We start from the raw sequence: 55,600 nt of genomic DNA, 5'->3' as shown, positions 1-55,600 counted from the left end.
CTCGGCGGTGTGGGAGCGGGTGATGGTTCCCGCGTTCTCCGCCTTCGCCACCTGTGCCCAGGCGGTGCGCAGCAGGTCGTAGGGCTTGTCGGAGACGACGAACTTGGCGTAGCGGCCCTGCGGGATGATGGTGAGCACGTCGCCGGAGTCCAGCTCGTCCATCGCGCCGATCTCGTAGCCGAGTACGGCGACGGCATGGTCGTTCTGACCGATGTAGGCCGCCACCCGCGGCACGTTCTTCTCCCGCGCCAGATAGCGATCCCAGGTGAAGTTCACCAGGTCGAGGTCACGCGCGGTCACCTCCCGGCCGGCCAGCGGCACGGTCAGGCCCGCGACCATGCTCTGCGGCAATGTGACGATCTCGAAGTCCACTGTCTGTTCCTACCCGTTGCCCTGATCGTCTGCCACTGCCACGAAAACTTCCACCGTCCGTGCGTCCGGATAGTGTTCCCAGTCGCCGGTATAAGCGCGAATGAGCCGCCCCGCGGCCTCCGCGTCCCACACAGCTCGCCAGATGCTCACGATGGTGTCGCCGAGATTGTCTCCACTGGCGATGAACCGGGCGAAGCGCCCGGCGGGCACTCGGGCGAGCACGTCTCCGGGCTGCAGGTCGGCCAAGCTGTGACAGCGGTAGCCGACGATATGGGTCAGGTACGAATTGATCTCCGGCGCGTGGTCGACGTACGCCGTGGTCGGCGGTCCGGGCAGCTTGCGGGCCAGGTTGCGCTTCCACGCCTCTTCGACTTTCGCGCGGCGCGGCCCCTCGACCGCGAGCGCGGGGCTGCGAAGCACTGTTCCCGCCACCAGCGTCTCGGGTTGGTCAACGACATTGAAATCCACCGGCGTAGCCCCTATGTCTCGTCTGTCCTCAATTGGCGTCGGTCCCGGTGCCCTCCGTGGTGACGCAGGCTACCGCCTCCGGGCCCGTCGCTCGCGCCGCGCTGTCGTCGCTCGGGCGCATATCCTTCCGCATCGTTTTCGCGGTTCCGGCGTCGGCCCGTTCCGACGCACTCGCTGTTCGCTCTCACTCTGGCAAACGATGCTGCCATGTCATGCGTTCCGCCGGGCCACGGAAGGTCACAGCATCATCGCTATCCAGGAACCGGGATGCTCAGTCCCGGGAAAATCTCGACCTCGCTGGGCGGTTGCGGGCTGGGCGGGATGATGACGACGGGCTCGCGCTGCGATGACGGCTGCGGTGGGTTCAGGATGTCGTAGGGACCGCCGGAGGGCGGCTTGCTCGGATTCGGCCGGGCCGGGGCCTGCGCGCCCGGAGCCTGCGCACCAGGGAACTGTTCGATCGGAGCGCCGTCGAGTGCGTCGTCCATGACCTGTTTCCAGATGTCGGCGGGCAGGCCGGAGCCGTAGATGTCGGCTCCGCGTGCGGTGCGGATCGGTTGTGGCTGATCGGTTCCGACCCACACCGCCGTGGACAGCGACGGGGTGAAGCCGATCATCCACGCGTCTTTGTTCGACTCGCTCGCGCCGAACTGCGTGGTACCCGTCTTGGCGGCCGATGGACGGTTGTTCTTCAGCGCGTGCCCGTTGGAGTAGGCCGCGATCGGGAGCATCGCCTCGACGGTGTTCTCCGCGATCGTCTTGGAGATGCGCTGTTGACCCGCGGGCAGCTGGTCGCCGACCTTTTGCTCGCCGCGATCCAGCAGCACCCGCCCGTCACCGGTCACCACGCGCTGCACGAAGTACGGCCGGTGGTAGACGCCCGACGCGCCGATCGTCGCATACGCCGAGGCCATATCGATCGGCCGGACCGAATACTGCCCGAGGACGATTCCGTTCAGCGGTTTCCCGCCGTCCTCGGTAAGGGTCTTGCCCGCAACGCCGGGCAGCTCCTCCGGAATGCCCGCCGCGTGCGCCGCGTCCGCGATGGACTGAGGACCGTCGGACATCGTCATGGTCAGCCGGTAGAAGCTGGTGTTCAGCGAGCGTTTGAGCGCCTCGGCCATGGTGCACTTGCCGCACGATTCGCCGTCCACGTTGGTGATCCGGGTACCGCGGTCGGTCACGGGGGAGCTGTCCAGCACGCGGGAGAGCGGAATGCTCTGCTGTTGCGCGGCGATCGCCGCGAAGACCTTGAACGCCGAGCCGGTCTGCAACGGCGCCTGGGCGAAATCGAAGCCGATGCCGTCGTAGCCGCCGAAGTACGCGCGCACCGCGCCGGAACGCGGATCGATCGACACCACCGCGGCGCGCAGCTCCGGTGGCTGCGCACCGAGCCGGTCGCGCACCGCGCCCAGTACCGCGTGCTGCGCTCTGGCGTCGATGGTGGTGGTGATCTGCAGCGCGCCCTTGTTCAAGTCGCGCTCGCTGATGCCGGAGTCGCGCAGCTCGCGCACGACCTGGTTGCGGATCAGGCCCTCGGGGCCGCGAGCCACGTTCTCGTCCGGGATCTGGCTGAGCGGGATGATCGGCGGGAAGGTGGTCGCGTCCCGATCGCCCGGCGCGAGCGCGCCCATCTCGACCATTCCGTCGATCACGTACCGCCAGCGCGCCTTCAGGTCCGCGAGATGGGTTTCCGGGTCCAGGATCGAAGGCGTCCGGATCAGCGCCGCGAGCACCGCGCCCTCCGCCAGGGTCAGCTGATTCACTTGCTTGTCGAAGTAGACCTTGGCCGCCGCGCCGATGCCGTACGACCCCCGGCCGTAGTAGATGGTGTTGAGGTAGGCGGCGAGGATGTCGTCTTTGCTCCACTGCCGTGCCATCTTCGCCGCGATGATCAGCTCGCGCATCTTGCGGGTGACCGTGCGCTCGGAGCCGAGAAAGGCGTTCTTCACATACTGCTGGGTGATCGTGGAGCCGCCGCCCGCGTTGTCCTTGCCGAGCAGATTGTCTCGCGCGGCGCGCAGGAAGCCGGAAGTCGAATAACCGGGGTTGGTGTAGAAATTGCGGTCCTCCGCCGACAGCACCGCGTCGCGCACCGGCCGCGGCACATCGGACAACGGGACCGGCGTCCGATTCCCATCCGGCGGGACAATTTTCGCGAGCACGGTGCTGCCGTCGGCGGCGAAGACGGTCGCGATCTGATTCGTCTGCACCGCATTCGGATCCGGGATCTCGGCGCTCCAGTACGCCAGGACCGACAGCAGCGCGGGCACCACGCCGAAGATGATGAACAAGGCCAGCAGCAGGCGGCGGATGCGCTCGCCCCGGCTGCGCGGTGGACGATCCGGCTCCGTGGGGCGTGGCGCGGTCGGTCGCGATTTCCGGCGAGCCGCCGCGCGCTCGCGCCGCTCCCGCGCGTTCCGTTTCGCCGCATCCGGCCGCTGCGTCCAGCCCGCGATCGAGGCATACGGTGCGGTCGGAGGACCCCCTTTGGCGCCACGCCTGCGTTCACGCGGTTTGCGGAACGAGCTCACGATCATCTCCTCCCGGAGCGTCGGACGAACTCACCTGCACGAACGGACGGAAAAGAGCATCGAAAGGCCGAGTTTACCGCGTACGTTCACAACCGGGTTTCCACTTCTCGGGCCGTTGACACAGCGGTGCACGCAGACCATAAGCGTGCTGCGCGAAGCGGCGAACTATCTGTCCCTAGCGATCCCGCCAACGCCACCACACCAGCTCGACCACGGGTTTCGAGCGAAGCGAGACCGAGCATGCCGCGAACACGCCGCGACGAAGTCGCGGCCAGACGACTCAGCTCTTCACGCCGCCCGCGGTGAGGCCGGAGATGATCCGGCGCTGGAAGATCAGGACCATGACGACCAGCGGGATGGTGACGATCGTGCCTGCCGCCATGATCGCCGCGTACGGCTGCACCAGCGGGTTGTTGCCGGAGAAGCGAGCGATGGCGACGGTGACCGGCTCGGTCTTGTCGCTGGAAAGCAAACGGGCGAGCAGGTATTCGTTGACCGCCGCGATGAACGCGAGGATCGCGGTGGTGAATACGGCGGGAGCGGCCAGGGGCAGCATCACCAAACGGAAGGCCTGCAGTTTGGTGGCGCCGTCGATCCGCGCGGCTTCTTCGAGTTCCCATGGCAGTTCGGTGAAGAAGGACGCGAGGATGTAGACCGTCATCGGCAGTACGAACGAGATGTTCGGAATGATCATCGCCTGGTATTCGCCGATCCAGCCGAGGTTGGTGAAGAGCTGGAACAGCGGGGTCACCAGGACGACCACCGGGAACATCGAGGCGCTGAGAATCAGTCCGGACACCACGTACTTGCCGTGGAAGGTGAGCCGGGCCAGCGCGTACGCGGCCAGCACGCCGATCACCAGCGCGATCACCGTCGTGATGGAGCCGATGATGAGGCTGTTGACCAGAGCCTTGCCGAAGTCGTTGCCGCGGCTGGTGTCGAACGCGTTGCGGAAGTTCTCCAGCGTCACGTGGGTCGGCCACGGGGTGTTGTCGAAGGTGTAGTCGGGATCGCGGAACGCGGTGACCGCCATCCAGTAGAACGGCGCGAGCCCCCACACCAGCACGATCAGCGCGCCCAGGTACAGCCGTACCGAGCCGATGCGTTTGGTCCACGGCACCGGCGCCGCGGCGGATTCGCTCGTCACGGCCTGCTCCGCCGTCTGCACGGACATCAGTGCGCCTCCCGCTGTTCTTCCTGGGTACGAACCGCGTTGGCGCCCAGGATCTTCACCAGCACGAACGCCACGGCGAAGATCAAAAGGAAGGTGATCGTGGACAACGCGGCCGCGCTGTTGGGGCCTTGCCGGACCTGATCGACCACCAGGATCGACACCGTGCGGGTGGACGGATTGCCCAGCGTCATGATCGCGGGCAGGTCGTACATCCGCAGCGCGTCCATGGTCCGGAACAGCACCGCGACCAGCAGGGCCGGTTTCAGCAGCGGCAGCGTGATCTGGGTGAACCGCTGCCAGGCCGACGCGCCGTCGACGCGGGCCGCCTCGTACACGTCGGCCGGAATGACTTGCAGGCCTGCCAGCAACAGCAGCGCCATGAACGGCGTGGTCTTCCAGACGTCGGCCGCGATCACCGCGATCCGGGCCGGCCACGGGTCCGAAGTCCACAGGATGTGCGTGCCGAGCACGCGGTTCACGACGCCGTCGTACTGGAACATGAATTCCCACAACCGCGCGGTGACGGCGGTCGGGATGGCCCACGGGATCAGCACGGCCGCGCGCAGCAACGCCCGGCCGCGGAAGGTCTTGCCCATCACCATGGCCATGCCGAGGCCGAGCGTGGCCTCCAGCGCGACGGTGACGACCGTGAAGAACAGCGTGACCCCGATGGCCAGCCAGAATTGCGAGCCGAGATTGCCGGTCGGGCACGGCACCGTCTCGCCGGTCGCGATCTGGCACTGTTGCAGCAGCCAGTGCGTGTAGTTGGCGAACCCGGCGTTGCCGCCTTCGACGAACATGCCGGTCGCCGGGTCGAGCCCGGAGTCCTTCTGGAAGGACATCCACAGCGCCCGGAACACGGGATAACCGATGACGACCGCGAGCGCGATCAGGACGGGGGTGACGAACAGCCAGGCTTTCCCGGAGCGACGCAGCTCCGAGGCCAGTCCGGCAGCGAAGCCGCGCCTGGCCGGAACGAATTCGTCTTTCGGCACGCTAGTCGCCGTTCCCGAAGGATCCGACACCGTTTCTCTCCTGCGGGTTCGTCGGGTCCGTTGCGTTCAACCGCTCACGATCCAGCGGTCTCGATGCCCTTTTGCATACCGGTGATCGCGTCGTCGACGGACTTGGTTCCGTTCAACGCAGCATAGGCGTTGTCCTGGATGGCCTTGCTCACGGCGGGGTAGAACGGCGTCACCGGGCGCGGCACGGCGCTGGCGATGGAGTCCTTGAGCGCGGGCAGGTACGGCATCTTCGCGATCAGCGCCGGGTCGTCGTACATGGACGCGCGCACCGAGGGCAGCGCGCCGGCGGCGACGATGTGCTGCGCGTCCTCGCTGATCAGGAAGCGCAGGAAGTCCAGCGCGGTGGCCTTGTTCTTGGAGTACGCGCTGATCGCCGCGTTGTAGCCGCCGAGGGTGGAGGCGCCGACGCCGTTCTCCCCTGGCAGGGGGGCGACCGCGAACTTGTCCTTCACGGCGGAGGCCTCGCCGCCGACGTCACCGAAGGTGGACGGCCACGAGCGCAGGAACATCAGCTTGCCCGTCGCGAAGGCGTTGCTGGACTCGGGTTCCTTGAAGGTGATGGCCTCTTTGGGGATGTCGCCGTTGTTGTAGGCGTCGACCAGGACCTTCAGTCCGGCGCGGGACTGCGGGCTGTTCACCGTGGGGGTCTTGCCGTCGGCGCCGACGAAGCTGCCGCCGTAGGCGTTGATCACCTCGGCCGCATTCACGGTCAGACCCTCGTAGGGCGCGAACTGACCCGCATAGCAACCGATGTTCTGCTGGCGCGCGATCGGGCACTGGGCCAGCAGCTCGTTCCAGGTCTTTGGCGGGTTCGGCACCAAATCCTTGCGGTAGAACAGCAGGCCGCCGTTGGTGTTGCGCGGCGCGGCGTACAGCGTGTTGTTGTAGGTGGCGCTGGCGACCGGCGGGGACAGCAGCGCGCTGGTGTCGATGGCGAAGGAGTCCTTCAGCGGCTGGATCCAGCCCTTGGCGGCGAACTCGGCGGTCCACGGCACGTCCAAGGCGACCACGTCGTAGTTGGACTGCTTGGAACGCATGTGCTCGACCAGGTCGTCGTACTGCTGCGAGGCGTCGTTCGACTGCTCCTTGAACGTCACCTGCTCGTCCGGGTGCGCGGCGTTCCAGCGCTCGATCAGCTGCTTGACCGCGCCGGTCTCGGTGGTGTCCTTGCCCTCGACGTAGGTGATCGGGCCGCGACCGGTGAGATTCTGGCTGATCGGGCTCCCGCTGCTGTCGCTGGAGCAGGCGCTGGTGAACGTCGCGGTCAGCAGCCCGATCGACGCGAGGGCCACCGCGGCCCGCGGTACGAGCGACGAACGTAGGAACGTCACCTTCTTCACAGCCATCGCAAACACTCCAGGATCGTTCGTGAGCGGCAGCACACCCTGCCGGTGCACAAGGCAAGATACATGGTGCCGATCCGGCGTGCGGGACAGTGGCTGGAACTCGCCCACTAGGCTGGGGCGCGATGTCTTCGCCGAACGCGGTTCCCGATCGGATGCTCACGCGCATCGGTGGGCTGCTGCGCAAGGCGGAGTCCACGGACAACGAACACGAGGCCGAGGCGTTTCTCGCCGCCGCCCAGCGGCTGGCCACGAAGTCGTCGATCGACCTCGCCGTGGCGCGGGCGCACATCGCGGGACGCGAGCGCAGGCCCACACCGGTGCAGCGGATCATTCCGATCGGCGAGCCCGGTAAACGCGGATTGCGCACCTATGTCCAGCTGTTCGTCGCGATCGCGGCCGCGAACGACGTGCGCTGCGACGTCGCCCGGACTTCGACGCAGGTCTACGCCTACGGGTTCGACTCCGACATCGATACCTGTGAGGCGCTCTACGCCAGTCTGCTCGTGCAGATGGTGCGCGCGTCCGACCAGTACATCAAGTCCGGGGCCTACCGATCGGCCACCGTCGAGAAGATCGTGGTGGAGAAGCGGTGGGGTCGCCAGGTGCGGCGCCGGGTGCAGGCGCCGGTGGCGGGTGTGACGGCGCGGCTGAATTTCCAGATGGCGTTCGCCGCGCGGATCGGGCGGCGGCTGTCGGAGGTCAAGGCGGAGGTCGAAGCCGAAGTGTTGCCACACGACGCCGAGGTGTCCGGGACAGCGCTGGCATTGCGGAACAAGGAGATCGAGCTCACAGACTTCTACGCGAAGACGTCGGAGGCGCGCGGCACCTGGCGCGGGCCGCAGGAGTCGGCGGGGCATTCGGCGGCGGCGCGGGCGGCGGGGGACCGCGCGGGGCGGGCCGCACGGATCGGCAATTCGCCCGAACTGCCCGCCGCACGTAAGAAGTTGAACTCTTCCGAGGGCGGTTGACCGGCGTGGACGTCACGGGCCGAACCGGGCGAGCGGCTGCCGCGCTTCGGTCTGCGCAACTCGGCGACCGGCCGATGCCGCCCGTGGGATCGGCCGCGCGGCGATGACCGTCCGTGACAACCAGCGTGCCAAGGTCTACGACGCCGAGCAGTTGGTACGGGGAGTGTTCGATCGCGCGGACGAGCACGGTGTGCGCACCGTCGAACTCTATGGTTCGCAGCTCACGTTGCCGATCGAGCGCCGCTTCGCCTCGGTGGAATCCGTACAGAGTTATACGGACAAGGTGCTGGCGCTCAATTGGGTGCGGGCGCGCTGGGAGCGGGCCGCCGTGGCGGTGCGCGTCCGTTCTCGCGCCGGAACAACGGCCGCGCACTACGAGGCGGCCGGGAACGTTCTGGCGGTTCCGCTGCACACCGGCGGCACCGCGTGGGCGCTGCGGGAACTGGTGATCCTGCACGAACTGGCGCATCACCTGGAATCCGACCACGGGTCGGTGGCCGCGCACGGCCCGGAATTCTGCGACCGCTATGTGGAACTGGTCGACGGCGTCGTCGGCCCGGAAGCGGCATTGCTGCTGCGTACCACGATGCTCGGCTGCGGTGTGCGGATCGGGTGAGCCCGCCGCTCACCGTGCGAACAGCGAGTGAAGTGCCGTCGGCCGGGTGTCGTCGCGCCCTGCGTGCGGCGATGGTGTCCGCCGCGGTTCGCGATCGGATCCACGACGCTCATGGTGCCGGGTAGAAGTGCTGACAGGGGCAAACTCGGGGCTGCCCGAGTGCCGCGACAGCGGGTACGGATCACTGGGAACGGCGCTCACCCGCCTGCGGTCGTCAGGACATTGCGCATGGTGTGGGCAGACGGGTGCCCACTCGGTCGCGGAACGCAACGGTTCTCACGCTATTGCCCGGGCGAGACCAGGGCAGCGACCCGCGCGAATCGATCCTGCCACCACGCGGTGCGACCGGCATCCGGCTGCCGATGGCGTTCCAGCAGTTCCGGTTCCGGCTCGGGTGGGGTGCGCAGAACCGGGAGGTAGCCGTCGACCGCACGCAGGGATCCGCGCGTCACGTCCCCGGTGAGCAGGCTCAGCGTGCCCAGCCCGCAAGCGAAGTCGAGTTCGGGTAGCGCCCCGGCCAACGCCAGCTGGGCGGCGAGGCCGACGCTGGTCTCCAAGGCGGAGGAGACGACGCAGGGCAGCCCGGCCGCCTCGGCCACCTGCAGGGCGCGGCGGACTCCGCCGAGCGGCGTGCATTTGAGGACGGCGATGTCGGCGGCCCCGGCGACCGCGACCCGCATCGGGTCCTCGGCGCGGCGGATGGATTCGTCGGCGGCGATGCGCACGTCGACGCGGCGGCGCACCGCGGCGAGTTCCTCGATGGTCGGGCACGGCTGTTCGACGTACTCGAGTCCGCCGGCGGCCTTGTCGAGCTGCTGGATGTGGCGCACCGCCGTGTCGACATCCCATACCGCGTTGGCGTCGACCCGGATCGCACCATTCGGACCGAGCGCGTCGCGCACCGCCTCCACCCTGGCCAGATCCTCGGCGAGCGATTCCGGGTGGTCGGCGATCTTCACCTTGGCGGTGCGGCAGCCGGATCGGGCCACGATCGCGTGCGCCTGCCGCGGGTCGACGGCGGGCACGGTGCAATTGATCGGAATGCGATCCCGCACCGGTTCGGGCCAGCCGGTGGTCACCTGCTCCACGGCGGTGGTCAGCCAGGCGGCGGCCTCCCGGTCGTCGTATTCGGGAAACGGACAGAACTCGCCCCAGCCGAGCGGCCCGTGGATCAGCATGCCCTCGCGCACCGTGATGCCACGGAAGCGGGTGCGCATCGGAATGGCGTAGACGACGTTCTGCGCTGCGGAGTCGCTCATCGCCGACCAGCTTATGCGGCTGCGGCGGCCGATCGCGGGATTGCGCATGCGGACTCGAGTAGTTTCCCGGAGTCGGCCCGCCGCGCGAGACGGGATCGTTGATCAAGCGTCGGTACATGTGGTACTGGCCGGTGCTGGCGATGGCGCTCATCGTCCTGTCGTTCGCCGGTGGCGTCGCGCTGGCTTCCCAGGTCTACACAGGCGCTCGAGATGCTCTGCGCCCGTGAACCGGTCATGCTGAAGCAATGGCGTGGCACATCCGGCGGCGAACGGCCGATGCCTTGCGCGTGGCGCTGGGGTCGGTGATCGTCCTCGGATTCGGCTGGGTGATGGCCGCTTTCGTCCCGCTCTACGAGGTGCTCCTGCGCGACGGACACGAGGGCCGAGGCGTCGGGTACCTGCCGTGGGCGCAGGTCATCGCCTGGGCGGGCATCGTGGCGTCGGTGCTCGCGGCGGTCGTCTCGGCCCTGGAGAAGCTGCGCGACCGGAGGCCGATCGCCTGGACTCCGCTGATCGCGGTGCCACTGATCCTCGAATCCTGGCTGGTCGGCTTCCTGATCGCGGTCGTGCTGGTCTCCTATTGATCTGCCGCTGCTCCGAGTTCGAATCTGCCCAGGTGTGAGCAGTTTTCGAGCGGAGGGGTACCGGTTGATGCGCTACCCGCAGATCCGCCCGTGGACTCGGGTGGGACAGAAGCGAATCAGCCCAGCCGCTCCACGATGGTGGCGTTGGCCAGACCACCTGCCTCGCACATGGTTTGCAGGCCGTAGCGGGCACCGCGGTCCTGCATGGCGTGGACCAGCGTGGTCATCAGGCGTGCGCCGGACGCGCCGAGCGGGTGCCCGATCGCGATCGCGCCGCCGTTGACGTTGACCTTCGCCAGGTCCGCACCGGTGTCGTGCGCCCAGGCCAGGACCACCGGCGAGAACGCTTCGTTGATCTCGATCAGGTCGATGTCCGACAGCTGCAAACCGGCCCGCCGCAAGACTTTTCCGGTCGCCGGGATCACCGCGGTGAGCATCAGCAGCGGGTCGTCGCCGGCCACCGCGAAACTGTGCAGCCGAGCGAGCGGCTTCAGCCCGAGTTCCTTCGCGCGCTCGCTGGTCATGATGAGCACCGCCGCGCTGCCGTCGCTGACCTGGCTCGCGCTCGCGGCCGTGATCGTCCAGCCGATCTGCGGGAAGCGGGCGGCCATGGCCGGGTCGTAGTAGGCGGGACGGAGTGCGCCCAGCGTCTCCAGCGTGCTACCGACCCGGATGCCCTCATCGGTGGCCAGTCCGTTGATCGGCGCCAGTTCCCGCGCGAACAGGCCGTTCTTGGTGGCGAGCGCGGCCTTCTCGTGGCTGGCGAGCGCGAACTCGTCCAGCTGGGTGCGGGTGAGTCCCCATTTCGCCGCGATCAGCTCCGCGCTGATGCCCTGCGGCACCAGGCCTTCCGGGTAGCGCTCGGCGAAGCCGACGCCGGAGATGTCGTCCGAACCGACCAGATTGGCGCCCATGGGAATCCGGCCCATCGACTCCACGCCCGCGGCGACCACGATGTCGTAGGCGCCCGCGATCACGCCTTGCGCGGCGAAGTGGATCGCCTGCTGGCTGCTGCCGCACTGCCGGTCGACGGTGGTGGCCGGAACCGATTCGGGATATCCGGCGGCCAGCGCGGCCCGCCGTGTCATATTCGCCCCCTGCTCGCCGAACTGGGTGACGACGCCGCCGATGACGTCGTCGATGAGGGCGGGATCGATGCCGCTGCGGTCCACCACCTCGCGCAGGCTGTGGGCCAGCAGATCAACCGCATTGACGTCGTGCAGTGCTCCGTTCGGCTTCCCTTTGCCGATCGGCGTGCGTACCGCTTCGACGATCACCGCGTCTCTCATGGTGCTTCCTTCCGGACCGAGAGCCGGGCCGCCATGCCTGGCTCTATCAACACATAGTCAGATTACACCTGGCAATAGTTGACACAAGTCAGCATCGGTATGATGTTGGTCATGGCAGCAGTGATGGAAGGACCGTTGGCCGATCTCAGCGCGTGGAAGGCCGAGGAATGCTCGATCGCCAAGGCGATGGACATCGTCGGTACGCGCTCGGCGGTGCTGATCCTGCGCGAGGCGTACTACGGGACCCGGCGGTTCGACGGGTTCGCCAGCCGGGTCGGCATCACCGACGCGGCGGCCGCGGCCCAGTTGCGCAAGCTCACCGAGGCGGGCTTGCTGGCGAAACGGCCGTACCAAGAGGAAGGCAAGCGCACCAGGCACGAATACGTGCTCACCCGGATGGGACGAGATCTACTGCCCGCCGTGCTGGCGCTCATGCAGTGGGGCGACGCCTACTTGCAGCCGGGGCCTGCCCCACTGCTCTTGGTCGAGGAGTCGACCGGCGCCCCGGTGCGGGTGCAGGTGCGCAGCGAGTCCGGCCGCGAGATCGAACTCGAGGAACTGGGCGTACGGCTCAACGAGGAGTACGCCCAGCAGCGGCGCGAGCGCCGTCGGGTGGACGCGACAGACTGATGCCTGCTCGCGGCGCTGTGCCGAGCGGGCCGTCAACCGGCGATGCCGCGACCGCACCCGAGCCGCGAATGCCTGCCGAGCCGCCGCGCCTCGCGGTGGATCGAGCCGAGAGCCGAAGCCGTGCGGCCCACTCGGCGGCTTGTTCAGTTGAGCCTGCGTCCTTCGGTATCGAAGAAGTAGATGTGCTCCGGCGCGGTGGTCAGCCGCAGCCGGGCGCCCTTCGCAGGCGGATTGCGCCAATCCGCGCGCGAGACGATGGTTTCCCCGGCGCCGTCGGTCCCGCCTTCGGCGGCGGTGCGGCCGTAGATGTAGGCGTCGGAACCGAGTTCCTCCACCACGTCGACTTCCATCTCGATGCCGGAGCCATTACCCAGTTCGAAATGCTCCGGGCGGATGCCGACGGTCACGGTGTTCCCCGCCTCGTCCGCGACCGTGCGCGGCAGCGCGATAGCGTGCCCGCCCAGCTCCACCCGGCTATCGGTGACCGGAAGCGTGAACAGGTTCATGGCAGGCGAACCCATGAACCCCGCGACGAACACGTTGGCCGGATCGCGGTAGAGGTCGCGCGGAGTGGCGCACTGCTGCAACAGGCCGTCCTTCAGCACGGCGACCCGATCGCCCATGGTCATCGCCTCGACCTGGTCGTGGGTGACATACACCGTGGTGGTGCCGAGCCTGCGCTGCAACTGCGCGATCTGGGTGCGGGTCTGCACGCGCAGCTTGGCGTCCAGGTTGGACAGCGGCTCGTCCATCAGGAACACCTGCGGTTGGCGCACGATCGCGCGGCCCATCGCCACCCGCTGACGCTGGCCGCCGGACAGCGCCTTCGGCTTGCGGTCCAGGAAGGGCTCCAGATCCAGCAGCTTGGCCGCCTCCAGGACCCGCTTCTCCTTCTCCGCCTTGGCCACCTTGGCCAGCTTCAGCGCGAAGCCCATGTTCTCCGCGACGGTCATGTGCGGGTAGAGCGCGTAGTTCTGGAACACCATGGCGATATCGCGTTCCTTCGGCTCGGCGTGCGTGACGTCGTTCTCGCCGATCAGGATGCGTCCGCCGTTGACCTCCTCCAGCCCGGCGAGCATGCGCAACGAGGTCGATTTCCCGCAGCCGGAGGGGCCGACCAGGACGAGGAACTCGCCGTCCTCGATCTCCAGGTTCAGCCGATCCACCGCGGGTTTGGCGGATCCGGGGTAGAGCCGCGTCGCGTTGTCGAAGGTCACAGTGGCCATGACGAATTCACATCCCATCCCGGCAGGAACGTGCCGGACGATCCGAGTAAGGGTGCGGCGATCCTATCGGGCGGGCCGGCGACGGGCCACGTCAGTGGGTGCGCGCCTCGAAGAACGCGCGCGGGACGTCGACGAGCATGGTGTCGATCTGCTCCTCGGTGACGCCGCGTTCGAGCACGTAGGGGAACACGTCGTCGAACAGGTGGGTGTAGTGCCACTGCGGCAGGGCGGCCATGGCGGCGGGCTCGATCCAGTCGATATAGCAGCTCGCGTCCTGGGACAGCACCATCCGGTCGGTGTAGCCGCGGCGGACCATCTCTATCAGGGTGTCGGCGCGGGCTTCGAAGGTGGTGTCGAGGTTGATGCCGAAGCGGTCCATGCCGAGCACGAATCCGGCGTCGGCGAGTTCGGTGAGGTGATCGCAGTCGGTGGTGTCGCCGCTGTGCCCGAGCACGATGCGACCCGGGTCGACGCCTTCCTCGTCGCACATCACACGCTTCACGTCGAGCCCGGCGCGCGACTCCGGATGGGTGTGCACCGTGATCGGAACGCCGGTCTCGAGATGGGCCTTGGCGACCGCGCGCATGACCCGTTCGACGCCCGCGGTCAGCCCTTGCTTGTCGATCGCGCACTTGAGCATGCCCGCCTTGACCCCGGTGCCCGCGATGCCGTCGCGGATGTCGCCGACGAACATGTCGACCATCGGGTCGGGGACCTGCGCGCCGACGATCTCGTTCAACGCGGGTCCGCGGTAGTGGAAGAAGAACGGGACATCCCCGTAGGTGTAGATGCCGGTGGCGACCACCAGGTTCAGCGGCACCTGCTCGGCGATCCGCTGGATCCGTGGGATGTAGCGGCCCAGCCCGACCACTGTCGGGTCGATGATCGTCCGCACCCCGGCGTCGTAGGCGACCCGCAACCGTCGCACGGCATCGGCGATGCGTTCGTCCTCGGAGCCCCATTCGGCCGGGTAGTTCTGCTGGACGTCCCCGGTCAGCACGAAGACGTGCTCGTGCATGAGTGTCACTCCGAGCTCGGCGGAATCGATCGGCCCGCGCACGGTTTCCAGCGTTGACACAGCGATTTCTCCTCATCTGAGCTGCGCATTCGTAGGAATCGTACGAACCGATATGTGAGGTGGGCCATATTCTCCAGCGCTGAATCTTCGTACAACTTTCGTGCGCATCGCACAGAAGGACGCGGCTCAGGCCGCCGGGCACGGTTGCAGCACCGCCGGTCCGAACCAGCGGGCGGCTTGCAACGCCAGATGCAGGTGCAGCGTGCGATCGTGATCGTCGAAGTCGTGGCCGGTCAGGTCGAGTGCCTGCCGCACCCGGTACTGGACGGTATTGCGGTGCACGGCCAACTCCTGCGCGGCCGCGGCGTAGCTGCGGTTGTTCGCCAGGAAGACGCGCAGGGTTTCGCGCAGCCAGAGATTGCGCTGATTGCCGGTCGCGAGTTCACCCAGGCAGTCGGCCACGTACTGGCGCAGTTCCTCGATGTCGCCGCCCAGCAGCGCGACGGCCGCCACCTGGTCGTGCGACACCGCGCGGGGCGCGTCGGGACCTGCCAGCAGCACGAGTTCGCGCACCCGATCGGCTTGCCGCAGGCTGCGGCGGAATCCCGCGACGCCGGAGCCGCGCCCGCCCACCGCCACGCGCACCGGCAACGCCAGTGCCGACAGGGCACGCTCGATGGCCTCGGCATCGATGGTCGTGTCCCGGGCGATCGAGAACCACAGCCGCACTTCGCGTTCGTCGGTCGGCACCAGCAGCGCCCGGCGGGGATGGCCGAGCAGCGGAACCAGCGCCGCGCGCCCGGCGTCCAGGACATCCACCGCGGCCCGTGCGGACAGCTGCGGTTCGGTCCAGGCGTTCACCGCGACGTGCCGGCCCGACAACGGATAGTCCAGCACTTGCTCGGCCTGGCCGATGTCGTCGGCCGAGCCGTCGAGCACCCGCGCCACCCATTCCTGACGCAGGCCGCCGCGACTGCCCACCCACCGGTCGCGTTCCTGCTCGTAGGCGACGCCGACGTGCTCGCACACCCGGTCGATGTACACCGCGGAGCGATGGACGATCCGGATGATCGCCGCCGCGCTGTCGGAGCCACCCAGTTCCACCGCGTAGCGCATCGCGATGTCGAGGAACCCGGCATGCCCCACCCGGTAGGCCCGCATCAGTGCCGACAGCGGGACGTCGCGCTGCGCGAGCGTGCGCGCGTACACCAGCGCCCGCGCCGGGGCGTGCACGTCGTGCTCGGCGGCGTCGTTCTGCACGAAGTCGAGGACGGACATCAGATTGTCGGTGGTGCCCGCCTCGAACAGGCCCCGCAGCCGGGTATCCAGGTCGAGCGCCGAGACTTGCGCGCGCATCACCGCCGACAGCTCGGCGATCAGCTGATCGCGACCGCGCAGCATCGTCGAGACGACCGCGCGAACCACTTCATTCTCGCCGTCGGCCACTCCGACACCTCCCTTCGCCGGGCTCGGCATCGGGTCTCAACCTAGCCCGCTCCGGACGCGTCGAAAGCATCGTGCGGCTACCTGCGGGAACCCCACCGCGCCGGTAGCCTCGGGGCGGGGGCGGGCCGAGCGACGAGGAGTAATGCCATGAGTCGTCCAGTTCGTATCGGAGTTCAGCTACAACCGCAGCACGCGCCGGAGTACCGGCTCATCCGTGACGCGGTGTTGCGGTGCGAGGACGCCGGCGTCGACATCGTGTTCAACTGGGACCATTTCTACCCGCTCACCGGCGATCCGGACGGCGCGCACTTCGAGTGCTGGACGATGCTGGGCGCGTTCGCCGAGCAGACCGAACGGGTGGAGATCGGCGCGCTGGTCACCGGCGGCGGCTACCGCAATCCGGATCTGCTGGCCGATATGGCGCGCACCGTCGACCACATCAGCGGCGGCCGGCTCATCCTCGGCATCGGCGCGGGCTGGTTCGAGAAGGACTACGACGAGTACGGCTACGAATTCGGCACCCCGGGCAGCAGGCTCGAGTTGCTGAAGGAGGCCCTCGCCCGGATCAGCGCCCGGCTGCCGAAGCTCAATCCGCGCCCGACTCGTGACCTGCCGATCCTGATCGGCGGCGGTGGCGAGAAGAAGACCTTGCGGCTGGTCGCGCAGTACGCCGACATGTGGCACACCTTCGCCGACCTGGACGTGCTCGCGCGCAAGAACAAAGTGCTCGCCGAGCACTGCGCCGCCGTCGGCACCGATCAAGCGCGCATCGAGCGCTCGGTGCAGTGGCCGGGACTGGAGAAGGCGCCCGCTTTCGTCGAGGCGGGGGTGACCACCTTCACCATCGGGGCCAGCGGACCGGATTACGACCTGAGCGAGGTCGCGAAGGCCGTGCGATGGCGCGACGAGGTCAACCCGGAACCGGTGAGCGGGCTGGCCTGATCCGGGTCGCCCGGCGACTGTTGCGCGAGGGCGGTGTGGAGTTCGAATCACCGTGATCGGAACTCTGGACCGCCGTGGCGGCATGGATTCCGGCAATTCCGGCCTTGGGGTAGCCGTGGGTTAGCAGAATTCCGCAGTTAAGGTTGTCCGTCATGGCTGTTCTGCCCGCTGTTCGGTCTCGTGCGTTGATCGCCGTGATATTGCTTGCCGTCGGTCTCAGCGCGACGGCGTGCGGTTCCGGCTCCGACGACGCGAGTACCGGGCGCAACCTCTGCGCACCGCCCGGCCCGGCCGCCGCCTCCGCCGCGCCGACCAACCTGTCCTCCTCGGCCGCCGCGGGCAGCGATCGCTACACCACCGCGACCACCGCGCCGCTGACCTCGATCGACGTCTCGAAGCTCGGCTTGATCACGCCCGGCAAGCTCAGCGTCGGCACACTCTCGGACGCGCCGCCGAGCATCTGCGTCGATCGGCAGGGCACGTTCACCGGCTTCGACAACGAGCTGCTGAAGGCGATCGGCGCGAAGCTCGGCCTCCAGGTGGAATTCTCCGGCACCGAGTTCGCCGGGCTGCTCGCCCAGGTGTCCGGCGGCCGCTTCGACGTGGGCTCGTCCAACATCACCACTACCGACGCGCGCCGCCAGCTGGTCGGCTTCACCAACGGCTACGACTTCGGCTACTTCTCCCTTGTGGTGCCGAGCGGCAGCGCCATCAAGGGGTTCGCCGACCTGAACCGGAGCACACGGATCGCGGTGGTGCAGGGCACCGTGCAGGACGAGTTCGTCGTGAACCAGTTGCATCTGGACCCGGTGAAGTTCCCCGACTACAACACCGCCTACGCCAACTTGAAGTCCGGCCAGGTGGACGCCTGGGTGGCGCCGTCCGCTCAAGCGGAAGGCGCGATCAAGCCGGGCGACGGAACATCCGTGTCGCAGAACACCTTCAGCCTGGACAACTTCGTCGGTTACGCAGTCGCCAAGAACAACCAGCCGCTGATCGACGCGCTCAACAGCGGCCTGGACGCGGTGATCGCGGACGGCACCTACGCCAAGCTCTACACCGACTGGGTGCCACGGGAGCTGCCGCCGGGCTGGAAGCCGGGCTCGCGGGCCGCGCCCGCGCCGCAGCTGCCCGACTTCGCTGCACTCGCGGCGGGCAAGAAAAAGGACGAGACGGAGCAGAACGCGCCGAAATCCACGGTGCAGCAGTTGCGGGAGACGTTCTTCGACTGGTCGTTGTACCGCAAGGCATTTCCCGATCTGTTGAAGACCGGCCTGCCCAATACCTTGATTCTCGCGGTGGTCTCGGGTGCGCTCGGCACCGTGATCGGCATGCTGCTCGCGGTCGCCGGTATTTCGCGGACCCGCTGGTTGCGCTGGCCCGCGCGGGTTTACACCGACATCTTCCGCGGTTTGCCCGCCGTGGTGATCATCCTGCTGATCGGTCTCGGCGTCGGGCCGGTGGTGCGCAACCTCACCGGCAACAACCCCTACTGGCTCGGTGCGGTCGCGCTGGCGTTGCTCGCCTCGGCCTACATCGGTGAGATCTTCCGCTCCGGCATCCAATCGGTCGAGGCCGGGCAGTTGGAGGCGGCGCGCGCCATCGGTTTCGGTTACCGCCAGGCTATGACGCTGGTGGTGATCCCGCAGGGCGTGCGCCGGGTGCTCCCGGCTCTGATGAACCAGTTCATCGCCCTCATCAAGGATTCCTCGCTGATCTACTTCCTCGGCCTGCTCGCCACCCAGCGCGAGCTGTTCGCCGTCGGCCGCGATCTCAACGCGCAGACCGGCAATCTCTCGCCGCTGGTGGCCGCCGGTCTGGTCTATCTGCTGCTCACCATCCCGCTCACCCACCTGGTGAACTACATCGACCGCCGGATGCGGACCGGCCGACCCGACCGGCCGATCGACCAGGTGGAGGCGGCCACGATCACGGAAGGGCGCGGATAGATGAGTGCCTCCCTCACCGGTACCGGACTGCATCTGACGCTCGGGCACAACCACGTGCTGCGCGGGATCGACATTCACGTCGACGCGGGCAAGACCGTCACCGTCATCGGGCCGTCCGGGTCGGGCAAGTCGACCCTGCTGCGCGTGCTGAACCGGTTGTACGAGCCCGATCAGGGTGACGTGCTGCTGGACGGCAAGTCCGTGCTCACCGAGAATCCGGACCGGCTGCGGCAGCGCATCGGCATGGTGTTCCAGCATTTCAATCTGTTCCCGCACAAGACCGTCGCGGAGAACGTCGCGCTGGGCCCGCGCAAGCTGCGCGGCCTGTCCAAGGATCAAGCGCGAGCACTGGCCGTCGAGCAGTTGGAGATCGTCGGTCTGGCCGACAAGGCCGATTCCCGTCCCGGGAACCTCTCCGGCGGGCAGCAGCAGCGCGTGGCCATCGCGCGGGCGCTGGCGATGCAACCGGAGCTCATGTTCTTCGACGAGGCCACCTCGGCGCTGGATCCCGAGCTGGTGAAGGGCGTGCTCGGTCTGATGACCGACCTCGCCTCCGGCGGCATGTCGATGGTCGTGGTCACCCACGAGATGGGCTTCGCCCGCACGGTGTCCGACAGCGTGGTGTTCATGGATCAGGGGCAGGTCGTGGAGACCGGCACGCCCGACGCTTTGTTCGACGACGCGCGGACCCCGCGTTTGCAGAGGTTCCTCGCCCAGGTGCTCTGAGTCGGTAGCACACTCGGAGCAACTTTCATTGATGCGCATCTGCTAATGTATTTGTCATCACGATTCCAGCTATCCGCGCGAGGAAAGAGGGAAATTCGATGACCACAGCACACGCCCAGCACACCGGCCACGATCATGTGCACGGCCCGGACTGCGGGCACACGGCGTTCCAGCACGGCGATCACATCGACTACGCCCACGATGGTCATCTGCATCGCGAACACGCGGGTCACTACGACGAATGCGAGCAGTCCGAGCACTGCGAGTGCCGCGATCACCCGCACCGGCACGGTCCGAACTGCGGCCACGAGGCCGTCCAGCACGGCGACCACGTCGACTACCTGCACGACGGCCATCGTCACGCCGCCCACGACGGTCACTTCGACGAGCACTGATTCGCGTCGGTCTCCGGTTCTAGAGTCGGGAGGGTGATCGAAGAACTCGAGATTCGTACCGGGGCGGGAACCTTCGACGTACTGGCCGCCGGCGCTCCCGGCGGACGGGAAGTGCTGCTGCTGCACGAGTTCCCCCAAGGCGCACGGGAGTGGGAGTTCCAGCTCCGCGTGCTCGGCGGCGGCGGGTGCCGCGCGGTCGCGCCCGACCAGCGCGGGTACTCGCCGGGAGTGCGGCCGGAGCGAGCCGCCGACTATCGGCTCGAGGAACTGGTCGGCGACGTGGTCGCGATAGCCGACGCGCTGGGGTGGGAGCGCTTCGACCTGATCGGCCACGGCTGCGGCGCGCGGGTCGGATGGGCAATGGCGGCGGAGCTGCCGGAGCGCGTCCGCACGTTCAGCGCGGTGTCGCATCCGCATCCTTCCGCGCTCCAGCAGGCGATAGCCGAGGACGAGGATCAAGCGTTGCGGTCCCACCATGTGATCGCCCTTCGGCAGCCGCGCACCGCGGAGCGGGCTTTGCTCGCCGACGACGCCGCCGCGCTGCGCCGGATCTTCGAGTGGAAGATCCCGGAGGAACGCGTCGAGGATTACGTGGGCCGGTTGTCGCAGCCCGGCGCGCTCACCGCCGCGCTGAACTGGTATCGCGCCATGGACCTCGCCGGTCCGACCGGCCCGGCGTGCGTTCCCACCTTGTACGTATGGGGCACCGAGGACGCGACCTTCGGCTCCACCGCGGCGCTGGCCACCGGAAAGTACGTCTCCGGCCCGTACCGATTCGAGATGCTCGAGGACGTCTCGCACTGGGTTCCGGAAGAGGCGCCCGAGGCGCTGACCCGCCTGCTGATCCAGCACCTGCTCGCCCATCGCGGGTGAATGCCTCGGCGGCGCTGTTTGTTCCGCCGTTCCCCGCACACGGTGTGCGGACGGAGGGAAAGCTGGGTCTCGTCCACCGACAGCAAGGGAGGTGAACCGTGGACGTCAAGGAAGTCAATCGGCGAACCATCGCCCAGTTCCGAGCGGGCGGCGAGATCGAAGGTATGCAACACGACCGTCTGATCTTGCTGACGACGATCGGCCGCAGAACCGGCGCCCCGTACACCACCCCGCTGATGTTCCACCACGACGGCGACCGCCTGCTCGTCGTCGCTTCCAACGTCGGTGCGCCGAAGCATCCCGACTGGTACGCGAACCTGCGGGAGAACCCACGCGTCACCGTCGAAGTGGGCGAGGAGAGCTATCCGGCGCTGGCCGCCCCGTTGACCGGCGACGACCGTGCCCGCACCTGGGCGATGCTGAAGAACACCTACCCGTTCTTCGCCGAACACGAGATGCAGACGCCCCGGGTCATCCCGGTGGTCGCCCTCACGCGCGCGTGACGAGCGCCGGACTAGCGGCGGGCACGCGTGTCGGCCGCGTCGACTCGCCGATCGGCGACCAGGTCGAGCAGGGCGGTCAGATTGTCGGGGTCGGTGGGGTCCACGGCGCCTTCCGGTAGAGCCAGTTCGGTGAGCCGTTGGCCCCGGTGGAAGGCGGCGGGGCGCAGCGGCGGCGCGTCGTCGGGTTGTCCGAGGATGGTGGCGAGGTTTCCGTCGTTGTCGTAGACGGCGTAGTAGCGCATTGGTGGGCTCCTCAGAGGCCGGTCGAGGCGGTCATCCGACTGGTCTTGCTGGTTCTCCTGATCGCGAATCGTGATGGGTGACGGCGTTCGAGCTTATCCACACGTTCGAAGCTGGGTGTCGGTTTGCGCACTAGTTGCGTTACCCATTTTCGCGCGTTTCCCGCGGCATCGCCGCACGTAGACCGGTATATGGAGACCGCGCGGGATGGTTTGCCCGAGTTAGGCGCACACGGTGGCGAAGGCCGCCCAGAGCACCGGGGAATGCTCGATCCGGCCGGTGTCGCGCCATGCGGTGAGACGGTCGCGCTGCCATGCGGCGATGGCGGTCACGGGGTCGGGTCGCTCGTGCGCCTCGTCGATGGCGCAGATCGTCTCCTGGAGCGGATGGGCCTGGGCCGGTGCGCCCGCGACGCGCTGAAAGGCGAAATCGGTGGGCAGCGGCCACCGGCTGGCGGTGATCAGTTCCGCGCCGCCGGTGATCATCGCGGCGGTCAAGCCGAGCGCTTCGCTGAACCGCAGGTCGCCGCCGCTCTCACAGGCGATCAGCGCGACCCGGCTCGGCATCGGCCACAGGCGTTGCCCGGCAACAGGTTCCGATTCGATGGTGTGCGTTCCGAGTAGGAGGTCTTTGGCCGAGAGCGGCCGGTGGGTGCGGGACGGTTCCGCGAAGCCGACGGCATCGGCGGTGCAGGCGAGATGCAGTTCGGCGTCCTCACTGCGGCCCGATTCGGGCGCGGCGGCGGTGACGTGCCCGACGTAGAGCAAGCGGCTCGCGCCCGCGCGCAGGACGGAGCCGAGCCAGTCGCGATCGACATCCGTGCGCCGGAAGGCCTCGATCGGGTTCGCTACCGCGGGGCGCAAGCGGTCGTTCGCGGTGTAAATCGCCATTCGTTGTGCGAGCGGGGCTTCAGCGGTCATCCGGCCCAGCACCGAGCCGAGCGTCGAATCGGCGCGGAAGCCGGGAATGCGCGGATCCAGCACCGCGACGACCGGCCGCGCGGCGGCCTCGGTCCAGGTGCGGGCGACCCGTCCGGGCGCTTGCACGACGCTGGCAGGCGCGAGCAGGCTGACGTCGGCGATGTCGATCAGCCGGACGTCGCGATCCGGCGCGATGAGTTCCCACGGCACCTGGGCGACACGCGGTGACGGTTGCAGCCGGATATGCGCGCGCACGCCGCGCTGCCACAGCTCGTAGAGCTGTGCGGCCAGGCCATGAGGCAACAGCGCTCGCGAAAGCGCCTGCGCGACGGCATATTCCCGCTCGTAGTCGGCGAACGCGCCGGTGGTGAGCGCCCGCTCGAGACCGCCGGGCTCGGCGGGACGCGGCAGCGCGTCGGCGAGCAGTCCGACCGCCCGCATCGCCGCGTCTTCCGGGAGCACGCCCGCGCCGCGAGGCGCGCTGTGGTCGACCCATCGCCACGACACGTAGATGTCTCCCGCGTCCGCCATGCGGACCAGCACCGTCGGTCGCGTCATACCGTCAGCACCCGATCGTCGCGGATCACCCGGCCGTAGCGCTGTTCGGCGGCGGCGATGAACGGCGCGAGCGCGATTCGGCCTTCCGCGGCAAGTGCCAGGCGTGGTGGCGGAGCGATCGGCAGACCCGCTCCGGCCGCGACCTCTGCCAAGGCGGCGCCCAGTTGCAGGGCGGCGTTGCCGGGATGATCGGTGCAGTCCCCTGGCGGGTCGAGCAGATCGAGCGGAAGCCGTGTGGGAGTCGCCCGTTCGGTGCGATCGAGTGCCAAAGCTGCCCCAGCGCACTGCGTTTCGACCAAGTCGGCGACGAGGACACCGTTGCCGGAAAGGTAGGCGAAGCGGAACGCCAGCCGCATCGCGGGGTCGGCGATCTGCCGGTTCCACTGCTCGCGCTGAGTACCGTTCGGCAAGGTGTGGCGCACGGCGTCGATGGCCAGGGCGGCGGGAACGGCGATCCCCATGGCGCGCCCGAGCAACTCCGCGGGCGGCGACTCGGACGCGTCGATCGCGCCTTCCAGCAGCGTCGCGTGCCAGAAATCGAGCTGGGCGCAGTGCAGGCCGAGGCCACGCTCGGCATAGACCGCGAACGCGGCGGCGAGCAATTCCTCGCACTCTCCGGCCCGCCCGGACTTGAACGCCACGGTGGCGGAACGAATGCGCAGGTCGGCGGCGTCCAGTACGGCGCCAGAGATGACGAAATACGAGAGGCTCCGCCCGTAGAGGTCCTGGGCGTCCGCCAGATCGCCGCGGCCCTCGGCGAGAAATCCCATGGTCTTGAGTCCGACTCCGGCCCGATACCCCAGCCCGGCCTGCTCGAAATAGGCCTGACTGGATCGCAGCGGCGCGTCGGCCTCGTCGTACCGCTCGAGGCGGACGAGCATGGTGGCGAGATTCTGTTCGGTCTCCGCGACCGCATTGCGGTCGCCCGCGGACTCGAACGCGGCGAGCGCTTGCCGCGTGAAATCGACGGCCAGGTCGCGGCGTCCGGTCTCGAAGTAGATGGCGGCGAGATTCATCAGCGGATGGCCGGCCAGTTGCGGCGCGAAACGCCGTGCCGCATCGAGTGATTCGGTGGCGATCTCGGCGGCATAGGCCCAGTTCTGCCGGTGCAGTGCGACGGCGGTCAGGGAGAGCAGGCATGCCACCCGCAGCACACCGAGATCGGTGTCGGTGTTGTCGGCGAGCAAGGCGCGTGCTTGCTCCAGCGCCGCCTGCGCCGCGTCGAGATCGCCAAGATGCTGAAGCGCTTGCGACATGTTGACCAGGGCATTCGGGCGCAATCGCGGCGCGTGTTCGGGCATCTCGGCCAACGCCGAGCGGTAGAGGGCGAGCGAGGCGGCGTGGTCGCCGAGTTCGTCGGCCATGCTCGCGGCGTTGATGATCGCGCCGAGCCGGATATCGCCGGCTGTTCGTTCAGCGGCGTCCTCGAACAGGCGTTTCGCCTCGGCGGGGTCACCGCGGGTGTATGCGGCGGCGCCCGCGGCGAGCAGTTCCCGGCCGTCATCCGGAATCGCCTCGGGCATATCAGAAGTCCGAATCCGATGCGGCGGCGGCGATTTCCGCCAGCAGGAGCGAGTCGGCGGGGTTGCCGGATGCTTCGTCCGCGCGGTGCAGCCGCGTTGTGACCAGGTCGCGAATCCGCGCTCGGCGGGTCGCCGCGTCCGGCTCGTGTTCGTCCACGCCGACGCCCGGGACGTAGATGTGCACGGTCACGCCCGCTTCCGCTCCGGCCGGGGCCGTGCTCTCGGCCCGCCAGAGCTCGCCGTCGCGGACCAGCGGCAGGTCTGCGGCGTCTGCCTGAGTGCGAATTCCGGCCCTGGGATGCAGGTGCGGCGGTATGTCCGTTGGCGAAAGTGGGGCGGCGACCGCGCTCACCCGCACTATCGTGGTCCCCGCCGCGCGCACCACTTCCCAGGACACGGCGCGTTCCGAGGCGTCGACCAGGCCCGGCGGGCAGCGATGCCAGTCCCAGCCCGCGCTGCCCCTGGCCAGGACGAGAGCGCCGGGCGCGACGATGGCGGCCGGTCCGGCGGCGAGCGCGTAGTCCTCGGCGCGGCCGAGCGTCGTTGCGGCCGTGCGATCTTCGAGAGCCGCGTCGGCGCCGTCGACGATCAGATCGCATTCCTCGCTCAGCGTGGCTATCTCGTCTTCCAGCAGGTCTTCGTCCAGCGGGGCGATGCCGTCCAGAGTCGACGCGGGCCACCAGCGTGCCGCCCAGCGGGCGTAGCCGAGCCGCCAGGCGCGCGCGGCGAGGTCGGGCAGGGCGGGCTCGGCGGTGTACTCCCCTTCACTGCCGCTCGTTTCGTCGAGAGCGATGGCCACCTCTGGGCCGTACACCGCCCAGATCCACTCCTGTGCGAGGTCGAGGTCGTCGAGTACCGCCGCCGGGGTCGTCTGCCCGCTGAGCAGGCTCCACGTCAGATGCCCGCCCGCCACCTCGAGCACGAGCACGTCCACCGCGGCCGTGCCGTCCACGACGGTCGGAGCGTCGTCCGGCGCGATGATCCACAGGCCGTCGCGGCGGCGGATGCGTACGGTCGTCATCAGCTCGCCTTCGTTTCCGCCGCGTCCGGCTCGCCCGCGTTCGCCCGCACGCTCAGCGCCCGCTTGACCCGCGTGCGATGGTCCAGGATCACCGAACGCGCCACACCGTCGAGCAGATCCCACAGCTCGTCCGGATCGTGGACGGCGAACTCCCGGACATCTCTGCCGTGCAACCGGACCCACAAGCGCCGCAGGTACGGCTGCCACGGCGTGCTCAGCTCGGCGGCGATGGCGGCCAGCGGACCGGTGGGCCGCTCGGCGGACACCACCAGCCGCCGCGCCTGCAACACGTATGCTTCCCGCTGCCAGCGGCTGTTCACCACCTGATGCGCCGTGGATTGCGTTGTTTCCGTCTCTGTTTCGGCCAGACGTAGACGCGGTCGGCCCGTCGACTGTTCACGACGGTGCTCGATGGGCGCCAAACCGGTCGCCAGCGCGGTCCCCGCCGTCGCTGTTACGCGCAGCGACTCGTCCAGCAGCGCCCACGGTGCACAACTCCGCGCGATCTCGGCGTCGACCAGCTCGGGGATCGGCGGCAGCTCCGCGCGCTCGGTGGATGCCTGGAGCACGGTGAACACCCGCTCGTACACGGTGCGATCGAACGGGAGTCCGAGGGTCGATTTCGAGGCCGAAGAGCCGATCGAGGGGCGCGGCGGCACCGGATGCGTGGTCAACCCGAGTTCCTGAGCGGACGCGTCCTGCCACAGCCGGATCCCCGTGTGCGTACCCGCATGGGCGGCGATCAGCCGGTCCAGGGTCTCCTGTCCGTCGGCGTCTTCGCCGAGTCGTGCGGCCGCACTGGCTTCCAGCAGCTCGTCCACCTCCGCCTCGTGGTCACCGCCCGGCGGTCCGGTGAGCGGACGCCGCCGCCAGGCCAGCTCGAGCAGACCGGCCAGCTCCCGTTCCCGCTCGCGGTCGATGAGGTATTCCTTCAGCGCCTGCGTGGTGCGTCCGGCGGTGTACTCGTGGATCTCGCGCAGTGCGTCCTCCGCGACTCCGCGCGCCCGCGCCGGATCCGGCATACCCGAGGTGGTCGCCAGCTCGAAACAGCGCTGGAAATACAGGTCCTGCGGGTGCCCCTCGGTGATCCGCAGCGTCCGCCGCACCTGCTTGAGCACCGTGAACCAGGCCGCCGTCGCACGCAGTACATCGGCCGCCGCCTGAATGCGCGCCTCCAGCAACACCGCGCCATCCGCCGTCAGGATCGGCCCCGCGCACAACGGATGCTGCACGGGCCGGATCACCAATGGATCGAGCACGAGCTTCACCGTCCGCCGCAGCGGACCCCCGTGCGGGCCGCTCAGCGGTTCGACACCCTCGAGCCTGCGCCACACCTCATCGAGCACCATGGCGCGCGGTCGTCGCATGCGTGCAGTGTATTGCCGCGACTCTCGTCCCGGCGGGTGCACGGCAACCTCACGACGGATTCCTCGGCGTCGGTCGTATACGAACCGGCGCCGCAAGCAGTCAAGGGCTCCGAGGTAAGCCGTCACCACCAGGAACGGACGTTTCGTATCGGAAGCCGAATTGTCTGCACTCACTGTTGGTTTCAGATCTGCCAGTCGTAACATCCAGCCGCTGACGGCCGAAGAGAACCCTGAACAGGAGGAGATTCTATGAAGAAAGTGTTTACTACTGCTGTACGCGTCGCGGCGGCCGGTGTTTCAGGTTTGGCATTCGTCGCGATTGTCGGTTCCGGGACCGCCCAAGCGGCGCCGCAGGATTGCGTCGTCGAGCGAGACCTTTTCGGTGCGTCGGCGAGTTGCCAACCCGACGGAGGAAGCAACTACGTCTTGCACGTCGACTGCTTCGGCCTCTACGCCAGCGGGCCGTTCCCGCAGTATGGTGTCGGCTCCTACCAAGCGCTCAGCTACCCCTTCACGCCGAGCGGCCAGCGCGTCACCACGGGATGCACGGGAATGGGTCCCGGTGTGGTGGCGGTGGCGACCAACGCTTACGTCGAGATTTATCGCGGTTAGGTTCTGTCTCGAAGTGGTGTGACTTCGAACTGGGTGTGGCTTACCACACACCATTGAATCCGGGGCCTAAGGTCTGACTCGGTCCGCCCATCGGGGGCAGCTGAGTGGAGGGATTCGAAGATGAAGTTCGAGAAGATCACCGCTGCCGTTTTCCTGGCCGTCTCGGCCGTGGGTATCACCGCGGCGACCGCCCATGCGGAGCCGGCCGTAACGGAGCAGCCGACTGCGGGGTACACAACTTCCGGTGTGGATCAGGGAATTCCCTACCGGATCACTGTTTCGCCAGTCGACGGCGTCGTTACCACTACCGTCGAAAACAGCAGGTTCGAGATCGCGCAGAACGGTGCGGTGGTGCTCGAGTCCGGCGACGGAGCGGCAGTGACCGAGGTGCCGCAACAGTACGCCGTCGACGGGCATTCGATCGCGATCGCGCAGCACATCGGCGCGGACGGCCGCACCCTGACCTCGACACCGACCGCAGAAGATACCGCGCAACTGAAGGACATCAGCTCCTACGACCGGCTCAAGGAACAGATCAACAAGAACCTGCCCGGCGTCGTCGCCGGTGCCATCGTGGGCGGGCTCCTCGGAGCGTGCGTGATCCTGGTGTGGGGAGTCAGCATCCCCATCGGCGCGCTGATCGGTGGAACCATCGGCGGATACGCCATGGGCGGCCCGGAGTTTCTCGACGCCGTACAGGCGTTTGTCGCCAACCAGGGCAGGTGAGATAGCGGCCGACTCGACACGGCCGGTCGCCCGCGGACCGTTGCACCATCCCCTATGCGGGAAGATAAGGGCGTGGATCAGGAGATTTCGAGAGCCGGCGCCGACCTGCTGGCGGCCGACATCGAGTCGGCTCTCGGCTTCGAGGTACACATCGACGAAACGATCCCCGAGCATCGGCGCCGGATGTCTTTTGCACCGGCCTGGTGGATCGAGTTCAGCGTCCCGGCACTGAACGTCTTCGTCGGCACCAGCCCCGGCGAGTTCACGCCCAGCGGTGTGGCATGCGAGCTCGCCTGGCATATCCACGACGACGTCCTGTCCCGCAGCGGGAAGATCTGGCCCGCCGACCCTGCGGGTGGGGACCAGCCGTTGCTGCCCACCCTTGACGGATGGTGCGGACAGGGCGGCTCGACACCGTTCGGGCAGGTCGAGGCAGCGAAGGATCCCGATCCGGACCTCGACGGTGTGGTCCGGTGGTGGCTGCCCCGCCATTCCGACGGGCTCATTGCCAGCCACTCCGGCGACGTGTGGTTCTGCCTGTGGGAGTACAAAGGCGACGAACAACTCATTACCCCGGGCATGCCGGTGACATGGTCCATCGGCGAAGGCGGACACGGAAAGTACCGCAAGGCAAGCGAAGTCCGGCCAGCTTAGCCGTAGTTTCTTCTCGGAGACCGCGCGGCCGAGGTGTCTCGTGAACGATTGTTCACGAGACACGCTGCCCCGCAACATGTTTCCGCATGCTGAATGTGTAAAGCATCCCGTGTACGCGGCAACGTCAACCTGTCGGGGGTTACCGATACATTCCGTGCATGAGAATCGGCTACGGGCGGGTATCCACCCGCGACCAGCATCCGGGGCCCAGCACGCCGCGCTCACCGCGGCCGGGTGCGAGCAGATCTTCCTCGACAAGGTTTCCGGCAAGCTCGCCTCCGTCCGGAACTTGACAAGGCGCTGCTGGTGGCCAACCGGGAAGGCGATCAACCAGCGGTGCACGACGGAAGGGCTCGTAGCAACCTGCGTGGGGCAGGCTATCCGCCAATCACCTCGACGAACGCGGACAGCCACGAGAACCACCGCCTCACACTCGCCGTGGCAGCATAAGGTATTGAGAATCCAGGTGACGCCCGTGTTGTGCCGTTGCCACCAAATCTAGTGACACTAGATTGTCAAGCGATGCTATAGTCGGGCTATGGGGATCCAGACGCGACGAGAACGCGAACGCGCCGAGCGGCACCGGCTGATCATCGACACCGCTCGGGAGTTGGCCGAGTCGCAGGGGTGGGACGCGGTGACTGTGCGTAGGTTGGCGGAACGGATCGAATACAGCCAGCCTGTGCTGTATTCGCATTTCGCGGGTAAGGACGAGATCGTGTCGGCGGTCGCCGAGGACGGTATCGCGGAGATGGCCGCGTGGAGCCGCGCGGCGTTGGAGTCCGCGAGCGGCGAGCCGCGCGCGGCGTTGGCGGCGGTGGCGCGGTCCTACCTCGAGTTCGCGGCCGCGCGGCCCGCGCTCTACGACGCGATGTTCCTGATGAAGGTGAACCTCGCGTTCGGCGAGAATGCCTCGCAGCCGCTGCGGGACGCGTTCGCCGTCATGTTCGCCGCCTTCTCACCGTTCGCGGGCGAGCACGATCCGGAGACCTTCACCGAGGTCGGCTGGAGCGCCCTGCACGGCTTGGCGACCCTGGATCGCGGCGGACGTCTGCGACCGGCTCAGCGGGATGCCCGTCTGGCGGTGTTGATCGACCAGTGGACCCGGTAGAGCTCTGCCGTGGTGAGCGGGCCGATCCGGGAGTCGTCATTCCTGGCCCGGCCCGCGCGTATTTGAACCGAGTCATGCCCAGAACTATTGCCTCCGAAGACTCTGACATTCCGGATTTCGTCGCGTAGTTCCGCACACGGGTGGTGACCCGATTCGCGGTTTCGGCGAGCCGCGGTTTTCCGTCTCCGGTGCGCCGAATCCAGGTCGGGCCGGAAACGACCATTTTTGTTCCATCGCATCGCGCGGTATGCGGCATTGAGTGCTCTCTGCGGGTGGCCCCGGTGTGCGGCCGTGATGCCGCCCGCCTGAGCTGCGGCGGCGTCGCCGGGCAGCAGGTCGGCTCACCGGCGTCGAGGTGGGGGCGTGTCGGGTGCCGTCGATCGCCGACCCCGACGCGGTCGGGCTGTCCGCGACCCGGTCGCCGAGGGGCGGGGCCGTAAGGAGCTTCTAGTGATCCCGCAGGCCGAAGACCTACCGACGTTCGGTGACCGGCTTGCCGGGCGACGGTGTCCGCTCGGTCGCAACGCGCATGTGCGGCTTGCTGATCCGAGCGGGACCCTGCGGTAGCGATCTGAAATCTAGCAAAGCTAGACAAGATAGCGAGCGGATGTTACCGTTGCTCCAGTTCCTAACAATGCTAGAATTTGGAAAGGGAGCCGAGAATGCTCATCGTCACCGGCCAGATCATCGCCGCCGCCGCCGTTGTCTCCAATGCCATCGTCTATGGCACCGATGTCTCCGTGGCCATGATCACCCGATCGGTCTACCGCAAGCTCGATGACGCGACCGTGACCATGAGCGCGGGCTGGGGTCACTACTACGGCGACAGGCGCATGCCGGTTGTCGGCGTGGTCGGTGTGGTCAGCGCGGTACTCACGCTGCTGATCGCGCTGTGGGCCGGTCAGATCGGCGCCGCTGTCGCGGCGGGGATCACGGTGGCGGCCCTGCTCACCTGGCTCGCTTTCTACGTCGGCATCGCCAAGCCGATCAATTCCCAGCAGACCGCCGCCGCGCGAAGCGGCATCATCCCGCCCAATGCCCGCGCCCTGCAGGACAAGTGGGACAGCATTCTGAAGTACCGGGTCACCCTGCAGTTCATCGCCCTCGCCGGTCTGTGCGCCGCGCTGATCCTGTTCTGACCTCAGAGCACGCGGCAGGCAATAGCTTGCGCTTCCCGCACCCGGCAACTCACAGCTGATCCCGGGCACACATCCGATATCGAATCCACCAGGGAGTAACCGACATGACCTTCACCATCAACGAACAGCAGTTCCTCGCGGAGGCCGGGATCGGCCGGCTGGCCACGGTGTCGCCCGACGGCGTCGTGCAGAACAACCCGACCAGCTATCGGGTGAACGCCGACGGCACGATCGACATCGGCGGCATGCGGATGCGCGCCAGTCGAAAGTACCGCAATGTCGAGGCAGGCAGCCGGGTCTCGTTCGTCGTCGACCAACAGGTTTCAGTGGAGCCATACGTGATTCGCGGCATCGAGGTACGCGGCACCGCCGAGGCGCTCGATGACGAGGAGCCACCGTTCCACCCCCAGGAACGCGCGATCATCCGAATTCACCCCGAACGGGTCATCTCCTGGGGCATCGACGGCGGACCCTTCGACTTCACCAGTCGCCGCGCCGAGTAGCCAGGAGTGCCGATCGGCGTAGCGGGTGTGCGAGTGGGGCGATCGTCGCAACCTCCCGAATCGGGAGTGTTGCGACGATCGCGTGAGCCCGCCATATCCGGGCCGTAGAGCCTCGTTCCCCACTGGTCGGGCGCGCCCTCGCCGTCGGCGGCGCACCAACGGAGTGTGTCCGAGGCAATCGCGGTGGCGGCGCCGCCTGACGGCTTGACCCTCACGCAGCGTGAGGCCGGAGGGTGGGGTGCATGAGTGATTACTACAACGCGTTCGAGATCAGTCCCGTGCCCGCTCCCGGCCCGGACGCGGTCCCGCCGGAGCTGTTCCGTGGCATTTATGGAATGCCCGCGTTCGCGACTATCCCCACGAGCGATTTGGCGGCGTCGGTGGATTTCTGGATTCGTGGGCTCGGGTTCTTCGAGCTGTTCAGCATTCCCGGCAGAGTTGTGCATCTGCGCCGGTGGGCCTTTCAGGACGTACTCCTTGTCCCGGCGGGGAGCGTTCCGGAGCAGGCGCCAGCGGTGAACTTCAGTTTCGCGTGCGTGCTCAGCCAGGTCGATTCCCTTGTTGAGAACTGTCGTGCGTTGCGCCCGAACTCGGTCGAAGGTCCACGGGATACCCCGTGGAACACCCGTGACGTGGAGGTGATCACCCCCGAGAACGCGCGGATCGTTTTCACCGCGGCGAAGCCCTTCGATCCGGCCAGTCAGGAGGCGCGGAATCTCGAGGCCGTCGGGATCACCCCACCGGGTGTCGGTCGCGGCGACAATGTTGAGCATGCCTGATGCCACTGACGCCGATGGCTTGACTGTCGGTCAGGTCTCGACGCGTCTGGGCGTGACGGTCCGCGCGCTACACCACTGGGATGAGATCGGTCTGGCGCGCCCGTCGCTACGCACCGTTGCCGGATACCGGCTCTACACCGCAGGTGATCTGGAACGCCTGCACCGCATCGTCGTCTACCGGGAGCTCGGTCTCGGCCTGAACAGGATCCGGGCCATCTTGGACGATTCGTCCGCAGACGTGCCCGGCGCATTGCGCGCGCAGCGCACCCAGATCGCCGAACGGATCGACCGGCTCCAGCGACTCGGCGCCGGACTGGATCGGATGATCGACGCCCACGAGCGCGGCCTGCTGCTGACCGTGGAACAGCAGGGCGCGATCTTCGGCCCCCAGTGGGACCCGGACTGGCCCGCCCGAGCCCGTCAGCGCTACGGAGACACGACGCAATGGCAGCAGTACGCGGAACGCTCGGCGTCTCGCGGCCCGGAAGAATGGCAGGCCATCGCCGACGCCATGGCCGACCTCGACCGTGCCCTCGGGGATGCGATGGAGGCCGGGGTCACGCCTGGGAGCCCGGAAGCGAATCAGCTCGTCGAGCGGCACCGCGAAGTTTTCGCTTCGTACTTTCCCCTCACCAGGCAGATGCAGGTCTGTCTCGGTCGCAGGTACGAGACGGATCCGGGATTCGCCGCCCACTACGACGGCATCCGCGCGGGCCTTGCCGCGTGGTTCCGTCGAATCATCGACGCCAGCGCGCGCACCCACAACATCGACCCAGACACCGCGAACTGGAAGTAGAGCGGGGGCGGAATCAGAGGCCGCGCAGACCCTTGCCGAGGACGACGGTGCCCATGATGAGCAGCACGATGGCCAACACCAGGTGGCTGTTGGCCTGGAGCCGATCGCGCAGGCGTTCGAGCGGGGTGCGTAGCCGGTCGGCGGCGAGGGTGTAGCCGAGAATCACGGCCAGCACGCTGGAGGCGGCGAGCAGAGTGAAGACGGCGACGGCGACCACTCGGCCGCCGATGCTGGTGTTGCTGGAGCCGATGATCACGCCTGCCGACAGGCACAGCAGCAGATTCTTCGGGTTCACGGCCGACAACAAGATCCCCAGCCCGGTGGCCCTGGCGACGGTGAGTCGGTCGACCGCGCGCATCCACCCGGGTACCTCGGTATCGGTGCGCGACCGCCACTGTGCCACGGCCAGCGCGAGGAGCAGTATCCCGAGCACGATCTTGACCCATGCGCCCGCCGTCGACGGTTGCCGATCAGCCGAACCACCCAGCGACCCGGACAGCAGCGCCACAAGCGTTGTCGCCGCGAGGATGCCGACGACCCAGCCGAGCGCGAACCCGCGACCGGCTCCGCCCGCGTGGGCGGACAGAATCATCAAGATCGCCGCGATGATCGGAATCGGTGAGATCGCGACCCCTACCGCGAGCGGCAACAGATCACCCAGGACAGCGCCCATCTTCGGAACCATAGGGCAGAGGGCCCGGCTACCTCGCCATTCGAAGGGACATGGCGTGTGCTCTACCCCATCTGGACGCCATCGAAAGACCACGAGTGGCACATGGTTGCGGCAAAGCCCGAGAAGCCCTCTCCACCATGTGCCACTCGCCGGGCCTCTTCCTGTTGGCGTTGAGCGCTCATGGTCCGTCGTAGAGGCGCTCGTTCGGCAACCGCCGTAGGCCGGTCGTGTCGCCGGGGATCACCTCGGCGACCTGTACCTCGAGAAAACCGACGAGGTGCGGCAGTACCGTCAAGTCGCTGCCGAGCTGGACCGCCTGGCACTGGACCGGGCTGCGAGCCGAACTGTCGTCCTCCAGGTTGCGAAGGAGTATGAACGGTGAACGTTGATCTATCCGGCGCGGTGTGGTTCAAGAGCACCCGTAGCAGGACTAAGGATTGTGTCGAGGTCGCCCACCTCGAAGGCGGCATGGTCGGCGTCCGCGACTCGAAGAACCCGACCGGCCCCGCCCTGATGTTCACCCCCGGCGAGTGGGACGCGTTCACCGCTGGCGTGACCGACGGCGAGTTCGAGCGCCCGTAGTAGCAATTACCCCGGCCCGGTCCGCTGTCCTGAGATGGACAGGGACCGGGCCATTTTGTTGTGTCTATCGAGCATCAAGATCAGCGGCACATGGTGGAGAGCTCTTCTCGCGAAATGCCGCAGCCATGTGCCACTCGTCAGCACCACCTACCTGCGCAAACGCGGAAAACCTGGGATCGGTAGGGCGCGGATCGTTCCTACCTTTTTCTCAACGGCCCCGCAGGAGGGCCGGAGGAACAGAACCAGGGGCGCCGCCCCGCTGACGACAAGGACACACACCATGAACACCACTTCGCTCCGCATCGCCGCCGCCGCTATCGCCGCTGCCGCCGCAGTCGGCGTGCTCACCGGATGCGGTGACAGCAAGGGCAGTTCGCCCGCCGCGCCCTCCTCGGCGCAGCCTGCGGCCCCGGCGGGCAAGTCGGTCGCTTCGGTCGACGGCAAGGCCTTCGATGCGAAGTTCGACACCACCTGCGCCAAGCAGGGCGGCACCCTGGCGCTCGCGCTGACCGACACCGCGAACTCCGCCTACGGCAACCTTTCGGTGAGCGCGACCATCACCGACGCGAACACCGTGCAGGCGGTCGCGATCGCGGGCAGCAAGGGCGGTGACAACGGCCTGCCCTACGCGGTCGGCTTCGGCAACGGCATGCCGGGCGGGTCCGCCAAGGTCGTCAAGGACGGCAACACGTTCAAGGTCACCGGCGAGGGCGTGGGCGCCCCCGACCTGACCAACCCGCTGGCCGGGCCGAAGACGTCGAAGTTCGACATCACCTTCGCCTGCTCGTCCATCGTCGGCGCCTGATCGCCGCGTGCCCTCCGATCCGGCCCCGTCATCCCGGCCGACCCACCGGGATGACGGGGTGCGGTGAAATCTCGACTCTCACAAAGGAAATGCTATGAACAAGATCCGTTCGACCGCCCTCGCCCTCGGCGCCGCCGCGATCGGCTACTACGTCTACCACGCCGTCACCTACGTCCCCACCAGCGAATGGGAGCCCGCCGGAATGGGTTGGCTGGGCGTCGAAATGGCGCTGCCGATCATCGCGCTCACCCTGATCCCCATCGTCTTCGCGTTCACCGGCGAAGGCATCCTGAGCGCGCTGACCGGCCGCAACAGCGCGGAGTTCCGCGACGGGCTCACCGGCCTCGGCACCGTCCGGTCGGTGCGGCAGACCGGCGTCACCGTCAACGACCAGCCGCAGGTCCACGTCGAGTTCAGCGTGGAAGGCGCGGACGGCAAGATCTTCCATTCCTCCGCGAAGATGATCGTGCCGCTCACCGAACTGGCCCTGCTGCGTGCCGGGGTGGTGCTGCCCGTGCGTTACCTGCCCGGCCGGACCGACAAGGTCGAGGTCGACCTGTCCGGCGACGCGTCCGCCGCGCAGCACGCGATGAACGAGTCCCTGATCCGCAAGGGCATCACCACGCGGCACAAGCTCGACATCGCCGAGCGCGGCATCGCCACCCAGGCGGTGGTGCAGTCGCTGTCGGTCACCGGCAATATCCGCGACGGTCACTCCGAGGTCGAACTCGGACTGGTCGTCACCCGGCCGGATGGCTCGAGCTTCGCGACCCGGGTGACGAAGTTCCTCGCACCGGCCAGCGTCGGCCACGTGCAGGTGGGCCGGGTACTGCGGGCGCACTACCTTCCCGAGAACGAAAGCGAGGTCGTCATCGCCCTTCCGGTGAACGCCTGATGGGTGAGCCGGGCAAAGCCGCCTTTCGACACCGATGCCGCGTCGATTCGAGATCATCGAATCGGCGCGGCATTCGTTTGTTCCCAGGTCTGGCGGCCCGGCAATTTGAGGGTTCCCTAATTGGGCGGTTGTTCACTTTGCCGTCCCTTCCGGATTGTCCGGATGGTTTACCGTGCGGCCATCGGCCAAAACCCAGGAGTCACCGTGAGTCTTCAGCCACTCGCCCTTTTCGTGAAGCACGACGGACAGTCGTCGCGCGCTGCCGTGACATGTGAGTACAAGTGCGCGAACGCGTGCTTCCACGAGGCGCCGAACACCTCCTCGGGCTCCTACTTCGGTGACATCGTCAGCTCCCTGAACCGGCGCGGACTGATCAAGGGCGGTGCGGCCGCCGTACTCGCGGTGGGTGCGGGCGGCGTCCTCGCGGCCTGCGGCGACGACAGCGAGCCGACCACAGTGGGCTCCACCTCGCCCGCGGGGCCGCCCGGAACCGGCACCGACTTCGCCGCCGTCGCACCGAACAAGGAAGACGCCGTGGTGATCCCGGACGGCTACGAGCAGTCCGTCGTGATCCGCTGGGGCGACCCGCTGTTCCCGGACGCGCCCGCCTTCGACTTCGACAAGCAGACCGCCGCCGCGCAGGCCGAGCAATTCGGCTACAACAACGACTTCGCCGCCCTGCTGCCGATCGAGGGCCAGGCCAACGGCTACCTGCTGGTGGTCAATCACGAGTACACCACCAGCCCGCACATGTTCCGCGGCTACAACAAAGACGCGCCGACCGACGAGCAGATCGCGGTCACCATGGCCGCGCACGGCTTGACCGTGGTCGAGGTGAAAGGCGAAGCCGGTTCCGGCAAGCTCGTTCCCGCCTTCGGCAAGTACAACCGCCGGATCACCGCGAGCACCGAGTTCAAGCTCACCGGTCCGGCCGCGGGCAGCGAGTTCGTGAAGACTTCGGCCGATCCGACCGGCACCAAGGTGCTCGGCACCTTCGCCAACTGTTCGGGCGGCCTGACGCCGTGGGGCACCGTGCTGTCCGGCGAGGAGAACTTCCACGGCTACTTCGCCAACGCGGACAAGGTGACCGAGTCGGCCGCCGCGGCGCGGCTGAAGCGCTACGGTTTCGCCGCGGGCAAGACCACCAACCTGTGGGAGCGCGCGGACAAGCGTTTCGATCTGGCGCAGGAACCCAACGAGGCCAACCGATTCGGGTACGTCATCGAGGTGGACCCGTGGGATCCGAACTCGACGCCGATCAAGCACACCGCGATGGGCCGGGTGAAGCACGAGGCCGCCACCATCTACGTCACCAAGAACGGCGACGTCGTCTCCTACACCGGTGACGACGAGAAGTTCGAGTACATGTACAAGTTCGTGTCCTCGCGCAAGATCCAGCCGGGCACCGGCGCGGCGAGCATGCGGCAGAACTTGACCATCCTGGACGCGGGCACGCTGTACGTCGCCAAGCTCGCGGGCGATCACGCGGACAGGATCGACGGCACCGGCGCCAAGCCGTCCGACAAGGGCTTCACCGGCACCGGCCAGTGGATCCCGCTGCTGGAGACCGGCGCGGACGGCAAGGGCAAGTCGCTGGTCGAGGGCATGAGCGCGGAAGAGGTGGCGGTCTTCACCCGCCTGGCCGCCGACAAGGTGGGCGCGACCAAGATGGACCGCCCGGAGGACTTCGAGGCCAACCCCTACACCGGCAAGGTGTACGTGGCGCTGACCAACAACGACAACCGCGGCGCGGACGGCAAGCAGGGTCCGGACGAGGCGAACCCGCGCAAGCTGAACAAGAACGGCCAGATCCTGGAGATCGACGACAACCACACCGGCACCACGTTCACCTGGTCGCTGCTGCTGGTCTGCGGCGATCCCGCGGCGGCCGACACCTACTTCGCCGGGTACGACAAATCCAAGGTCAGCCCGATCTCCTGCCCGGACAACCTGGCCTTCGACCCGTACGGCAACTTGTGGATCGCCACCGACGGCAACGCGTCGAAGTCGAACGACGGATTGTTCTCCGTGGTGCTCGACGGCCCGAATCGCGGCCAGACCAAGCAATTCCTCACCGTGCCGCGCGGTGCGGAGACCTGCGGTCCGGTGGTCAGCGAGGCGCGGGTCATGGTGTGTGTGCAGCATCCCGGCGAGGCCGACGACGCCACTCCGGAGAACCCGTTGTCGCACTGGCCCGACGGTGGCACGGCCCAGCCCCGCCCCTCGGTGGTGGCGGTCTGGAAGAAGGCCGGCGGCCGCATCGGGGTCTGATACCACAGCCGCGGCACCCCGGCCCCCTGCAACCACGGCCACCCTCCGCGGCTTTTCCCACGAGTGGAGCCGCTACTCGACTGGGCGGGTAGCGGCTCCGCTCCTATCCGCTGCCGGTGCCGCTCATGTTGGCGTAACCGGCGAAATTGCCCTGGGCGCCGCTGTAGACGTTGAGGTCGACGCGGCCCGCGATGCCCGGAATGGTGCCGCTGTCGGTGGTCTGCCAGAACGTCCAGGTGGACCAGCCGCCGGGGACCTCGGGTTGGGGGTTGCCCCGGTAGTCGGCGATCCACAGCGGGTACTCGGCGAACTCGTCGGTGTCGGCCATCGCGGTACGCCAGAAGTTGGGGTAGGTGTAGACGATCGGGACGCGGCCGGTGAGCATTTCCACAGTGTTCAGATAGCGGCGGGTCCAGTCGATCAACGCCGCGGGGCCGAGACCCCCGGTGCTTTCCAGGTCCAGCACCGGCGGCAGATCGAGCGGCCCATTCTGTCCCAGCGCCACCGCCGCGTACAGCGCGGCCTGTGGTTCGGGCGGCAGGTTGGGCCGGGCGTAGTGGTAGGTGCCCCGAGCCATTCCGGCCGCGCGCATCAGCAGGCTGTCGGGCACGAAGTACGGGTTGATGTAGCTGAGCCCCTCGGTAGCCTTGACCATGGCGAAGTCGTGGCCGGAGCGTTTGACCGCGAACCAGTCGATCACGGTTGCGTCGGTGTGCTGCCACGAGGAGACGTCCGGACCGGTCGGCGCGGCGGTCGCGGGTAGCGTGGCGGCGAAGATGCCGGACAGCGTGATCAGTGACAGCGCCGCGCCGCGGCGAGTGGTCGACCTCCAGATGCCCATGCCGGAGGACGATAGCCATTCGCTCTGGCTGTTACCAGTGTGACAGCTGGGGTGTCAGAACTGTTCTGAGCTTTCACCCCATCCAATCCAGTACGGACGCCGCTGTCCACGACTGCTGCATACTGCCGAGCGGTTCGCCGGTGAACGGCTCGTAGTACTCGGCGAAGCTGCCGTCGCTGGCCTGGCGCAAGCCCTCGGCGCGCAGCATGAACGAGCGCTCGGCCCAGCCGCGCCGGGCGAAGACCCAGGAGAACAGCCAGCTCATCACCGGCCACACCGGTCCGCGCCAGTACTCGCGGGAACGGAAGTCCTTGGACACGGGCGAGGTCGAGGGCGGCAGCGCGTAGCGCAGATCCGGATGGCCGCAGAAACGCGGACCCTCGAACAGGCGCAGCAGGGCGCGCTCGGTGTCGCGGGGAAGGCCGCCGCACAGCAGCGGCGCGAACATCGAGAGCGTCTCGGTGTTGATCCATCGCTGCAACCGCACGTCGAAATCGCGGGCCGCGCCGGTGCGGGCGTCGGCCGTCGCGACGACGCCCGCGCGGAACCGGTCGGCCCACGCGTAGAGATCGCGCACGTCGGCGTGGGGTTGCTTGTACTCCTCGCCGATATTGGCCAGCACCTCGCAGGCCAGCGCGAAGATTCCGGTGACGAACACGTCCTCGACGGCGAAGCTCATGGTCGAGGCGAGCTGATAGTCGTCATAACCCGCTCGGCGCATCTGCTCGACCAGCCACAGATAGCGGTCGTACTCGCGGTCGGTGGGGCGCTGGGTCGGATCGGAGACCACCAGCACGTCCTCACGGCGATAGGGCGGCAGATCGCCGGGGACCACGTGCTCGTAGGCGCGATCCCAGCGCGGCGAGTTGTCCATACCGGACTCCCAGCCGTGATACAGCGTGATGCGGCCGGTCTCCTTGGGGTCGCGGGCATGCGCCAGCCACCGGTGCCAGCGCACCAGATCCGGCCAGCGCCGGTTGAGGAACTCCTCGGCCACGGACCTGGTGCTGCGGCCGTGCCTGCGGGAATGATCCAGGATCCGCTGCACCGCGATGGCGTGCACGGGCGGCTGGGTGATCCCCGAGGTGTCCGGGCCGTCCGGCGCGTTGGCCGCCAGCTTGCGGCACTCCCAGCGGGCCGGGCCGGGGAAGTAACCGTCCACGCCGTTGGCGAAGACGATGTGCGGGATCATGCCGTTCTTCCACTGCGCGGACAGCAGGGTGTCCAGCTCGACCACGGCTCGCTCCACGCTCAGCGGCGCGAGCCCGACCGCGACGAATGCCGCGTCCCAGCTCCACATGTGCGGGTACAGCCGGGGCGCCGCGCTGGTCATGGTGCCCAGGTCGTTGCCGCGCAGCAGGTAGGCAGCGCGGGCCGCGAGCTGAGTGGGGGTGAAGCCCGGATGTGCCATCCCCCTATTCTGCGATGTCACCCGCAGATATGCCCGCTCAGCGGTGTCCGTTTCGTCTCCATCCGATCGGCCTGTGGCCGCTTCGTGTTCGGCGGTTCTCACTTTCGCATGCCCCGTCCGTGATTCGCTGCTCGAGATTCTCGCCCCGAACCAGCCTGCATCGCTAGTCGTTTGTCCAGTGCTACGGGTTTTTACGCCTTCTTCACCCAGCCGGTTACGGTGGGGCCCATGACTTCCGCCGCGACCACGAAACCGACCGCGTTGATCACCGGCGCCAGTCGCGGCCTCGGCGCCGCGATCGCCAGGGAGCTCGCGCCGACCCACGACCTGCTGCTCGGCGCGCGGTCGGCGGAATCGCTGCGCGGCATCCTGGCGGAGTTGCCCGACGCGCGGGGCTGGCCGGTCGAGTTGACCGACTACGCGGCCGTCGCCCGGGCGGTCGAGCCGATCCGGAGCCTGAACGTGCTGGTGCACAACGCGGGCATCGCCGATCTCGGCACGATCGCGGACTCCACCGTCGAGCAGTGGCGAAACACGTTGGAGGCCAATGTGGTCGCGGTCGCCGAACTCACCAGGTTGCTGCTGCCCGCCCTGCGGGCGGGCGCGGGTCACGTGGTGCTGATCAACTCGGGGGCGGGGTTGCGCGCCAACGCCGGCTGGGCCTCTTACGCGGCGAGCAAGTTCGGTTTGCGCGCCTTCGGCGACGCGTTGCGCCAAGAGGAGCCGCAGCTGCGGGTGACCTCGATCCATCCGGGCCGAATCGACACCGATATGCAGCGGGCGATCATCGCGGGTGAGGGGCGCGAGTACCGGGCCGAGGACTTCCTCACGCCCGAGACCGTGGCGTACACGGTGCGTTCCGCCATCGACACCCCGCGCGACGCGCACCCCACCGAGGTCGTGCTCCGGCCGTACTGAGCCCGGAGTCACCCGGCGGCGCTCCTTCGGCCGAAGCGCTCGCTCGGCTGTCGGCGCGCACGTCGCCGATGGCTTGTTCCGTCGGTACTGATCCCGTACGGGTCCGACGGCGCTGTATCGGCCCACGCGTTCCCCTCGCGACTGTCGCACGCACGTCGCCGATCGGCTTGTCGCCCGTGCGATCGACCTGCTGACCGGAATCCAGCTCTCGACGTGGAGGCGGGCGGCCACCGACCTGATGATGCGCTGTCGCTCACCGCCGTGCTCTCGTCACTGTGATTTCCCCAACCGACCACGCGGGTTCAGGTTCCCGTCAAGTTCGCTTGTTAGCGTCCGGCCCCATCCCCGAGGGTTGGTCGCGGGGAGGTTCGAGCGAGCAAGAGGGATCGGGTTGTGGACAGACGTCGCATGCTGGCGTTGCTGACAGCGGGCGCGGCGGTCGCGCTGACCGGATGCGCGGTGGCCGAGGGCGACCCGATCGACAGCGGTTCCGCGGGCGGCGTGCCCCGGCCGCCCGCACCGCCGTTGCTGCCGCCTCCGCCCGGCGGACCGAAGACGCCGATCCGGGCGGGCGCGATCACAGCGCTGCCGGGGCCGGGCAGCAGCATGGCGCTCACCGTGGACGACGGAGCCAGTCCCGAGGTCGTCGGCGCCTACATCCGATTCGCCAAGGACACCGGCGCGCGGTTCACCTTCTTCGTGACCGCCTACTACGACTCGTGGGCGATCCACCGGGACGCCTTGCGGCCCTTGGTCGAATCCGGGCAGATCCAGCTCGGCAACCACACCTGGGATCACCCGGATCTGACCAAGCTGTCCGCGTCGGCCGTCGCCGGGCAGCTGGAGCGTGCGAAGACCTACCTGCGCCAGAACTTCGGGGTGGACGGCACCCCGTACTTCCGCCCGCCGTTCGGCAGGCACAACGCCACGGTCGACCGAGTGGCCGCCGACCTCGGCTACACCGTGCCCACCATGTGGTACGGCTCACTGTCGGATTCCGGTGTGATCACCGAGCAGTATCTGATCGAATGCGCGCGGCAGTATTTCCAGCCGCAGACGATCGTCATCGGGCACGCCAACGCACCCGCGGTCACTCACTGCTACGGACAGCTGGTCGACATCATCAAGGAGCGCAACCTGTCCATGGTCACGCTCGACGACGTGCTGCTCCCGCCGCGCTGATCCGCCGTCAGGCGACGATGTTCACCAGGCGCCCCGGCACCACGATCAGCTTGCGCGGCGCCTTCCCGTTGAGCAGCGCGTCGATCTTCTCGTCGGCCAGCGCCGCCGCCTCGATCGCCGCGTTGTCCGCGTCGGCCGCCACCTGAATCCGGCTGCGCACCTTGCCGTTCACCTGGATCGGGTATTCCACCGACTCCTCGACCAGCAGCGCCGGATCGGCGACCGGGAACGGGCCGTGCGCCAGCGAGGCGGTGTGACCCAGGCGGTCCCACAGTTCCTCGGCGATGTGCGGGGCCAGCGGCGCCAGCATCAACACCAGCGGCTCCACCACCGAGCGCGGCGCGCCGTCCGGGTAGCTCTTGGTCAGGTGGTTGGTCAGCTCGATCAGCTTGGCGCCCGCCGTGTTGTCGCGCAGCGCGGCGAAATCCTCGTCCACGCCCGCGATCGTCTTGTGCAGCAGGCGCAGCGTCTCCTCGCTCGCGGCGGCGTCGGTGACCCGCACCGCGCCGGTCTCCTCGTTCACCACCAGACGCCAGGCGCGCTGCAGGAACCGGTGCGCGCCGACGACGTCCTTGGTCGCCCACGGGCGCGAGGTGTCCAGCGGACCCATCGCCATCTCGTAGAAGCGGAAGGTGTCCGCGCCGTACAGATCGCACATCTCGTCCGGGGAGATGGCGTTCTTCAGCGACTTGCCGATCTTGCCGTACTCCTGGCGCACCTCGATCTCGGCGCCGGTGGGGTCGGTCCAGAAGAACTTGCCGTCGCGCTCGACCACCTCGGCGGCGGGCACGTACGCGCCGCGCTCGTCGGTGTAGGCGTGCGCCTGGATGTAGCCCTGGTTGAACAGCCGCCGGTACGGCTCGCTCGCGGACACGTCACCCAGATCGAACAGCACCTTCTGCCAGAAGCGGGCGTACAGCAGGTGCAGAACCGCGTGCTCGACGCCGCCGACGTACAGGTCCACGCCGCCCGGGTCGTTCGGCCCGCCGACATCGGCGCGCGGGCCCAGCCAGTACGCCTCGTTCTCCTTGGCACAGAACGTCTCGGTGTTCGTCGGGTCGGCGTAGCGGATCTCGTACCAGGAACTGCCCGCCCACTGCGGCATGACATTGGTGTCGCGGCGGTAGCGCTTCAGCCCGTCACCGAGATCCAGTTCGACTTCCACCCAGTCGGTCGCCTTGGCCAGCGGCGGGGAGGGTTCGGAGTTCGCGTCGTCCGGATCGAAGGTCACCGGGGCGAAATCGTCCAGCTCCGGCAGCACCACCGGCAGCATGGATTCCGGCAGCGCGTGGGGTGCGCCCTGCTCGTCGTACACGATCGGGAAAGGCTCGCCCCAATAGCGCTGGCGCGCGAACAACCAGTCGCGCAGCTTGTATTGGATGGTGCCCTTGCCGTGTCCATCGGCCTCGAGCCGGGCGATCATCGCCGCTTTGGCCTCCTCGACGGACATGCCGTCGAGGTAATCGGAGTTCACCAGCACGCCTTCGCCCGCGTGCGCGCCCTGCTCCAGGTCGCCGCCGCTGATCACCTCGACGATCGGCAACCCGAGGACGGACGCGAATTCCCAGTCGCGGTGGTCGTGCCCGGGAACGGCCATGATGGCGCCGGTGCCGTAGCCGCTGAGCACGTAGTCGGCGATGAAGATCGGCACGGCCGCGCCGTTGGCCGGGTTGATCGCGTGATTGCCCAGGAAGACGCCGGTCTTCTCCTTGTTCTCCTGACGCTCCAGATCCGATTTGGCCGCGATCGACTTGCGGTAGGCCGCCACGGCCTCCGCCGGTGTGGCGGCGCCCTCGTTGGTCCACCTGGGGTCGGTGCCCGCAGGCCACGCGGCGGCGGTCAGCTTGTCGACCAGCTCGTGTTCCGGCGCGAGCACCACGTAGGTGGCGCCGAACAGGGTGTCGGGGCGGGTGGTGAAGACCTCGATCTGCTCGCCGTCGGCGTCGAACTTCACCTGCGCGCCCCGGGATCGTCCGATCCAGTTGCGCTGCATGGCCTTGACGTTCTCCGGCCAGTCCAACCGATCCAGGTCGTCGACCAGGCGATCGGAATAGGCGGTGATGCGCATCATCCACTGCCGCAAGTGCTTACGGAACACCGGGAAGTTGCCGCGCTCGCTGCGGCCGTCGGCGGTGACCTCCTCGTTGGCCAGCACGGTACCCAGGCCAGGGCACCAGTTGACCATCGAATCGGTCTGGTACACCAGGCGATACGAGTCCAGCAGCGCGCCGCGCTCGGCGGGCGGCATCGTGTCCCAGGACTTGCCGTCCGGAACGGCCCGCGCGCCGGAGGCGAACTCGGCCGCCAGCTCGGCGATCGGGCGGGCCCGGTTCAGCTCCGTGTCGTACCAAGCGTTGTAGATCCGCAGGAAGATCCACTGCGTCCAGCGGTAGTACTCCGGATCGGTGGTCGAGAACGAGCGACGCCGGTCGTGGCCGAGCCCGAGGCGGTCCAGCTGACGCTGCATCGTGGCGATGTTCGACTCGGTGGTGTCGCGCGGGTGCGCGCCGGTCTGCACCGCGTACTGCTCGGCGGGCAGGCCGAACGCGTCGTAGCCGAGGGCGTGCAGCACGTTGCGCCCGTGCATGCGGTGGTAGCGGGCGAAGACGTCCGTGGCGATGTAGCCGAGCGGATGCCCGACGTGCAGGCCCGCGCCGGACGGGTACGGGAACATGTCCTGGATGAACAGCTTGTCGGCCGGTGTCGGACCGGCCAGCGGTCCTACCGGGTTCGGCGCGTGGAAGGTTCCGCGTTCGTCCCACGTCCGCTGCCACCGGCTCTCGATGCGGCCGGCAAGCTCCGCGTTGTACCGGTGCTCAGGTACATCGCTTTCGGTTGCACGTGTGTCTTGCACGGTCCTGCCTTCTTGTGGTCGCCGATCCCCGACAAACTTCGTCTATCAGGGTAGAACGTCGCATCGGCAGGACCGAAAATCGGGCTGGCCTGCGGTTGCGGCCGGGTTCGCCGGACGAGGCGCCCGTCGGCGGGCCCGGAGCACCGATGCGCTAGCCTGCATGGGTGTTCGTCGTCGCTCTCGTCCTGTTCGTGCTGGCTGTCGTGGCCGTCACAACCGGAGCACTCGGGCTGACCGGCCGGTTGCCCCGGAATCGTTTCTTCGGTGTCCACACCGAGGCCGCGCTGTCCACGGACGAGACGTTCCGCGTCGCCAACCGGGTCGCCGCGCCCACCTCGATCGCGGCCGGTGCGCTGCTGTTCGCCGGTGGTCTCGTCGGGCTGGCCGCGGGTGGCTTCGTCGCGCTGGCCGTCGCGGCCTGCGCCGCCGTCGTCGCGCTGTTCACCCTCGGCGCCGGTGCGAACGCCGCCGCGCAGGCGGCCGAAGCCATCGCCCCGCCGCCGCAGACCGGTGGTTGCGGCAACTCGTGCGGCGCCTGCTCACTCCGCGATGCCTGCCAGCCCGCGAGCTGAGGCCGCTCACCCCGCGTCCGCGCACTCCGCGATGTCTGTCGGCCATGCGTCGAGGCGGATGGCCCGCGTCCGCCCACTCCGCGACGCCTGCCGATCCGCGAGCTGAGGCCCATCACCCCGCGTCGGCGCACTCCGGCGGCGGGACGCTGCGCGACAACGGACTGTCGACCGGCGTGACGTAGAGCACGCACAGCAATACCGGCACCGTTCCGAGATTGCGCGCCACGTGCGGGTAGCGCGGCCCGCTCGGTTCCCGGAAGATCCGCGGGCGCCGGTAGGTGACCGGAGCGCAGTCCGCACCGGGATGATCCAGCGTCCCCCGCGCGACCAGCACGAACAATGTCCCGTCGTGGTAGTGCCACCCGCTGCTGCCGCCCGGCTCGATGAGCGTCTGGCGCAGCACGACCGCCCACCGTCCCAGCGCGAACCGGAACAGGACCCTACTGGCCGTCCCATGAGCGGGCGCCGCGTTCACCTCGAAATCGGACCACACGCTTCGATCGAACCATCCCTCCTCCGCGGAGTTCCGATAGCTGCTCGGATGAGTCGTCCGTCCCCCGATCTACGACGGCTGACACAGCAGCGCCGCAAACGGGCCGACGGCCGGTGAACTCAGACAAACCTTTCGCGAAGGGTGCCCTCCGCAGTGAGAGCCTGGAGTACCGCGTCGTCGGACGCCGGGTCGCCGACGGCGATGCGGGCGCTGCCGTCGGCGTAGGACTTCGCGGCTATGCCCGCGCGCCGCAGCGCCGTGTTCGCACCCGGGCCCGGTACGTACAGGAAGTTCGCGTGGCTTTCCGGTATCGCGAATCCATGAGCCAGTAGTGCGCTGCGGAGTGCGTCGCGTCCTTCGGCGATGCGCAGGGTGCGCGCGGCGAGTTCGGGTTCGGCGGCGTACGAGGCGGCGACCGCGGCCACCGCCGCCGCGCTCATCCCGAAGGGCAATTGCAGTGTGCCGATCCTCGCCATCAACTCGGTTCGGCCGAAGGCGTAGCCGATGCGCAGCCCGGCCAAGCCGTACGCCTTCGAAAAGGTACGCAGCACAACAAGGTTGGGATGCTTCGCGATCAGCGCCCGCGGGTCGACGGATGCGGTGGCGCCGAGGAATTCGACGTACGCCTCGTCCAGAACGACCGGGACCCGGCTGGGGACGTCGGACAGGAATGCCTTCAGCTCGTCGGCCGGGACGACCGTCCCGGTGGGATTGTGCGGACGGCACACCACGATCAGCGCGGTGCGACGGTCGACGGCCCGCCGCATCGCCCGCAGATCCTGGTTTCCCGCCGAATCCAGCGGCACCGGCACCGCGGTGACGCCGGTCATCTCCGCCATGATCGGATACCCGTCGAACGTCGGTGCGCTGTAGACGATCTCGTCTCCCGGCGTGGTCAGGGTCTGCAAGATCTGCAGTGCCACGCCGGTCGCCCCCGACCCGACCACCACTTGGTCCGCCCCTACACCGAGGTGCTGGGCGATCAGCGTCGGCAGGCGGCGCGGCAGGAACTCCGGGTATCGATTGGCCTGAGCCAGCGTCATGTGCACGGCTCGCAACACCGAAGGCAGCGGCGGGAACGGATTCTCGCTCAGGGCGAGGTCGAAGCGGGGTGGCACGCGGTGCGTCCGGTAGCGGTGCGACGGCCGGGTGCCGTCGACGACGCGCACGCTCATCGCGCGGCTCCCCAGCGGACGGCGGCCGCGCCCGCGAAGTCGCCCGCGTGCGCGAACGCCGACATCAGGACCAGCGATCCGTTGGGCAGCCGTCCCGCCCGGTTCTCCACATCCAGGGTCACCGGGATGCCCGCGGCGAACAGGTTTCCGCAGGAATCGAAGGTGTCGGGGTGACGGTGCGGCGGGAGTTCCAGCGCGTCGTGCCAGTTGCGCAGGAACAGCCGGTTCGGCTGGTTGGTGACGAACGTGTCGACGTCGCGTCCCCGCACGCCGATCCGATCGCACACCGCGAGGGCGACTTCCGGAACGAGCCGATTGCCCCTGGCGAACACCTTGGTGATCTTGGACTCGGTGAAGCTGACGCAGCCCTGGCCCTCGCCCGGCTCCCAGTACTTGCGCTCGCCGTTGGTGGAGAAGTCCATGTCGCCGGCGAATTCGGGATAGGTCCGGCATTCGATGTCGAGAATCGGCGCGCTGTCGTCCTTGCGGAGCAGTCCGACACCGCAGCCGTCACCGGGCACCGGAGCCTGCGCCAGCTTGCGGATATCGGTCTGGGTGAACACCGGTCCCGCGCAGTTCTGGGTCGCCGCGATCAGCGCGGTGCGGGCGGACGTGGTCTGCAGGATCATCCGGGCCATCGCCATCATGTGCACGAACGCCGCACACCCGCCGTTGTGCACGTCGTAGACGTACGAGGGACGGATGCCGAGCCGTCGCGCCACCTCGGGCCCGCAGCCGAGCACCGGGTTGTCCGGCAGTTGGGTGTGCGTGATCAAGACGTCGACCTCGGCGATCGCGTCGGCGCCGTTGCGTTCGATCAGCGGTGCGACGGCGCGCTCGACCATGTCCACCGCGGTTTCGTCGCGCGCGACGTGGTGGCGGCCCTTGGGCGAGCGGAACATGACGTTCTTCGCCATCCGGTCCGAGCGGGAGAACTGGGTGAAGTATTCGGTACCGACCGGCTCGCCCGGTAGGTACGAGGACACGTCGACGAGACTGACCTCAGGGAGATGTTGTTGCGTGGTGGTCACTCGGGCCTCACTTCATCCAGTCGGGCTTGATCGGCAGGCCGTGCGCGGCCCGGTACTCGCAGATGGCTTTGAGGTTGTCCATCTCCAGCTGATGCCCCGCCGAGAACATCTCCCAGAAGTCGCCGACCCACACCGGCCGGTTCGGGGGAGCGGACTCCGGGTACGGGTTGGCGTCGTAGAAGGGGTGCTTGCAGTTGACCCACAACACCACCGAACCCGGCTTGTTGAACACCAGTTGCGCGTCGACCACGCGCAGCAGGTAGATCATCCACAGGTGCTGTCCCTGATCCCAGGCACAGTGGTAGTCGACGGTCATGGCGTCGGGGTTGGCGACGGTGCGGGTGAAGATCTCGGTCTCCGAGCCCAGCCGGTCGTAGGCCAGCCAGAGTCCGGGTTCGTCGGTCTCCACGAACCCGCGCAGGCTGTAGGTCCACTCCTCCAGCGACCGGGTATCGGCGAGGTATTCGTAGACCTCGCGCGGCGGCGCGTCGATGTACGCCTGCACCGGACAGTATTCGCCGAAGATCTGGTCGTGCGGATACACCGACCGCAGCATGTCCATGATGATCGGCGTGGTCGCGTCCTTGTCGGAGTTCTCGATGCGGAGCACGCCGGGCACGGCCTGTTCCGGGATATCGCTGAGGGCGGGGAGGGAACTGGTGGTCACGGTGATACTCCTTCGGGTGGGCGTCGGCGGGCGCCGCCGCGTGGGGTTCATCGAAGATCGCGGGATTGCTCCACGGCGTTAATGAAGGGCAGGAACGGAGGGATCTCGTCGGGGTCGCATTCGATCGAAAGGAACGACGGCCCATCGGTTTCCAGGCAGCGACGCAGTGTGGCGGCGAGATCGCCGACGGTGCGCACCGAGAACGCGGGCAGACCGGGGAACATCGCGGCGATACCCGCACCCAGGTCGGCCGGGCGGAATCGGTTGAAGCTGTAGCGGTCCCGGTAATACAGCTGCTCCCTGGTCACGCACATGGCGTGCGCGTTATTGTTCAGCACGACGAAGGTGACCGGAAGGGCGTGCTCGATCGCGGTGTGCAACTCCATGCCGTGCATGTAGAACGAGCCGTCACCGGCGATGACCACCGTCCGCCGGACGCCGTCGGTCCGCGCGTGCCGCGCGAAGGCGGACCCGATGCCCGCGCCGAAGGCGTAACCCATTCCGCCCATCCCGAGGGCGACCACGAACCGCCCGTCACGCGGCACCCGGAGGTGGTGCACGACCGACGCGCCGGTGTTGCCCGCGTCGGCGAACACATCGGTGCCCTCCGGCAATGCGGCATCGATCGTCTCGACCACATCCCGGTACCGCAGACCGGGGCCCGAGGAGTCGGGCACCCGCAGCGAAGTCAGCGGTTGCGCCGCGTGCACGCGTTCGGATCCGGTACTGCCGTCGTCCAATTCGTCGGCGAGCTCGGCGAGTGTTCGCGACAGATCGGTACTGGTCGCATGGATGGCGGGCAGATACGGTGGCGCCACGCCGATGCTCGCGACCGTTCTGTCGGCGAGCGCGGCCTCCGAGCCGGCGCGAGTGGTGACCGGCAATCGGGTGCCGACCAGCAAGCACAGGGCCGAGGACCGGATGGCCGCCGCCAGTTCCGGGTGCCCCATGGTGCCCGCGACGCCGCAGAAGGCCGGATCGGCGTTGTCGTAGACGTCCTTCGCGTCCGGCGCGACGCCCACCGCGGCGTCCAGGGCGGTGGCGAGGCGGGCCAGCTCGTCGCGCGCGTCGTCGCGCGCGACCTGATCGCCCGCGATGATCACGATTTTCCCGGTGTGCCGGGCCGTGGCGAGCGCGGCGCGAACACGAGCGAGTCCGGCCCGGTCGGACCGATGTGTCCTGGTGGCGGGACAGAGCGGCGCTATTGGGCCCGCGTCGGCCTGCTGCACGTCTTTGGGCAGCAGCAGCACCGCCGGGCCGCCCCGGCGGGCGGCCTGCACCGCTCTATCCAGCCGATCCGCCAGGTCGGCAGCGGTTTCCACCCGTACGCAATAGGTGCTGACCGCACCGAACAGACGGACCGCATCGATGGCGCCCGCGCGTCCGCTGGTGTCCTGGAAGGCGCCGTTGCCCTCCAGCGCGGTCGGGGGCTGCCCGACCAGGGCGAGTACCGGTACCCGCGACGCGAACGATTCGGCCAGCCCGGCGACGAGATTCATCGCGCCGCCGCCGGAGGTCGCCGCGACCACGCCCAATCCGCCTGTGCCACGGGCATATCCGTCGGCCATGGTCGCCGCGGAGAACTCGTGTTTCGCGACCACGCCGGTGACGTGGTCCGGCGCGTCGAAGATCGCGTCGTACAGGTCCTCGATATTTGCGCCGTCCACTCCGAAGATGTGGCGCACGCCCAACGCCGAAACCGCTTGCACCAGATGGTCCACGACTCGAGTCCGCATCCGCACTCCCTTCCGCTGACGAAATTTCGACTGCGTACACGAGTGATACGGACCCGGTCGCCGAACGGTTCAACGCGGATCGGAAGATGTGCCGAACAACCTTGCGTGTACGTATACATCTACGTATAGTTGGATCATGCCCAACAAGACGATCTACGTTGCCGATGACGACCTCCCGCTCTTTCAGCGCGCGCAGGAGTTGGTCGGCGGCAACCTTTCGGGAGCGGTGGTCACGGCGCTGCGCCGGTTCATCGAACTCGAGGAGGGACGGCTGGAGGGCTATGACGAGATCGTGCTCAAGGTCGGTCGCGACGGTGTGCGACAGGTCCGCTTCTCCGGGTCCCTGCTAGGGGAGTGGCACGAGGTGAACGATACGCGGATCGAGCACATCCAGGTGTATCGCAGCCGCAAGGGCAAATTCGTGATGCACGCCCAGTATTCGAACTGGGACGAGTATCCCGCCGAGGTGGGTACGAATTGGCTCAAGGACTGGCGAGACCCGAAAAGCTGGCGGCGTTTGCTCGGCGTCGGACAGCAGGACTGGGGTGACTTCATCTTCGTCGTGGTGGACTCCCTCGACGAGTTGAAGGACCGGCTGCCCGACAAGCTCTACCGGCGGGTGGTCGACGTGGCCGAAGGGCCGAAGATCGAGGATCTGGATATCTAACCGCCGCAACCGAATCGACTGACGCCGCGCCCCAAAAGGGGTGCGGTGTCGAAAAAACATGCCCATATGCGCATAGTGAAATTTATGTCAGAAAGGAAAGGCCATGGTGAACGGCCATCGCGTGCCCGCAGTCTCGGTGCGCGGCCTGCGGAAATCGTTCGGCGAGCAGGTCGTGCTCGACGGGATAGACCTCACCGTCCCGGAGGGAACGGTCTTCTCGCTGCTCGGGCCGAACGGCGCGGGCAAGACCACCACCGTGCAGATCCTGACCACACTGATCCATCCCGACGCGGGCGAAATCCGGGTGGGCGGCCATGATCTCACCGCCGAGCGCAAGCAGGTACGCGCGCGGATCGGCGTGACCGGGCAGTTCTCGGCGGTCGACGAACTGCTCACCGGCCGGGAGAACCTGCTGCTGATGGGCGATCTGCATCATCTGTCCCGGCGGGACAACCGCAGGCTGGCGGCGGATCTGCTGGAGCGCTTCGACTTGGTCGACGCGGCGGACAAGACGGCGTCCACCTATTCCGGCGGCATGACCAGGCGCCTCGATCTGGCCATGACGCTGGTCGGCGATCCGCGCATCATCTTCCTCGACGAGCCGACCACCGGGCTCGATCCACGCAGCAGGCGAGCGATCTGGGACATCATCCGTGGGCTGGTCGACGATTACCGCGTCACGGTCTTCCTCACCACCCAGTATCTGGAGGAGGCCGACCAGCTCGCCGATCGCATCGCGGTGCTCGACCGAGGCAAGCTCGTCGCCGAAGGCACCGCGGCGGAGTTGAAGCGGCTGGTGCCGGGCGGCCACATCCGTCTGGAATTCGCCGATCGAGCCGCCTTGACCGCGGCGGCCGACGCGCTCGGCGCCGTGACCCCGCCGCCGGACGACGACGAGGACCTCACCCTCGCGGTGCCCAGCGACGGCGGCGTGAAATCCCTGCGCGCCGTGCTGGACCGGCTCGACGACGAGCGAATCGAGGTCGAGGGCCTCGCTGTGCACACCCCCAACCTCGACGACGTCTTCCTCACCCTCACCGGCCACCCCACGACCGAAAAGGAACCCGTGCGATGAGCATGTCCTACGCCCTCGCCGACTCGGCGACCATGCTGCGGCGCAATCTCGTGCGTGCCAAGCGCTATCCGAGCATGACCTTCGGCGTCATCGTGATGCCGACGGTGCTGTTGCTGGTGTTCAACTTCGTATTCGGTGGCGCGCTGGAGAAGTCGTCCGGCGGAAACTACATCGACTATCTCGCGCCGGGCATGCTGCTGATGATTCCGGCGTACATGACGGTCTCGGTCGCGGTGGCGGTCGCCACCGACACGACCAAGGGCATCGTGAACCGGTTCCGCACCATGGACATCGCGCAGTCGGCCATGCTGACCGGTCACGTGGTCGGCGCGCTGATCCAGGCGTTGATCGGCATCGCCGCGATGGCGGGCGTCGCACTGCTCATCGGCTTCCGCCCGAACGCGAACCCGGTCGAGTGGCTCGCCGTGTTCGCGCTGCTCGCGTCGGTGATGTTCGCGCTCACCTGGCTGTCGGTGGCGCTCGGCCTGCTCGCGCCGACCCCCGAAAGCGCGAGCAACTCGCCCTTTCCGCTGGTGATGCTGCCGTTCCTCGGCAGCGGCCTGGTCGCCACCGACACCATGCCCGCCGGGTTGCGTCAGTTCGCCGAATACCAGCCCTTCACGCCGTTCACCGAGACCATCCGTGGCCTGCTGATGGGCACCGAGATCGGCGCCAACGGGATCATCTCGCTCGCCTGGTGCGTCGGGCTGGCGGCGGCCGGGTACCTGTGGTCGTCCTCGATCTTCCGGCGGCAGACGCGCTGAACCGGTCGCCGACGCAGAAATCCCCCGCGGGCAGCGCCTGGCGGGGGATCGCTCGTTGCTCAGACCGTGCCGGTGAGCAGAACCTTCCCGGTATTCGCCGCGCGGATCTCGACCGAGCGGACCTGGTCGGGCTTGCCCTCGATGGTCTGGTCGATGGTCAGCTCGGTGCCGGGGCTCGCGGGCCACTGGCCGAGCTGCTGCTGCTGTCCGTTGATCCGGGTGGCGTACAGCACGAGATTCGCGTTGTAGGGCAATGGCTGGCCGGGGGGATAGCTGCAGGTCATCACGAGTCGCGTCTGGTCACCCGCCGGGATGAGCTTGAAGCTCGCCGAGACCGGAGTCGGCTCGACCGGCGTCATCTGACGTTCGGCGAACGCCTGCTCGCTGGTGCCCGGCCCCGGCGCGGTGTGCGTTCCGGACACCGTTACCGCGATCGGAACCGCGATCGCCACCGCGGCCGCGGCCGAGGCCACCGCGATGCCGACCGACGCCCACCCGCTGCGTCTGCGGCGCCGCTCGGCCGCGTCGGCCAGCCGCGATGGCGGCGGAAACTCGGGCATCGGCGGTAGCGGTGGCTCCGGCGCGGCGTGCGCGGGCGGCTCGATCATCGTCGTCGCGATGTCGGCATCCACGAGGGCGAGCATGCCGGGCAAGCCCGCCAGCTCGGCCACGGAGGCCCGACAGTCGGGGCAGCTCGAGAGATGGCTCTCGTACTGCAGACGCTCGTGGCGGGTCAGCGACCCGAGCACGTACGGGGCGTCCCACGTGCTGAAATCGTCGGTGATATCTGTCACTGGTTTGTCACCCCCATCTCCTGTAATGCCAGGCGCAATGCGCGCATACCGTAATGCATCCGGGACTTCACCGTGCCCGCGGGAACGTCGAGTTCCTCGGCGATCTGGTGGGTCGACAGTCCCCGGTAGTAGGCCCGCACGATCACCTCGCGATGATCGGCGCTGAGCCTGCCGAGCGCGTCGGCGACCAGCCAGCCGTCCAGCGCGCGGTCGGACTGGTCCGGGGTCGCCCGCTCGGGCGGGTTGTCGGTGCGGAACTCGCGCCTGCTGCGGGCGCTGCGGTGCTCATCCACGGCGAGATTGCGCGCCACGGTGAACAACCACGCCCGCGCCGACGTGGTGGACTGATCCAGGACGTTCGGGCGTTGCCATGCCCGCAGCAACGTTTCCTGCACGATGTCCTCTGCCCGTCCCGGGTCCCGAACCAGGCCGAGCGTGTACCGCCACAAGGGGGTGGCGTGTTCGCGATAGAGAGCCCGCATCAATTCGGATTGATCGTCGGGCTGTCCCGTCTCGCCACGTTTCTTGCGCACAACTGGATACCTCTCCGCTCGAGTTGCGGGGCCGGTCGGTGGGCGCACCCGATGCGTCACCCATGCTTTCGCCGGTTCAGTTGTCGTGTCTCATGCCGTGTCTCCTTCGATCCTTTCGAGGAGTACACGTGCTCAGTTGCGTTCGAGTTCAATCGGGTGTGTCGCGAGCAGGGACAGCGGGAGCGGCTGGCGGCGCAGTACGTGCGCCCACAGGTCGGGGCGGCCGGTGCTGATCGGATCGGACGGCAGGGCCGACAACACGATCCAGTCGTCGTTCTCCAACTCGCCCTCCAGCTGCCCGAAGGTCCAGCCCGCGTACCCCGCGAAGATCCGGATGCCCTCGACCAGCGGGCCGACCCGCTCGGGGTC

At 68.0% G+C, this 55,600-nt stretch carries 56 protein-coding genes (2 of these 56 only partly in view); 28 read left to right on the top strand and 28 right to left on the bottom strand.

Annotation, left to right across the window (positions count from 1 at the left end; genetic code table 11):
• The 6 genes from ACWEH3_RS07895 to ACWEH3_RS07870 all read right to left on the bottom strand — a co-directional run.
• Positions 1-372 carry the 5' portion of a GyrI-like domain-containing protein gene (locus ACWEH3_RS07895; protein ID WP_355071187.1) on the bottom strand. The gene continues 54 nt to the left of window position 1, outside the view, so the window shows 372 of its 426 coding nt (coding positions 1-372); it begins with the start codon at positions 370-372; its stop codon lies beyond the left edge, outside the window.
• Between the two features lie 9 nt (positions 373-381).
• Complete coding sequence (locus ACWEH3_RS07890) at positions 382-840, bottom strand: GyrI-like domain-containing protein (RefSeq protein ID WP_450023359.1); 459 nt, start codon at positions 838-840, stop codon at positions 382-384.
• A gap of 251 nt (positions 841-1,091) precedes the next feature.
• Positions 1,092-3,380 carry a transglycosylase domain-containing protein gene (locus tag ACWEH3_RS07885; protein ID WP_450023361.1) on the bottom strand — a complete coding sequence of 763 codons (2,289 nt, stop codon included), beginning with the start codon at positions 3,378-3,380 and terminating at the stop codon, positions 1,092-1,094.
• Positions 3,381-3,654: 274 nt separating this feature from the next.
• Positions 3,655-4,548, bottom strand: a complete 894-nt coding sequence (locus ACWEH3_RS07880) for a carbohydrate ABC transporter permease (protein WP_450023363.1) — start codon at positions 4,546-4,548, stop codon at positions 3,655-3,657.
• Positions 4,548-5,573: a carbohydrate ABC transporter permease gene (locus ACWEH3_RS07875; protein ID WP_450023365.1), complete on the bottom strand. Its 1,026-nt coding sequence runs from the start codon at positions 5,571-5,573 to the stop codon at positions 4,548-4,550. Before ACWEH3_RS07875 ends, ACWEH3_RS07880 begins: the two co-directional genes overlap by 1 nt.
• A gap of 44 nt (positions 5,574-5,617) precedes the next feature.
• Positions 5,618-6,919, bottom strand: a complete 1,302-nt coding sequence (locus tag ACWEH3_RS07870) for an ABC transporter substrate-binding protein (protein WP_450023367.1) — start codon at positions 6,917-6,919, stop codon at positions 5,618-5,620.
• 122 nt (positions 6,920-7,041) lie between these two features.
• On the opposite strand from ACWEH3_RS07870, the gene ACWEH3_RS07865 reads away from it, so the two are divergent.
• Positions 7,042-7,887: a DUF2786 domain-containing protein gene (locus ACWEH3_RS07865; protein WP_450023369.1), complete on the top strand. Its 846-nt coding sequence runs from the start codon at positions 7,042-7,044 to the stop codon at positions 7,885-7,887.
• 103 nt (positions 7,888-7,990) lie between these two features.
• On the top strand, positions 7,991-8,503 hold the full coding sequence (locus ACWEH3_RS07860; protein WP_379249449.1) for a TIGR04338 family metallohydrolase: 513 nt from the start codon (positions 7,991-7,993) through the stop codon (positions 8,501-8,503).
• Between the two features lie 281 nt (positions 8,504-8,784).
• Here the strand turns inward: ACWEH3_RS07860 and ACWEH3_RS07855 are convergent, their stop codons facing one another.
• Complete coding sequence (locus ACWEH3_RS07855) at positions 8,785-9,762, bottom strand: o-succinylbenzoate synthase (RefSeq protein WP_450023372.1); 978 nt, start codon at positions 9,760-9,762, stop codon at positions 8,785-8,787.
• Positions 9,763-10,007: 245 nt separating this feature from the next.
• Between ACWEH3_RS07855 and ACWEH3_RS07850 the strand changes: the two genes are divergently transcribed.
• Entirely contained in the window at positions 10,008-10,346 is a 339-nt protein-coding gene (locus ACWEH3_RS07850; protein WP_450023374.1) for a hypothetical protein, read from the top strand.
• A 116-nt stretch (positions 10,347-10,462) separates the two neighbouring features.
• Here ACWEH3_RS07850 and ACWEH3_RS07845 read toward each other — a convergent pair whose 3' ends face one another.
• Positions 10,463-11,635, bottom strand: coding sequence for a thiolase family protein (locus ACWEH3_RS07845; protein ID WP_450023376.1), 1,173 nt, complete (start codon positions 11,633-11,635; stop codon positions 10,463-10,465).
• Between the two features lie 99 nt (positions 11,636-11,734).
• On the opposite strand from ACWEH3_RS07845, the gene ACWEH3_RS07840 reads away from it, so the two are divergent.
• The gene (locus ACWEH3_RS07840) at positions 11,735-12,265 is read left to right on the top strand and encodes a winged helix-turn-helix transcriptional regulator (RefSeq protein ID WP_450023378.1); all 531 of its coding nucleotides are present in this window, start codon (positions 11,735-11,737) and stop codon (positions 12,263-12,265) included.
• 143 nt (positions 12,266-12,408) lie between these two features.
• On the opposite strand, the gene ACWEH3_RS07835 is transcribed toward ACWEH3_RS07840, so the two are convergent.
• The 3 genes from ACWEH3_RS07835 to ACWEH3_RS07825 all read right to left on the bottom strand — a co-directional run bounded on the left by ACWEH3_RS07835 (position 12,409) and on the right by ACWEH3_RS07825 (position 15,955).
• Positions 12,409-13,491 carry an ABC transporter ATP-binding protein gene (locus ACWEH3_RS07835; RefSeq protein ID WP_450023380.1) on the bottom strand — a complete coding sequence of 361 codons (1,083 nt, stop codon included), beginning with the start codon at positions 13,489-13,491 and terminating at the stop codon, positions 12,409-12,411.
• A gap of 91 nt (positions 13,492-13,582) precedes the next feature.
• Positions 13,583-14,569 (bottom strand): phosphotriesterase family protein, encoded by a 987-nt coding sequence (locus tag ACWEH3_RS07830; protein ID WP_450023382.1) that lies wholly within the window; start codon positions 14,567-14,569, stop codon positions 13,583-13,585.
• A gap of 126 nt (positions 14,570-14,695) precedes the next feature.
• Positions 14,696-15,955: a PucR family transcriptional regulator gene (locus tag ACWEH3_RS07825; protein WP_450023384.1), complete on the bottom strand. Its 1,260-nt coding sequence runs from the start codon at positions 15,953-15,955 to the stop codon at positions 14,696-14,698.
• A 147-nt stretch (positions 15,956-16,102) separates the two neighbouring features.
• On the opposite strand from ACWEH3_RS07825, the gene ACWEH3_RS07820 reads away from it, so the two are divergent.
• The 6 genes from ACWEH3_RS07820 to ACWEH3_RS07795 all read left to right on the top strand — a co-directional run bounded on the left by ACWEH3_RS07820 (position 16,103) and on the right by ACWEH3_RS07795 (position 21,343).
• Positions 16,103-16,897, top strand: coding sequence for an LLM class F420-dependent oxidoreductase (locus tag ACWEH3_RS07820; protein WP_450023386.1), 795 nt, complete (start codon positions 16,103-16,105; stop codon positions 16,895-16,897).
• A gap of 152 nt (positions 16,898-17,049) precedes the next feature.
• Entirely contained in the window at positions 17,050-18,846 is a 1,797-nt protein-coding gene (locus ACWEH3_RS07815; RefSeq protein ID WP_450023388.1) for an ABC transporter substrate-binding protein/permease, read from the top strand.
• The gene (locus ACWEH3_RS07810; protein WP_450023390.1) at positions 18,847-19,572 is read left to right on the top strand and encodes an amino acid ABC transporter ATP-binding protein; all 726 of its coding nucleotides are present in this window, start codon (positions 18,847-18,849) and stop codon (positions 19,570-19,572) included.
• Between the two features lie 98 nt (positions 19,573-19,670).
• Positions 19,671-19,967 (top strand): hypothetical protein, encoded by a 297-nt coding sequence (locus ACWEH3_RS07805; RefSeq protein ID WP_450023392.1) that lies wholly within the window; start codon positions 19,671-19,673, stop codon positions 19,965-19,967.
• Positions 19,968-20,000: 33 nt separating this feature from the next.
• Positions 20,001-20,840 (top strand): alpha/beta fold hydrolase, encoded by an 840-nt coding sequence (locus tag ACWEH3_RS07800; protein WP_450023394.1) that lies wholly within the window; start codon positions 20,001-20,003, stop codon positions 20,838-20,840.
• Between the two features lie 98 nt (positions 20,841-20,938).
• A complete protein-coding gene (locus ACWEH3_RS07795; RefSeq protein WP_450023396.1) occupies positions 20,939-21,343 on the top strand; it encodes a nitroreductase family deazaflavin-dependent oxidoreductase in 405 nt (134 codons plus the stop codon).
• An 11-nt stretch (positions 21,344-21,354) separates the two neighbouring features.
• Here the strand turns inward: ACWEH3_RS07795 and ACWEH3_RS07790 are convergent, their stop codons facing one another.
• The 5 genes from ACWEH3_RS07790 to ACWEH3_RS07770 form a co-directional block, all read right to left on the bottom strand.
• Positions 21,355-21,585 carry a hypothetical protein gene (locus ACWEH3_RS07790; protein ID WP_355071223.1) on the bottom strand — a complete coding sequence of 77 codons (231 nt, stop codon included), beginning with the start codon at positions 21,583-21,585 and terminating at the stop codon, positions 21,355-21,357.
• Between the two features lie 219 nt (positions 21,586-21,804).
• Positions 21,805-23,061 carry a CHAT domain-containing protein gene (locus ACWEH3_RS07785; protein WP_450023398.1) on the bottom strand — a complete coding sequence of 419 codons (1,257 nt, stop codon included), beginning with the start codon at positions 23,059-23,061 and terminating at the stop codon, positions 21,805-21,807.
• Positions 23,058-24,584, bottom strand: coding sequence for a tetratricopeptide repeat protein (locus ACWEH3_RS07780; protein ID WP_450023400.1), 1,527 nt, complete (start codon positions 24,582-24,584; stop codon positions 23,058-23,060). Before ACWEH3_RS07780 ends, ACWEH3_RS07785 begins: the two co-directional genes overlap by 4 nt.
• Position 24,585: 1 nt before the next feature.
• Entirely contained in the window at positions 24,586-25,605 is a 1,020-nt protein-coding gene (locus tag ACWEH3_RS07775) for a hypothetical protein (protein ID WP_450023402.1), read from the bottom strand.
• Complete coding sequence (locus ACWEH3_RS07770; protein ID WP_450023414.1) at positions 25,605-26,954, bottom strand: hypothetical protein; 1,350 nt, start codon at positions 26,952-26,954, stop codon at positions 25,605-25,607. Before ACWEH3_RS07770 ends, ACWEH3_RS07775 begins: the two co-directional genes overlap by 1 nt.
• A 267-nt stretch (positions 26,955-27,221) precedes the next feature.
• Here ACWEH3_RS07770 and ACWEH3_RS07765 point away from each other — a divergent pair, with 267 nt between their 5' ends.
• The 8 genes from ACWEH3_RS07765 (at position 27,222) to ACWEH3_RS07730 (ending at position 33,292) form a co-directional block, all read left to right on the top strand.
• Positions 27,222-27,584, top strand: coding sequence for a hypothetical protein (locus tag ACWEH3_RS07765; protein ID WP_450023404.1), 363 nt, complete (start codon positions 27,222-27,224; stop codon positions 27,582-27,584).
• A 120-nt stretch (positions 27,585-27,704) separates the two neighbouring features.
• A complete protein-coding gene (locus ACWEH3_RS07760; protein ID WP_450023406.1) occupies positions 27,705-28,310 on the top strand; it encodes a hypothetical protein in 606 nt (201 codons plus the stop codon).
• A 72-nt stretch (positions 28,311-28,382) separates the two neighbouring features.
• A complete protein-coding gene (locus ACWEH3_RS07755; RefSeq protein ID WP_355071234.1) occupies positions 28,383-28,964 on the top strand; it encodes a hypothetical protein in 582 nt (193 codons plus the stop codon).
• A 538-nt stretch (positions 28,965-29,502) separates the two neighbouring features.
• Positions 29,503-30,075 carry a TetR/AcrR family transcriptional regulator gene (locus ACWEH3_RS07750; protein WP_450023408.1) on the top strand — a complete coding sequence of 191 codons (573 nt, stop codon included), beginning with the start codon at positions 29,503-29,505 and terminating at the stop codon, positions 30,073-30,075.
• A gap of 662 nt (positions 30,076-30,737) precedes the next feature.
• The gene (locus tag ACWEH3_RS07745) at positions 30,738-31,214 is read left to right on the top strand and encodes a DUF1772 domain-containing protein (protein WP_450023410.1); all 477 of its coding nucleotides are present in this window, start codon (positions 30,738-30,740) and stop codon (positions 31,212-31,214) included.
• 104 nt (positions 31,215-31,318) lie between these two features.
• A complete protein-coding gene (locus ACWEH3_RS07740; RefSeq protein WP_450023412.1) occupies positions 31,319-31,717 on the top strand; it encodes a PPOX class F420-dependent oxidoreductase in 399 nt (132 codons plus the stop codon).
• A 242-nt stretch (positions 31,718-31,959) separates the two neighbouring features.
• Positions 31,960-32,496: a VOC family protein gene (locus ACWEH3_RS07735; protein WP_450022076.1), complete on the top strand. Its 537-nt coding sequence runs from the start codon at positions 31,960-31,962 to the stop codon at positions 32,494-32,496.
• On the top strand, positions 32,489-33,292 hold the full coding sequence (locus ACWEH3_RS07730; protein ID WP_450022078.1) for a MerR family transcriptional regulator: 804 nt from the start codon (positions 32,489-32,491) through the stop codon (positions 33,290-33,292). The genes ACWEH3_RS07735 and ACWEH3_RS07730 overlap by 8 nt, the downstream gene beginning before the upstream one ends.
• A 13-nt stretch (positions 33,293-33,305) precedes the next feature.
• Here the strand turns inward: ACWEH3_RS07730 and ACWEH3_RS07725 are convergent, their stop codons facing one another.
• The gene (locus tag ACWEH3_RS07725; RefSeq protein WP_450022080.1) at positions 33,306-33,965 is read right to left on the bottom strand and encodes a GAP family protein; all 660 of its coding nucleotides are present in this window, start codon (positions 33,963-33,965) and stop codon (positions 33,306-33,308) included.
• A 378-nt stretch (positions 33,966-34,343) separates the two neighbouring features.
• Between ACWEH3_RS07725 and ACWEH3_RS07720 the strand changes: the two genes are divergently transcribed.
• The 4 genes from ACWEH3_RS07720 (at position 34,344) to ACWEH3_RS07705 (ending at position 38,518) form a co-directional block, all read left to right on the top strand.
• Positions 34,344-34,547: a DUF397 domain-containing protein gene (locus tag ACWEH3_RS07720; protein WP_450022082.1), complete on the top strand. Its 204-nt coding sequence runs from the start codon at positions 34,344-34,346 to the stop codon at positions 34,545-34,547.
• A gap of 280 nt (positions 34,548-34,827) precedes the next feature.
• The gene (locus ACWEH3_RS07715; protein WP_379249396.1) at positions 34,828-35,352 is read left to right on the top strand and encodes a lipoprotein LpqH; all 525 of its coding nucleotides are present in this window, start codon (positions 34,828-34,830) and stop codon (positions 35,350-35,352) included.
• A 94-nt stretch (positions 35,353-35,446) separates the two neighbouring features.
• Entirely contained in the window at positions 35,447-36,247 is an 801-nt protein-coding gene (locus ACWEH3_RS07710; RefSeq protein WP_450022085.1) for a hypothetical protein, read from the top strand.
• 204 nt (positions 36,248-36,451) lie between these two features.
• A complete protein-coding gene (locus ACWEH3_RS07705) occupies positions 36,452-38,518 on the top strand; it encodes a PhoX family protein (protein WP_450022087.1) in 2,067 nt (688 codons plus the stop codon).
• A 103-nt stretch (positions 38,519-38,621) separates the two neighbouring features.
• On the opposite strand, the gene ACWEH3_RS07700 is transcribed toward ACWEH3_RS07705, so the two are convergent.
• Together ACWEH3_RS07700 and ggh are read right to left on the bottom strand one after the other, a co-directional pair.
• The gene (locus ACWEH3_RS07700; RefSeq protein WP_450022089.1) at positions 38,622-39,359 is read right to left on the bottom strand and encodes a glycoside hydrolase family 25 protein; all 738 of its coding nucleotides are present in this window, start codon (positions 39,357-39,359) and stop codon (positions 38,622-38,624) included.
• Between the two features lie 73 nt (positions 39,360-39,432).
• Positions 39,433-40,770 carry a glucosylglycerate hydrolase gene (gene ggh / locus ACWEH3_RS07695; RefSeq protein ID WP_355071273.1) on the bottom strand — a complete coding sequence of 446 codons (1,338 nt, stop codon included), beginning with the start codon at positions 40,768-40,770 and terminating at the stop codon, positions 39,433-39,435.
• 228 nt (positions 40,771-40,998) lie between these two features.
• Between ggh and ACWEH3_RS07690 the strand changes: the two genes are divergently transcribed.
• Positions 40,999-41,688 carry an SDR family oxidoreductase gene (locus tag ACWEH3_RS07690; protein ID WP_450022091.1) on the top strand — a complete coding sequence of 230 codons (690 nt, stop codon included), beginning with the start codon at positions 40,999-41,001 and terminating at the stop codon, positions 41,686-41,688.
• 408 nt (positions 41,689-42,096) lie between these two features.
• Complete coding sequence (locus tag ACWEH3_RS07685; RefSeq protein ID WP_450022162.1) at positions 42,097-42,870, top strand: polysaccharide deacetylase family protein; 774 nt, start codon at positions 42,097-42,099, stop codon at positions 42,868-42,870.
• A gap of 7 nt (positions 42,871-42,877) precedes the next feature.
• Here the strand turns inward: ACWEH3_RS07685 and leuS are convergent, their stop codons facing one another.
• Positions 42,878-45,724 carry a leucine--tRNA ligase gene (gene leuS, locus ACWEH3_RS07680; RefSeq protein ID WP_450022093.1) on the bottom strand — a complete coding sequence of 949 codons (2,847 nt, stop codon included), beginning with the start codon at positions 45,722-45,724 and terminating at the stop codon, positions 42,878-42,880.
• A gap of 164 nt (positions 45,725-45,888) precedes the next feature.
• Between leuS and ACWEH3_RS07675 the strand changes: the two genes are divergently transcribed.
• Positions 45,889-46,296 carry an SdpI family protein gene (locus ACWEH3_RS07675; RefSeq protein WP_356963019.1) on the top strand — a complete coding sequence of 136 codons (408 nt, stop codon included), beginning with the start codon at positions 45,889-45,891 and terminating at the stop codon, positions 46,294-46,296.
• A 112-nt stretch (positions 46,297-46,408) separates the two neighbouring features.
• Here ACWEH3_RS07675 and ACWEH3_RS07670 read toward each other — a convergent pair whose 3' ends face one another.
• From ACWEH3_RS07670 to ACWEH3_RS07650, 5 genes are all read right to left on the bottom strand, one after another.
• Positions 46,409-46,789 carry a hypothetical protein gene (locus ACWEH3_RS07670; protein ID WP_450022096.1) on the bottom strand — a complete coding sequence of 127 codons (381 nt, stop codon included), beginning with the start codon at positions 46,787-46,789 and terminating at the stop codon, positions 46,409-46,411.
• 119 nt (positions 46,790-46,908) lie between these two features.
• On the bottom strand, positions 46,909-47,964 hold the full coding sequence (locus tag ACWEH3_RS07665) for an aminotransferase class I/II-fold pyridoxal phosphate-dependent enzyme (RefSeq protein ID WP_450022098.1): 1,056 nt from the start codon (positions 47,962-47,964) through the stop codon (positions 46,909-46,911).
• A complete protein-coding gene (locus ACWEH3_RS07660; protein ID WP_450022100.1) occupies positions 47,961-48,995 on the bottom strand; it encodes a 3-oxoacyl-ACP synthase III family protein in 1,035 nt (344 codons plus the stop codon). Before ACWEH3_RS07660 ends, ACWEH3_RS07665 begins: the two co-directional genes overlap by 4 nt.
• Positions 48,996-49,002: 7 nt before the next feature.
• A complete protein-coding gene (locus ACWEH3_RS07655; RefSeq protein ID WP_450022101.1) occupies positions 49,003-49,662 on the bottom strand; it encodes an SRPBCC family protein in 660 nt (219 codons plus the stop codon).
• Positions 49,663-49,709: 47 nt separating this feature from the next.
• Complete coding sequence (locus tag ACWEH3_RS07650) at positions 49,710-51,398, bottom strand: thiamine pyrophosphate-binding protein (RefSeq protein WP_450022103.1); 1,689 nt, start codon at positions 51,396-51,398, stop codon at positions 49,710-49,712.
• Positions 51,399-51,534: 136 nt separating this feature from the next.
• Between ACWEH3_RS07650 and ACWEH3_RS07645 the strand changes: the two genes are divergently transcribed.
• The 3 genes from ACWEH3_RS07645 to ACWEH3_RS07635 all read left to right on the top strand — a co-directional run bounded on the left by ACWEH3_RS07645 (position 51,535) and on the right by ACWEH3_RS07635 (position 53,904).
• Complete coding sequence (locus ACWEH3_RS07645) at positions 51,535-52,065, top strand: EXLDI protein (protein WP_450022105.1); 531 nt, start codon at positions 51,535-51,537, stop codon at positions 52,063-52,065.
• 103 nt (positions 52,066-52,168) lie between these two features.
• Positions 52,169-53,140 carry an ATP-binding cassette domain-containing protein gene (locus ACWEH3_RS07640; protein ID WP_450022107.1) on the top strand — a complete coding sequence of 324 codons (972 nt, stop codon included), beginning with the start codon at positions 52,169-52,171 and terminating at the stop codon, positions 53,138-53,140.
• Entirely contained in the window at positions 53,137-53,904 is a 768-nt protein-coding gene (locus ACWEH3_RS07635; RefSeq protein WP_364424778.1) for an ABC transporter permease, read from the top strand. The genes ACWEH3_RS07640 and ACWEH3_RS07635 overlap by 4 nt, the downstream gene beginning before the upstream one ends.
• Positions 53,905-53,963: 59 nt before the next feature.
• Here ACWEH3_RS07635 and ACWEH3_RS07630 read toward each other — a convergent pair whose 3' ends face one another.
• From ACWEH3_RS07630 to ACWEH3_RS07620, 3 genes are all read right to left on the bottom strand, one after another.
• Positions 53,964-54,698: an anti-sigma factor family protein gene (locus tag ACWEH3_RS07630; RefSeq protein ID WP_450022110.1), complete on the bottom strand. Its 735-nt coding sequence runs from the start codon at positions 54,696-54,698 to the stop codon at positions 53,964-53,966.
• Positions 54,695-55,231, bottom strand: coding sequence for a sigma-70 family RNA polymerase sigma factor (locus ACWEH3_RS07625; RefSeq protein ID WP_355071297.1), 537 nt, complete (start codon positions 55,229-55,231; stop codon positions 54,695-54,697). Before ACWEH3_RS07625 ends, ACWEH3_RS07630 begins: the two co-directional genes overlap by 4 nt.
• Positions 55,232-55,363: 132 nt before the next feature.
• Positions 55,364-55,600: the end of a YqgE/AlgH family protein gene (locus ACWEH3_RS07620; RefSeq protein ID WP_450022112.1), read on the bottom strand. Its footprint extends 408 nt past the window's final position; 237 of the gene's 645 nt are visible here — the last part of the coding sequence; the start codon falls outside the window, past its right edge; it ends in the stop codon at positions 55,364-55,366.

The sequence above is a fragment of the Nocardia sp. NPDC004718 genome (assembly GCF_053601535.1).
The sequence above is the reverse complement of the archived record's forward strand: the minus strand, read 5'-3'. Positions and strand labels throughout refer to the sequence as shown.

Bases quoted from the DNA above. Each gene is read 5' to 3' on its own strand.
- ACWEH3_RS07790 (WP_355071223.1), bottom strand. From the start codon at position 21,585: ATGCGCTACTACGCCGTCTACGACAACGACGGAAACCTCGCCACCATC.
- ACWEH3_RS07690 (WP_450022091.1), top strand. From the start codon at position 40,999: ATGACTTCCGCCGCGACCACGAAACCGACCGCGTTGATCACCGGCGCC.
- ACWEH3_RS07780 (WP_450023400.1), bottom strand. From the start codon at position 24,584: ATGCCCGAGGCGATTCCGGATGACGGCCGGGAACTGCTCGCCGCGGGC.
- ACWEH3_RS07880 (WP_450023363.1), bottom strand. From the start codon at position 4,548: ATGTCCGTGCAGACGGCGGAGCAGGCCGTGACGAGCGAATCCGCCGCG.
- ACWEH3_RS07865 (WP_450023369.1), top strand. From the start codon at position 7,042: ATGTCTTCGCCGAACGCGGTTCCCGATCGGATGCTCACGCGCATCGGT.
- ACWEH3_RS07815 (WP_450023388.1), top strand. From the start codon at position 17,050: ATGGCTGTTCTGCCCGCTGTTCGGTCTCGTGCGTTGATCGCCGTGATA.
- ACWEH3_RS07685 (WP_450022162.1), top strand. From the start codon at position 42,097: ATGCTGGCGTTGCTGACAGCGGGCGCGGCGGTCGCGCTGACCGGATGC.
- ACWEH3_RS07835 (WP_450023380.1), bottom strand. From the start codon at position 13,491: ATGGCCACTGTGACCTTCGACAACGCGACGCGGCTCTACCCCGGATCC.
- ACWEH3_RS07725 (WP_450022080.1), bottom strand. From the start codon at position 33,965: ATGGGCGCTGTCCTGGGTGATCTGTTGCCGCTCGCGGTAGGGGTCGCG.
- ACWEH3_RS07820 (WP_450023386.1), top strand. From the start codon at position 16,103: ATGAGTCGTCCAGTTCGTATCGGAGTTCAGCTACAACCGCAGCACGCG.
- ACWEH3_RS07775 (WP_450023402.1), bottom strand. From the start codon at position 25,605: ATGACGACCGTACGCATCCGCCGCCGCGACGGCCTGTGGATCATCGCG.
- ACWEH3_RS07760 (WP_450023406.1), top strand. From the start codon at position 27,705: ATGAAGTTCGAGAAGATCACCGCTGCCGTTTTCCTGGCCGTCTCGGCC.
- ACWEH3_RS07665 (WP_450022098.1), bottom strand. From the start codon at position 47,964: ATGAGCGTGCGCGTCGTCGACGGCACCCGGCCGTCGCACCGCTACCGG.
- ggh (WP_355071273.1), bottom strand. From the start codon at position 40,770: ATGGCACATCCGGGCTTCACCCCCACTCAGCTCGCGGCCCGCGCTGCC.
- ACWEH3_RS07765 (WP_450023404.1), top strand. From the start codon at position 27,222: ATGAAGAAAGTGTTTACTACTGCTGTACGCGTCGCGGCGGCCGGTGTT.
- ACWEH3_RS07785 (WP_450023398.1), bottom strand. From the start codon at position 23,061: ATGACGCGACCGACGGTGCTGGTCCGCATGGCGGACGCGGGAGACATC.
- ACWEH3_RS07745 (WP_450023410.1), top strand. From the start codon at position 30,738: ATGCTCATCGTCACCGGCCAGATCATCGCCGCCGCCGCCGTTGTCTCC.
- ACWEH3_RS07640 (WP_450022107.1), top strand. From the start codon at position 52,169: ATGGTGAACGGCCATCGCGTGCCCGCAGTCTCGGTGCGCGGCCTGCGG.
- ACWEH3_RS07635 (WP_364424778.1), top strand. From the start codon at position 53,137: ATGAGCATGTCCTACGCCCTCGCCGACTCGGCGACCATGCTGCGGCGC.
- ACWEH3_RS07850 (WP_450023374.1), top strand. From the start codon at position 10,008: ATGGCGTGGCACATCCGGCGGCGAACGGCCGATGCCTTGCGCGTGGCG.
- ACWEH3_RS07740 (WP_450023412.1), top strand. From the start codon at position 31,319: ATGACCTTCACCATCAACGAACAGCAGTTCCTCGCGGAGGCCGGGATC.
- ACWEH3_RS07845 (WP_450023376.1), bottom strand. From the start codon at position 11,635: ATGAGAGACGCGGTGATCGTCGAAGCGGTACGCACGCCGATCGGCAAA.
- ACWEH3_RS07650 (WP_450022103.1), bottom strand. From the start codon at position 51,398: ATGCGGACTCGAGTCGTGGACCATCTGGTGCAAGCGGTTTCGGCGTTG.
- ACWEH3_RS07730 (WP_450022078.1), top strand. From the start codon at position 32,489: ATGCCTGATGCCACTGACGCCGATGGCTTGACTGTCGGTCAGGTCTCG.
- ACWEH3_RS07870 (WP_450023367.1), bottom strand. From the start codon at position 6,919: ATGGCTGTGAAGAAGGTGACGTTCCTACGTTCGTCGCTCGTACCGCGG.
- ACWEH3_RS07700 (WP_450022089.1), bottom strand. From the start codon at position 39,359: ATGGGCATCTGGAGGTCGACCACTCGCCGCGGCGCGGCGCTGTCACTG.
- ACWEH3_RS07750 (WP_450023408.1), top strand. From the start codon at position 29,503: ATGGGGATCCAGACGCGACGAGAACGCGAACGCGCCGAGCGGCACCGG.
- ACWEH3_RS07770 (WP_450023414.1), bottom strand. From the start codon at position 26,954: ATGGTGCTCGATGAGGTGTGGCGCAGGCTCGAGGGTGTCGAACCGCTG.
- ACWEH3_RS07840 (WP_450023378.1), top strand. From the start codon at position 11,735: ATGATGTTGGTCATGGCAGCAGTGATGGAAGGACCGTTGGCCGATCTC.
- ACWEH3_RS07810 (WP_450023390.1), top strand. From the start codon at position 18,847: ATGAGTGCCTCCCTCACCGGTACCGGACTGCATCTGACGCTCGGGCAC.
- ACWEH3_RS07805 (WP_450023392.1), top strand. From the start codon at position 19,671: ATGACCACAGCACACGCCCAGCACACCGGCCACGATCATGTGCACGGC.
- ACWEH3_RS07645 (WP_450022105.1), top strand. From the start codon at position 51,535: ATGCCCAACAAGACGATCTACGTTGCCGATGACGACCTCCCGCTCTTT.
- ACWEH3_RS07710 (WP_450022085.1), top strand. From the start codon at position 35,447: ATGAACAAGATCCGTTCGACCGCCCTCGCCCTCGGCGCCGCCGCGATC.
- ACWEH3_RS07735 (WP_450022076.1), top strand. From the start codon at position 31,960: ATGAGTGATTACTACAACGCGTTCGAGATCAGTCCCGTGCCCGCTCCC.
- ACWEH3_RS07855 (WP_450023372.1), bottom strand. From the start codon at position 9,762: ATGAGCGACTCCGCAGCGCAGAACGTCGTCTACGCCATTCCGATGCGC.
- ACWEH3_RS07885 (WP_450023361.1), bottom strand. From the start codon at position 3,380: ATGATCGTGAGCTCGTTCCGCAAACCGCGTGAACGCAGGCGTGGCGCC.
- ACWEH3_RS07860 (WP_379249449.1), top strand. From the start codon at position 7,991: ATGACCGTCCGTGACAACCAGCGTGCCAAGGTCTACGACGCCGAGCAG.
- ACWEH3_RS07715 (WP_379249396.1), top strand. From the start codon at position 34,828: ATGAACACCACTTCGCTCCGCATCGCCGCCGCCGCTATCGCCGCTGCC.